This window comes from Burkholderia sp. MSMB1459WGS (assembly GCF_001534535.1).
Lineage (GTDB): Bacteria > Pseudomonadota > Gammaproteobacteria > Burkholderiales > Burkholderiaceae > Burkholderia.
Genome location: NZ_LPMU01000023.1, coordinates 804469 through 862139, shown reverse-complemented (window position 1 = coordinate 862139; position 57671 = coordinate 804469). Strand labels below are relative to the sequence as shown.

The window sequence follows — 57671 nt, the reverse complement described above, 5'->3', positions numbered from 1 at the left end:
CCGCGAATACGACTCGGCCGCTGCGATCCTGCGCATCCTCGGCGTGACGTCGGTGCGGTTGATGAGCAACAATCCGAAGAAGTTCGATACGCTCGTGAAGCACGGTATTCCCGTCTGCGAGCGCGTGGCGCTCGCGGTGCCCGTGCGCGAGGAAAACGAGCGTTATATCCGCACGAAGCAGGCGAAGTTCGGACACTACTTCGAAGAAAACGAGTGATGGAAATTCGGGAGTCTTCGGGACGGTTGTCTGGCAAGCGATTTGTCCCGGAGAGGCTGTCTGGTGATGGGTTTTGATCGAAAGTCGGGTTGGTCGCAAATCGTATCGATACTTCCGAACATCGGGAAGCTTGGCATTCTGGCGTAGCTTTTTCATAAAGCTACGCCACTTTCCGATGAGATTTGCGCGCGCACTGCAAGCAAGCTGACCTCGGGTCAGCACTTGGCCTTTGGCGGCTTTCCCGGGCTACGCCTGAAGACAACCGGAAGTCGTCTTTCGTGGTGCGAACATGCTGTGATCCTCTCGTCTCACGATCGCGCTGAACCAATAAAAAGGTTTTGTGATTTGGGCCTCTCTCCGGGGGCTCGTTGACGATCAGCCTCGTCTCGCTTGATGCTCTCCTGCCGATTGCCCCGGACCGGTGTCCGCATTGCTGCCTTTCCCCGACTACATCTCCTGCTGTCGGCCGAGGCCCTGAAATACTCGCCGATTGCTGGAGCACCGACGTCGTCCATTGCGGCGCAGCGCTTGCCTGCTCATTTCGCGCGACACGATTAACGCGATTGGACAATGGTCAACGTCGTTGTCAACGTTCCGATACCAATGGAATGTCGGGTTCCCATGCGACGAAGGGCACGGTCGTGCATTCGTCGGTTTTGCGGGCGATTACGTCGCGCACGCGCGCTCCTATGCCGGCAGGAGACCTGCCGCCCGGTAAGTCTCTATCAAAGTGTCGTATAGCGCGATATCCGAACGGCTTCTGGCAATGAGCTGAGCGCCGGCAACGGCGGCGAAGATGGCGCGAGCCCGTTGTTCGCACGCTTCGGCGCTACCCACTGCCGCCGCGGACAGAACTTTATTCAGCCACGCGACATTGACATCGGCAAACGTCTGAACCTCTTTCATCACCGCCGCGGGCAGGTCGTCGCTTTCGGCGGCCATGAAACTGCAGAGGCACATGCGGTTACCGTTCTCGAGCGCCTTGCGGAACGTGTCGGGATACTGGCGGAGACACTGGAGTGGATCCGAGGATTCGGCCAGCAGTGCTTCCAGCGTCGCGGCCGAATCCTCCCAGTAGCGCCTCGCGACCGCCGCGCCGAGTTCGGCCTTGCTCGGGAAGTGGTGGTAGACGCTGGCAGCCTTGATGCCGACGACGTCCGCGAGATCGCGAAAATTCAGCCCGCCGTAGCCATGCGCCTGCGCGACCCTTGTGGCGGCCGCCAGGATGTTCTCCTTGGAGTTTGAGCCTGTCTCGTTCTTCACTGCTACGGCCTCGCAATTCAAAAAATGAGCGTTGACGGAGACGATTATACCTTCTACAGTAAACCTACCATGTGGCAGGTAGGGGGGGCGTAACACCGCATGTTCCGACACCATCTATTCCGACGCAACGCACTGTAGAGGCTTAACGATGAGTTCCGAGATACTCGACTTCGATGTACCCAAACTTCCCTTGATGAAGATCTACGATTTTCCGACGGGACCCTATCCGACACGCGTGCGCATCGCCTTGGCCGAGAAGAACCTTCGATCGCGTGTCGAGTTTGCGATGGTCGACCTTTATAAAGGGGAGCACAAAAGGCCGGAATTCATTGCGCAGAAGAACTACTCGGGCACGCTGCCGGTGCTCGAACTCGACGACGGGACGCTCATTGCCGAGTGCACGGCCATTACCCAATACCTGGACGCGCTCGATGGTACGCCCACGCTCACCGGCAGGACACCGCTCGAACAGGGCTTGATCCACATGATGAGCAAGCGCGCCGAGCTGGAGCTGCTCGACGCCATCAGCGTGTATTTCCACCACGGCACGCCGGGGCTGGGGCCGGACGTCGAAACCTATCAGAATGCCGAGTGGGGATTCCGTCAACGCGACAAAGCCCTGAGGGGCATGCGCTACTTCGACGAGGTTTTGAAAAGACAGCAGTTTGTCGCCGGGGAAGCCTTCTCGATGGCCGACATCACGGTGATCGGCGGTTTGGTCTTTGCGTCGATCGTGAAGCTGGCGGTGCCTGCTGAATACGTGGCACTTCATGCGTGGTACGCGAGGATGAAGGAGCGCCCCAGCGTAAGAAACCAGCCGGCATTCTCGGCGTTGAGCGGGGTATCCGATTGATGTTTGTGGACGACGGTTTTCGCGTTTGAGCCGGGGTGTGCCGTGCTGCGGTTTCGTTTACCCACCAGATTGCTGCGTCCCAGCGCGGAAGCTTCATTCGATATGCACTGCAAGGAAAATCACTCTGCCGTGGGCGCACCCCCGCGTCGCAGCGGCGACTCGTCTGCAAAGCATTCGAATTCTTGTGTTCCGCCGCGCCTGCCGTACGACGCGCGGATAGGCGCATGCCGGTAGGGAGGTGACGAATGGACAAGCCCGATCTTCGTCGGCCGGTTGCCGGACCGTATCGTCAGTCGCGATGGGTGGCCGGACTGGAGACCGCTTTAGGATGGCTGGCAAAGGGGACGTTGGCACTGGCCGGGCTGGCGGTGGTCGCATTGGCGGCGCTGACGGGCGACGTCGGCGCCCTGACGGACCTGCCGTCGACCAGGAAGGGCTGGTTGTACCTGCTGCTAATAATAGTTGTGGCGGTCGCGCTGATATTTGCGGTGCATCACTACTGGCTGCGCCCGGCCGGCTAGCCGGAACGGAAAACGATGTGGCCCCGCAATCCGCGCAGGCAATAAAAAAGCCCGCTGCTTGAGCGGGCTGAATCCATGTTTGGAGACATGGAGGAGACAGACGTAAATTTAAGGGAAAACCCGAACGTTTGCAAGCCCTCGTTGTATCCGCACAACTTGCCGCCGAGCGGCATGGCCTCATTCACATGCCGGCGGCCCGTGCGTGCGCCGCGAACCCGCCGAACCGCTCTTGCGCGACGGGCAGCGCGTATTTGCTGCGCATCTCCGTCTCGATCCATGCACACGCCTCGCGCGCGCAGTCGGTCAACGCGAGCCGCGTCGCATGCCCGTCGATGTCGTACACGAAACGCACGCCGACCTCGTCATCGTCAACCTGTCGTTCGAGCTGATTGAGTTGCAGTTGCGGCCCGTGCTGTTGCGACAGCGCGCGCAATTCGTCGAAGTGATATTCGAGCCAGTCCGCGAAGAACAGTGCGTCGCTGTGGCACGGCAGGCGGAAAGCCGCGCTGCGCGACGGGCGCGCAGCGGTTTCGCCGGCCGGCGCATGCGGTTCGCGGTCGATCGCGATGGGCGGATCGACCGGCGCGAGCGGATGCCGAATTCGCCGGTACGGTTCGCGGTCGCGCAACGCGTGCCACAGCAATTCGTCGCCGGCGGCGCCGGACGGTTGCATCGTCAGGTCGTGCCGACCGTCGCCGGTCGCGACGATGTCGCGGATCACGAGGCGCAGCGAGCACAGCGGCTCGTCCGCGACCAGCAGGGTGGCCGGGCGCGGCAGCCCGCACACGAGCGGCGCGGCGCCGGCGGCACGAAACACGAGCCCGCGGCGATCGAGCCGCACGAGCGGCAATGGCCTGGGAAACGACGGGTAGGCGACCGCGATGCGGGCGCCGCCGGCACTCGTCAATCCGGGCATCATCGCGCGAAAGACCTGGGACTGGTCCACGTTGGTTCTCCTTCGTTACGATGCCGCCCGGACGGAAACGCGTGTTCCGGCTCAGGCGGCGATAGCTTGCCGGGCGGCCTGCCCCGGCTCGATTCCTAGCGCGGCAAACGTTTGCGGATCGATGTCGATCCAGCACGCGACCACCAGACGTCCGTCCACCTGCTTCGGCGGGCCTGCACGGTGCGCGTGTATGCCGATCCGGCGGAACAACCGTTCCATGCTCGCGAACGTCACGCCGATCAGCTGTCGCGCGCCGAGCTGCGCCGCGCATTCGACGACGGCGGCGAGCATCGGGCGCACGGCCCATTCGGCATTGCCCGGGCCGCCTTCGGCGTCGGTCGCCGCGAATCGGGACAACTCCCAGACGGCGGCCGATTGCGGCAGCGGCATGTCCTCGGCGACCAGATCGGCGAACAGCGACTTCAGCAGATACGGGCGCGTCGTCGGCAGCAGGCGCGCGCATCCGCACATGTCGCCGTCGGCGTTTCGCGCGAACACGTAGACGGTATCGTCGCGATCGAACTGGTCACGCTCGAAACTTTCGTTCGCCGACGGGAGCGCCCAACCGAGCTGCTCGACGAACACGCGGCGCCGATAGCGCCCGAGATCCGCCGCGAGTTCGTATGGCAACCGCCCTTCCTCGTGAACGAAGGTCTGCATGGATGTCCTCGGATCTGTGCTTTTGTATGCATCCATTACAGCGCGTGGCACGAGGAGCCTGTAACTGGTAACTCTTACAGGGTGACGGCGTAAAGACGCCATTTGCGCGGTGGTAACGGTTTCTTGATCGACGGGATTGAAAACCGGGCAGCTTTTGCTTATAAAGAGCGCCAGTCTCGCAAAATCGTCAGAGGAATGTGCGGCCGGTTGTCACTGGAGCGTGGGACCGGCATGATAGGCGTCGTTGTGCCCGAGCAGGGCCGACGCGACCGCGGCAGGCCAGTCGATGGCGGCGAGCCGTGCGGCGAGCGCGGCTGCCGTGCGGAACATGCCGATGTCGGCGCCTTTGGCGTCGGTGGCCATCACGTTGCTGCGGACATCGCCGCCCGCGATCACGAACGTGCCCGTCGCGCGTTCGAGGTACCAGTCCCAGCCGACCGTCACGTACGCGACGCCGGCACCGGCGGCGCGATGCCATTCGGTATAACCGGCGAGGCGGGCATCGATCGCGTTGTCGCGCAGTTCGGCCAGCAGCGAGGGGTCGAGGCCGCTCGCGACATGGTGGAGCACAAGCGCGGCCAGTGCGCCTTCTGACAGGCGTACGTAGCCGTCCGGGGACGGGCCGGGGACAGGATGCAGCAAGGGTGAAGTCATGCGCGGAATGTATCAGCCTCGAACGGGTGCTGGAACCTGACAAGTATGACAGCGTGACGTTGTCGGAGAAAGAATGGAACTGCGCTGGCAGGATGCCTACCAACAATTCAGCGCCGCGGAAGACGAGCAGCAGCTCTTCCAGCGGATCGCCGCCTATTCCAAGCGGCTGGGATTCGAATACTGCTGTTACGGCATTCGCGTACCGCTGCCTGTTTCGAAGCCGGCGGTCGCCATCTTCAATACCTATCCGGACGGCTGGATGGCGCACTATCAGGCGCAGAACTATATCGAGATCGACTCGACGGTTCGCGATGGTGCGCTCAGCACCAACATGATCGTCTGGCCCGACGTCGACAACATCGAGCCCTGCCCGCTGTGGCAGGACGCGCGCGATTTCGGGCTGTCGGTGGGCGTCGCGCAATCGAGCTGGGCGGCGCGCGGCGCGTTCGGCCTGCTGAGCATCGCCCGTCATGCCGACCGGCTGACGCCGGCCGAGATCAACATGCTGACGCTGCAGACGAACTGGCTCGCGAACCTGTCGCATTCGCTGATGAGCCGCTTCATGGTGCCGAAGTTGTCGCCCGCGGCGGGCGTCACGCTGACCGCGCGCGAGCGCGAGGTACTGTGCTGGACGGCCGAGGGCAAGACTGCGTGCGAAATCGGCCAGATCCTCAGCATCTCGGAGCGGACGGTCAACTTCCACGTGAACAACATCCTCGAGAAGCTCGGCGCGACCAACAAGGTCCAGGCGGTCGTCAAGGCGATCTCGGCCGGGCTCATCGAAGCGCCCTGACGCGACGGCGGCGCCGGATGCGGCGGCCGCCGCGCGGCTCATTCCATCATCGGCTCCGCTTCCTTCGCGGTCCAGCTCACGCTGGAAATGCTTTTCTCCATGCTCATCCGGCTCGCGATCTGCTCGAGCTTCTGCTGATCCTTCGGATGCAGCTTCAGCGTCGCGGTCACCTTCAGCCGGTCCGGCTGCTCGGGCACGTCCTCGCTCGTGAGGCTCTGGAACGACAGCGGCTTCGCATACATCGCGTTCGACAGCAGCGTGCGGATGTGCACTTCGTCGGCGGCGAGGCAAATCACGGTGATCTGGTATTCGCGCACGAGGTCGGCATTCGAGACGGGCGTCGCGTTGATGGCCTGGCTGACGCCGCGCAGCACCGTATTGGTGAGCAGCACGACGCCCGTGCCGGCGAGCGCGGGCGCGTAGTGACCGGAGCCGGACAGCACGCCGACGGCAGCCGAGCACCACAGCGTCGCGGCCGTGTTGATACCCTGGATCGAACCCTTGTCGCGCATGATCACGCCGCCGCCGAGAAAGCCGACGCCCGACACGACGTATGCGGCGATCTGCGTGACGCCCGCGACGCCGTTGCCGGTCAGCACGCCGAGCGTGACGAACAGGCACGCGCCGCTCGCGACGAGCGTGATGGTGCGCAGGCCGGCCGTGCGCTGGCGCATCTGGCGCTCGAGGCCGATGGCGACGCCGCAGGCGAACGCGGTGAAAAGACGGAGTGCGAAATCGAAAGTCATGGTTGTCCTGCCGTGCGAGAAGCGCATGCCGGCTGGCGTCGCCGCGACGCAAGGCCGAAGGCGACGCGGCGATAGCCGTCATCGCGCGGTACTGTACCGCGCGAATGCGTCGTTCAATGTGAAACGGATGGCGTGCGGCTCGCGGAACGCGAGCCGAGGCAGGAGAACTGCGGCGGACAGGCGTTCAGGCGGCAAGCGGCGCACGCAACGGAGTGCTGCAACTGTCCACGATGGTTCCTGAAGGAAGAATGGGCGGCATTCTAGTGGGCGGGGCGCGCCCGCGTCAACCGCCTGGCGGCGCTACTGCGCCGAGCCGATCGTGCCCGTCGCGAGCGCGAGCGCGGCGGCGGCCGATAATGCGCCGGCATAGCTGTCGACCTCCGCGTTGCGCGCGGCGAGCAACTGGCTTTGCGCGATCGTCGCGTCGGTGACCGAGCCGACGCCGTTCCGGTACGCGGTCAGCGCCGCGTCGTAGCTCGTTTGCGCGGCATCGACGAGCGCCTTCGCGGCGTCGTGCGACGCCAGGCTCGTCTGTACCGCGTTCTGCGCGGCGACGACCTGGCGCACCGCTTCCTCCTTGGTCCGCGTGAGGCGCGCGGACGCGCTTTCCGCGTCGTTGCGCGCCTGCATCAGCACGGCCGAGCGCAGACCACCGTCGTACAGCGGGATCGTCACGCCGAGGAATACGCCGCCGCCGTAGCGGCTGCCGTTCAGGTTGACGGTCGGCGCCTGGTCGCCGATCGCGGGCAGCGCGGAGATGGACGTGCCGCCGCTCGCATACGACGTCGACGCGGACAGGAAGATCTTCGGCATGAATGCGGCTTGCGCGGCCTTGATCTTCGCGCGATTGGCCTTTTCGACCGCGAACGCACCCTGCAGATCGGGACGGCGCGCGATCGCGTCCGACACGATCGCGTCGACCGACGAACCGAGCGCGGGCGGCAGCGGCCGCTTCGGCAGCGCGGCGATCGTCGGCTTCGACAGCGGCGAGATGCCGAGCGCGGAGACGAGGGCGAGGTAGCCGTCGCTTTCGGCACCGTTCGCCTGCACGAGCGCGAGGTTCGCCTGCGCGCGGTTCTGCGTCGCCTGCGCGAGCTCGACGACCGTCCCGACGCCGTGCTGGAGCCGCGCGCGGGACGCCGCGAGAATCGCATCCGCGTTCGCGAGGCCCTGCCGTGCGCTGAGCGCGCGCGAGCGTGCGGCTTCGTAGCGGTAGTAGGAGACCGTCACGTCGTGGATGACCTGCTGGTGCACGGCCGTGAACGCGACGTTCGACGCGATCGACGCCTGTTCGGCCGCTTCGACGCGCGCCGCGCGGCCGCCGAAATCGAACAGCAGCCATTGCAGCGACAGCGCCGATATCGTGCCGTGCACGGTGGTGTTGCTGGACGAATCGCCGAGGATCGTCGACGTCGAGCCGTGGTTCGCCTGGTACGCGCCCATTGCCGTCGCCGACAGGCGCGGCAGATACGCGGACTTGGCGAGGCCGACCGCGAGCGCCGCGTTGCGCGCGTCGTTCCATGCGATGCGAGTCAGCGGGTTCGAGGATTCCGCGAGATCGATCAGTTCGGGCAGCGTGTACGCATGCGCGGCATCGAGCGCGGCCGGAGCCGGAACCGACGCGAGCGCCGGCGATGCAGGCAGCGTGTAGTCGTGTGCACCTTGCGCGGAAGCGCGCGGCGGCGCGGCCACGATGTCGCCCGCAGCCGACGTTTGCGGCTGCCACGGGCGGTCGGATGCCTCCGGCGCCAGATCGATCGACGACGTCGCGCAGCCGGCCAGCGCGACCGCGGTCGCGAGCGCGGCGGCGGCGATCGAGGCGGCCGGCGGTTCAGGTAGACGCATGAGGGGCAGGCTCCTTCGGTGTGGCTTGACGGGCGGCGTCGGCGACATGGGCAAGCCGCGTGTCGATCAGGTTCAGCAGCGCGTCGCGCGCGGGGTCGGTGGGGGCGGCGCCCGGCGGCGGCGGGGCATCCGTGCGGGGCGCGGTTTCGTCGTCGCCCGGCGCAGTCACGCGCGCGAGTTGCGCGCCGATCGCCGCATCGCCGGGTTTGCGTTCGGCGAGTAGGAACAGCGGGCCTTCGATCGCACCGAGTTCCGCGAGCGCGCGCCGCCGCGCGGCGAGCCACGTCGCGGCCGGCCGCACCCACGACGGTTCGTAATGGATCAGGCCGAGCTCCTGCGAGATCGCGCCATGGCGGGCGAACGCTTCGGCGGCCAGCGCGCGCCGTTCGGCCGGCTGCGCGATCTGCGCAACGCGCCGCCACTGGTCGAGCAGTGCCGCGAGCGCCGTGTCGATCTGTTTGCCGATGCTGACCGGCCAGATGCGTGTGAACACGAGATACACGACGACGTTGCCGAGCAGGATGCCGATCGTGCGATCGCGCGCGAGCGTCAGGTCGAAGCCGGGCCCCGCGCCCTGGATGACGCACAGGAAGAATGCGAACGCGACCTGGAAGCCTGCGTACGCGATGCGCGGCGATCCGAACGCGACCCACGCGGACAGCCACGCGCCGGCGAAGACGAGCGCCATCAGTTCGCCGATCGACGATAGCGACGGGACGACGAACACGAGCGCGGCGGTGCCGATCAGCGCGCCGACGATGCAGCCGGCGATGCGCAGCGTGAGCTTCTCGACCGTTTCGGCCGTCGAGCCGAGCGACACCATGTAGCAGGTGATGAAGCAGGTATGGATGCCGGACCAGTCGAGCTGCGAGTACAGCAGGTAGCAGAACATGGCGGCTGCCGTCGTCTTCAGCGCATAGCGGATGTGGTCGGGATTGGTACGCGCGTCGGGCACGAAGAAGCCGCCGCGCGGGGCGGGTGGTGCGGTGGCTTCCGCCGGTTCGTCGGCGGTGTCGGTCGCTGTGGCCGGTGCGTCGATGGCGGGCGGTTGCGCGAATTGCGCGATCGCGGCGTGCAGGTCCGTCGCGACGACGCGTGCGAGCGGCGGCAGTGCATCGGCGGCCGGCAGCGCGAGCGTCACGTCGACCGGATAGCCGCCCTGTTCGAGGATCGCGGCCATCTCGTCGAGCGTCGCCGCGATCGGCGCCGCGAATGCGTCGGGCAGTCGCGCCTCCGGTTCGCGATCGGCAAGCGCGACCGCGACGAGCAGCGCGGTGCTCGACGCGACGGCCTGCCGCAACGCGACGACATCGGCGCCCGACGACGAGCCTTCGAGCTTCGACAGCTTGAGCCACGTGAGCAACTGTTTGTCGCCTTCGCGCAGGCTTGCGTCGAACGCGGCGCGCGCGTCGTCGTCGTCGCGCAGCCGCCGCGCGGCGAGCCGCAGCCGCTTCGCGAGCTGCGCATGCGCGAGCGTGCGCGGCGACGGTGCGATCAGCAGGTTGACGACGATCGCCGCGCCGACCGGGATCGCGACCATCAGCCATGCATAGAGCAGCGCGCGCGTTGCCGCTTCGCCGACCGGCGCGAGGCCGAGCTGATCGAGCCCGAAGCCGACGATCATCGCGAGGATCGCGCCGACCGGGCGCAGCTTGCTGGCGGACGTCAGGTAGAGCAGGCCGACCGACAACACGGCCATGCACGCGACGCGCAGCACCGAATACTCGATGCTGAAGATCGCGACGCCGATCACGAGCGCGATCACGAGCGTGACGAGCAACAGCATCGCGACCGCGAGCACGGCGCTCGTCACGCGATCGGCGCGGTTCAGGAAGAACACGACATACGCGGAAATCGCGGCTTCGGGCGTGCCGTATCCGCTCGTCACGAGCACCACGAGCGCACAGATCAGCGCGACGCGCACGGCCATGGCCGCGCGCCCCGGAAACGGCGCGAGCAGCCGCAGGACTTCGCGCGGGCCCGGCGAGCGGACGTCAGCGGCAGGCCGAGCCATGCCGGACCTCGACGATCGCGCTCGCGCCGACACGCACGAGCTTGCCGTCGGGTTCGTCGAGCTTCACGCGCACGGGGAAGCGCTGCGCGACGTGCACCCAGTTCACCGAGCGCTGCACGATCGGCAGCGAGCGCGGCAGGTTGATGCGGTCGCTGTCCGCGATGCCGGCGCCGATGCCGACGACCTTGCCCGTCATCGGGCGGTCGCGGTCGATCATCGAATAGACGGTCGCGCAGTCGCCGACCGCGATGCGATTGAGCGACGTCTCGCGGAAATTGCCGACGGCGAACCATTCGCTCGCGTCGATCAGCGTGAAGATCGACTGGTTCGGCGCGAGGGTCTCGCCGGGGAGCACGCTCAGGCCCGTCACGAGCCCGTCGTGCGGCGCGCGCACGACCGTATCGTCGAGCGCATGCTGCGCGCGGGCCAGCGCGGCTTCGCGCGCATGCAGCGTCGCGATCGCGTCGGCATCGTCGCCGATCGTCTGCGCGGACGCGCGCTGCTGCTCCTGCGCCTGCGCGAGCGACACGGACGCGTCGCGCTGGCGCACCTTCGCCTGATCGAACTGCTGCGCGCTGACGTAGCCCTGCGCGGCGAGCGGTGCCAGCCGGTTCACGTCGCGGGTCGCGAGATCGTAGTTCTGCGTCGCGCGCTTGACTTGCTCGGCGGCGACGGACGCGTTCGAGCGCTCGCCGATCAGCGAGCGGCGGCGCGTGTCGAGCGATGCGCGCGCGAGCTCGAGATCGGCCTGCGCCTGCGCGACGCTCAGCCGGTACGGCACGGGATCGATCACGTACAGCAGGTCGCCTTTGGCGACGCGCTGGTTTTCATGCACCGCGAGCTGCACGATACGGCCGCCGACCGGCGACGCGACGTGCACGACGTCCGCGTCGATCGACGCGTCGTCGGTGGACGGGTAGGCCGTCGTGCGGTGGTACGCGTACGCGAGCGCCGCGATGCCGAGCGCGACGATCGCGAGCGCGATCACGCGACCTTTGACGGAGGGGCGGGCGATGCCGGCGGCCTTCATGCGAACGGCCCCGTGCCGGTGAGCCAGACGATCACGGCGACCACGAGCCCGATCGCGGTGCAGACGGCAAGCTGGTAGGGCACCGTCGCGGCCCAGCCGGTCGCGACGAACACGCGGTGCGCGACGATCGCGCCGACGATGCCGACGATCGCACTGACGAGCCACAGCGGGAAGTACGCGCCGAACAGCACGTAGGACGGCGCACCGCGCGAGGCGCAGCCCGCGAGCGGCAGGGCGGGCGCCAGGACGGCGGCGACGCGCAGGGGCGCGCGCGGCGTTGTTTTTCTCATGATGTGACGAGCTCGACGTTGAGGGTGGATGCCGGGCGCGGCGCAATGCGGATCGTCGCCGCGACGACGATTCCGGGATACGGAGCCGATCATAAATCAGCGCGATACGGATCGCCAGCGATCCGGCACGCGTTCACGGCATGGAGCGAGGCTGGCCGTGGCCGCGCCGTCGGTCATGCCGGACGGTCCGGCAGTGCGGGTCGGCAGCGGTGGCCGGACCGCCGCGATTCTGCCAGCAGCCGCTCGCGTAGGGTTGCTAACGGACTGTAAAGGATCGTCAGACGAAAATCGCGCAGCGGAATTTGCCGTGTGGGCGCAGCGGAATCGGCACGCAAATCGCCGATTGCTGCTCGAACCGTGCGAATCCGGTTGGTTCGGCTGACCACGCGCATCCTCGACGAGCAGGCCGACGAGATCGCGTGCGAAGCGCGGCAGCACATCGGGATCGGCGACGCGGATCTGCAACCGGCGCTCGCCCGGTCGCCTTCGAGCGCGACGAGGTGCAGCGCCATCGTCTTCGCATGACGACGCGCGGTGCCTGCGGGCAGTACGCCGACGTTCTCGACGATCATCCTGCAGGCCGTCTCGAAGTTGCTGACCTGGATGCGCCCACGCAGCATGCGCTGCATGTCGGCGGCCGCGCGTTTCGGGAAGGCGCGGATCGCGCTCGCGTCGTGCAGGCCGATGGCGTCGCGGTCGAGCGTCGCGACGAACGTCGTCGATGTATGGCCGCGACGCCGGGTGGATGGCCGATCATCGCGCGAAGCCGCACGGCGCGGCACCGCCGGCCGCGGCCCGTCGTCGCGGCGGGGATCTGTGTACCATCGTGCGTATGGTGCGACACGCGGCACCGGGCATCACGGCCCGTGCGACGCGCGTCGCGGAAGCGGTAGTGCAACGAAGGCGAACGTTCCATGCGAAGTTTCTTTGTCCGGTTCATTGCAATCGGCGTGCTGTTCCATCTGTATGTCGGGATGCGGATCATTCCCGATGCATTCGTGTCGCCGCTCGCGCGCACGATCGCCGCGCTCGTGCTGGCGAGTTTCGTCGTGTTGATTCCGGTCGGCATGTTCTCGCGCCGCTTCGACGAAGGGTGGGCGGCGACGCTGGTCGGCTGGGCCGGCGCACTTGCGATGGGCTTCTTCTCGTCGCTGCTGGTACTGACGTTCCTGCGCGAAATCGTGCTGCTCGGCGTATTCGCGTGGCGGCATCTCGGGCATGACGGCGCGTGGAGCGGCGCCGCGCCCGACACGGCGCTCGGCGTGCTGGCGGCCGCGGTGCTCGTGACCGCGATCGGGTTCGTCGGCGCGCGCCGCACGGCGGCTGTCAAGCGCGTGTCGATTCCGGTCGCGGGGCTCCCGGCCGCGCTCGACGGGCTGACGATCGTGCAACTGTCCGACATCCACGTCGGGCCGACGATCAAGCGGCCCTACATCGAACGGATCGTGCGTGCGGTCAATGCGCTCGACGCCGACCTCGTGGTCGTGACGGGCGATGTGGTGGACGGTTCGGTCAAGCGCCTGCGCGAACACACGGCGCCGCTCGGCGAGATGCGTTCGCGGCACGGCACCTTCCTCGTGACGGGTAACCACGAATACTACGCGGGTGCGCATGCGTGGATCGACGAGTTTCGTCGTATCGGGCTGACGGTGCTGCTGAACGAGCACGTGCTGATCGAGCGCGGCGGCGCGCGGGCGGTGCTCGCGGGCGTCACCGATTTCACGGCGGGCGGATTCGATCCTGCCCATCGCAGCGACCCGGCGCAGGCGCTGGCCGGCGCGCCGCGCGACGTCGGCACGAAGATCCTGCTCGCGCACCAGCCGCGCAGCGCGGAAGCGGCGAACCGCGCGGGCTTTACCGTGCAACTGTCGGGGCACACGCATGGCGGCCAGTTCCTGCCGTGGCCGCCGTTCGTGCGACTGCAGCAGCCGGTGATCGGCGGGCTGAACCGCTTCGGCGACATGTGGCTGTATACGAGCCGCGGCACCGGCTACTGGGGACCGCCGAACCGCTTCGGCGTGCCGTCCGAGATCGCGCTGATTCGACTGACGCGCGGCTAGCCGGTGGCAGGGAGGCGGCCGTCGCGCGATACGAACGCGCATCGCGATGCACCGCGGCTTCCTTTCGGCCTTTCGGCTACGAATGACAGCGCATGGCGGCGCGCGGCGCCGTTGGCTAGTATGCAGACATGCGTCGTTCGCTTCGTTCCTCACTCGTTCCTGCCGACATGTCCACGCCCGATCTCTTCGCCGATACGCCCGTGCCAGACGTGGACTGGTACCCGGACTGGCTTGCACCGCCCGACGCCGATCGCGCGCTGGCCGCGCTGATCGACGAGGTCGCGTGGCGGCAGGACACGATTCGCACGCCGCGCGGGCGCATTCCGTTGCCGCGGCTCACCGCGTGGCAAGGCGAACCGGATGCCGTGTACGTGTACTCGGGCATCCGCAACGTCCCCGAGCCATGGACGCCGGCCGTGCTCGGGCTGAAGCACGCGGTCGAGGCGACGTGCGGCGTGCGCTTCAACAGCGTGCTGCTCAATCGCTATCGCAACGGGCTGGACAGCCTCGGCTGGCATGCGGACAACGAACCCGAACTCGGCGATGCGCCGGTGATCGCGTCGGTGAGCCTCGGCGCGATGCGCGTGTTCGATCTTCGCCATCGCGCGACCGGCGTCACGCATGCGTACCGCCTCGTGCATGGCAGCCTGCTCGTGATGCGCGGACGCACGCAGGCCGAATGGCAGCACCGCGTGCCGAAGGCGCCGTCCGTGCAGGGCGAACGCGTGAACCTGACCTTCCGGCGCGTGTCGATGATGGGCGGATAGATCGCGCCCCGTTTCCCGAGCCACGAAAGGGCGATGCAAGCAATTGGCCCGGCGTGCGGCACGTTGCCGCACGAACGCGATGCCGGGCGGCTCGGCGTGCCGCCGAGGCCCGTCCCGCAAGGCTTTCGGGTAGATGCGATCAACCGCCCGGTTCCGATAGGTGAGTGAAACCTCTGATGGTGCGTCGCAACAATCCGTGAATAAACTGTCGAATGACAGAAACGCGTCGGCGTGCCGGCGCGACCTTTTCGATATGCCTCCGTGCGCTGCCGATGCAGTGCGCAACGGGGCAGGAGCAAAACGCGTGACCGTACTCGACCCTTCCTTCGCACCCTCGCTGCACGTCTTCGAGCAAGACGGCGGATGGCAATGGGCGCTGACGGTGAAGCGGGCGACCGGCGTCGGCGTGAAAGTCGTGGCGTTCAGCCGGGAAGGCTTTCGCGGCGAAGCCGAGGCATACGCCGCCGGCCAGCTCGCCCGCGCCGAATATGACGCCGCCGTGACGGCCTGACGCCGTCGCGCGATCCCGCCTGAGGATCGTCTTCACCGTCGGCCGCTCGCGGCCGGCCGGTGCTTTCCCGATCGTTTTCCGTCTTTCGTCTCGTGCCCCGCGCGATGCGCGCATCGCGCGGGCCGGCGCGCCTGTTCGCCCGCGCCCGCCGCGCCAAATGGTCCGTACCATTCGACACGTGCGTGCCATACGTCGCGCTTAACGTCCGGGCATGGCGTCCGTCGCGCTGGCGACGCGGCCTGCGCCGCGGCTTGGACGCCGGACGCCGACCCATCGACGAGAATGATGCAGGTCATGTGCGACGACAGAACCGACTACCACCACCCTGCGTGCGGCGGACCGCGCCCGACGCGGGCGCCGGAACGGGGATTCACGCTGATCGAGGTGTTGATCGCGCTGGCGATCGTGGCCGTGGCGCTGGGCGCCGTGATGCGCGCGATCGGCGCGCTCGCGTCGGACACCGACACGGCGCGCATGCGTCTGCTCGCGTTGTGGAGCGCCGACAACGCGCTCGGCGAGATCCGTATCGCATCGGCCTGGCCATCCGTCGGCGCGAACACGTTCGCGTGCCCGCAGGGTCGCTACCGTTTCGTGTGCCGTCAGTCGGTGGCCGCGCTGCCGAGCCCGCTCGTGCGGCGCGTGACGGTGAGCGTCTATCCGTCCGCATCGAGCCGCAACGTGCTCGCCGAAGTCGTCACGGTGATCCAGAATGAAGCGCGCCGCTGAACGTCGCGGGGCCGGGCGCGCCCGTGCCCGCGGCTTCACGCTGATCGAGATGCTGGTCGCGATCGCGCTGCTCGCCGTGATCGCGCTGCTGTCGTGGCGGGGCCTCGACGCGACGATTCGCGGGCGCGACGATATCGCGTCGAATCTGGCGCAAACGCGTCTGCTCGGCCGTTATTTCTCCCAGTTGCAGTTCGACCTGATCAACCTCGTGACGGCCGACGAGGTGTTCGGGCCGCCGCTGCGCATCCGGCCGAACGAGCTCGTGATGGTGCGCCATCTCGGCGTCGGTGGCGGACCGGCGCAGATGCAGGTCGTGCGCTACCAGCTCAAGGGGCGCGAGCTCGTGCGCAGCGCGTCGCAGCCGCTCGCGTCACTGGCCGACGTGGAGGATGCACTGAAGCACATGGATGCGTTCGCGCGCGTGGTGGTCAGCAACGATGCGCGGACGATGCAGCTTTCCGTGTGGATTCCGCCGGGCGGATGGACGACGAGCCAGACGGCCATCGAGCAGAGCTATGCGCAGTTTCTCGCCCAGCACGGCGTCAGCAACATCACGTCGCTCGGCATGCCGCTGCCGCGCGGCGTGCGTTTCGCGGTCACGATGGGCGCGCCGGCAGTCGAATACGTGCGGACGATCCCGATCGGCCAGTGACGGCGGCGCGGGTCGCTCGCGGCGCGCAACGCGATCCGTCCCCCCGGACAAAATGGTCCGTAACTTTCGTCATACGTCTGTTATTACCCGTCCGTTAGTCTCGTGACGAGCATGACCGCTGCGACCGGTTCCATCGAACCGGGACGGCGGCGGCATCGGCAAACGGGAAGGGGGCGAACGTGACGGTCGAGCACCGGCATGATGCATACGCGGGCGCGTCGGGACTCGATGCGCGCGGTCAACGGCAATCGGCGGCGATCCTGAGCCGCGCACAACACTCGCACAGCGCCGGACGGTTCGATGACGCGGCGCGCGACTATCTCGCCGTGCTGGAGAAGGAGCCGGACAACCCCCAGGCATTGCACCTGTACGGCGTGCTGCAGTTCCAGCGCGGCGCGGCCGACGCCGCCGAAGCGTTGCTGCGCCAGTCGATCGCGATCGCCCCCGGTACGCGCGCTCTGTCGGATCTCGGTGCGATCGCCGGCGAGCGCGGCCGTGCGGGCGAGGCGCTCGAGCATTTCGCGGCCGCGCTGCACACGACGCCCGACGACGTGCAGACGCTCGTGCGCCGCGGCAACACGCTGCTCGGATTGCGACGCTATGGCGACGCGCTCGCGTCGTTCGACCGCGCGCTCGCGGTGTCGCCGCTCGTCCTCGATGCGTTGTGCAATCGCGGCAGCGCGCTGCGTGCGCTGCACCGCTTCGACGAGGCGCTCGATACCTACGACCGCGCACTGATGGTCGATCCGCGCTCGTTCGAATCGTGGTTCAACCGCGGTCTCGTGCTGCGCGAGCTGCAGCGGCCGGCCGATGCGCTGCAGTGCTTCGAACGCGCAAACGCGATCCGCCCCGGCGTGGCCGCGATCATGGCCGAGCGCGGCCGTACGTTGATCGATCTCGATCGACCGGGCGAGGCGCTCGACGCGTTCAACGAAGCGATCGCGGCCGATCCCGCGCGGATCGACGTGCTCTACAACAGCGCGGTCGCGCTCGAACGACTCGGCCGCGCGGACGAGGCGCTGGCCCGTTGCGAGCGCGTGCTGGCGTTCGATCCGGATCATGTCCGCGCCCATGCGAGTCGCGGCAACGCGCTGCTGCAACTCAAGCGCTACGACGATGCGCTGGCGGCCTATGCGCGCGCGCTGGCGCTCGCTCCGCACTCGGTGGAGACGTTGTGCAACCGCGGCACCGCGTTGCGTTACCTGAAACGCTACGACGACGCGCTGGCCAGCTACGACGCCGCGCTTGCGCGCGACGCGGGGTTCGCCGAAGCCTGGACCAACCGCAGCAACGTATTGCAGGACCTGCATCGCTACGACGAAGCGATGGCGTCGCTCGACCGTGCGCTCGCGCTGCGTCCCGATCACGCGACGAACTGGCTCAACCGCGGCAACCTGTATTTCGAAACGGCGCGCCCGGACGACGCCCTTGCCGCGTACGACCGCGCGATCGCGCTGCGTCCCGACTACGCCGAAGCGCATTTCGCGCGCGCGTCGCTGTATCTGATCGAAGGCGATTTCGCGCGCGGCTGGCCCGAGTACGAATGGCGGCTGCGCGACGCGCAGTTGGCGCGACACTACCGGCCGTTCACGCAGCCGGCGTGGCAGGGCGACACGCCGCTCGACGGCCGGACGGTGCTGATTCATGCGGAACAAGGGTTCGGCGACACGCTGCATTTCTGCCGCTATGTGCCGCTGGTGGCCGCACGCGGTGCACGGGTCGTGTTCGAGGTGCAGCCGCAATTGCGCGCGCTGATGGCTTCGCTGCCCGGAGCGGTCGACGTGATCGCGCGCGGCGATCCGCTGCCGGCGTTCGACTGCCAGGCGCCGCTGTTGAGCCTGCCGCATGCATTCCGCACCGATGAAGCCACGATTCCGTCTGCCGGCGCCTATCTGCATGCCGACCCGCAGCGCACGCGCCAGTGGGCGGCGCTGCTCGGCGAACGGCGCCGGCCGCGGATCGGGATCGCGTGGGCCGGCAATCCGGAGCATCGCAACGATCACAACCGGTCGATCGATTTCGCGCGGCTCGCGCCGCTGTTCGATCTCGACGTCGACTGGATCAGCCTGCAAAAACCCGTGCGCGAACGCGACGCGGCGCTACTCGCGCAGGCGCCGGTGCTTCGCGTCGACGACGAGCTCGGCGACTTCGCGGACACGGCCGCGCTGATCGGCGCGCTGGATCTCGTGATCGCGGTCGATTCCGCGGTCGCGCACCTGGCGGGCGCGCTGGGCCACGCGGTGTGGGTGCTGCTGCCCGATCCCGCGGAATGGCGCTGGATGCGGACCCGCGGCGACAGCCCGTGGTATCCGTCCGCGCGGCTGTTCCGGCAGGCTGCGCCGGGCGACTGGACGGGCGCGATCGACGCGGTGCGTGCCGCGATCGCGCCGATGACACGTTAGACACGACACGCGACACGAACAGCGACAAGTGGGGGCCACACGATGACACCGAACGGGGAAGGGACGACACTCGCGAGCGCGCCGGTCGCGCCGGATCGCCGTCCGCCCGACGCCGCGCAACTCGACCGGCTGCTCTTGCGTGCGCGCAAGGCACACCACGACGGCGCGCTGCAGCATGCGGAACACGCGTATACCGAATTGCTGACGCTCGATCCCGAGCATCCGGAGGCGCTGCACCTGCTCGGCGCGGTGCGCTTCCAGCAAGGGCGGCTCGCCGATGCCGAACCGCTGATGCGGCGCTCGATCGAGCGCCGGCCGGCGCCGCTCGTGCTCGCGAATTACGCGGCGGTGCTGACCGGGCTCGGGCGCGAGCACGACGCGCTCGCGCGGCTCGACGAAGCGCTCGCGATCAATCCCGTCCATCAGCGCGTGCTGTTTCAGCGTGCGGGCCTGCTCGCGCAACTCGCGCGGTACGACGACGCGTGTGCGGTCTACGATCGGCTGCTCGAGCTGACGCCCGGTTTTGCCGACGGCTATGTGAAGCGCAGCGACATGCTGCGCGCGCTCGGCCGCCACGACGACGCGCTCGCCGACTGCGATCGCTCGATCGCGCTGGCCGGGCGTTCGTTCGACGCGATGCGCGGGCGCGGCCTCGCGCTGCGCGAACTCGGCCGCTTCCGCGATGCGGTCGACAGCTACGGCCACGCACTCGCGCAGACGCCCGGCAATGCCGAGGTGCTGTTCCTGCGCGGCGTCGCGTATCTGGATCTGCAGGAGCCGGAGCGCGCGCTCGCGGATTTCAACGCGGCGATCGCGGCGAGCCCGACCTTCGTCGATGCGATCTTCAACAGTTCGATCGCACTCGAGCAGCTCGGCCGGCACGACGAGGCGCTCATGCGTTGCGACCGCGTGCTCGCGATCGATCCGCACCATGCACGGGCACTGGCGAACCGCGGCAATGCGGCCAGTCATCTGGAACGCTATCGCGACGCGGTCGACAGCTATGCGCGCGCGCTCGACGTGGAACCGGGTAGCCCCGGCGTGCTGTGCAACTATGCGAGTGCGCTGATGCGCGTCGAGCGTCACGACGACGCGCGCGACATGTGCGACCGCGCGCTGGCGCTTGCCGAAAACTATGTGCCGGCCTGGTTCACGCGCGGCCGCGTGGCGCTCGAGACGCACCGCTACGCGGCCGCGCTCGACGATTTCGCGCGCGTGATCGACGCGACGCCGCGCGACAAGCTCGCGCACTTCCACAAGGGCAATGCGCTGCGCGCGCTGCGGCGTCACGACGACGCGCGGCAGGCGTATGCGGATGCGATCGACATCGATCCCGACTACGTGCTCGCGCATTGCATGCGTGCGTTCCTGTGTTTGTCGATCGGCGATTTCGAAGCCGGCTGGGCCGAGTACGAATGGCGCTGGCGCGACACGCAGCTCGACGCGAGCCGGCGCACGTTCGCGCAGCCGCGCTGGACGCACGGGATGCCGCTCGACGGCAAGACGATCCTGCTGTACCCGGAACAGGGGCTCGGCGACACGCTGCAGTTCTGTCGCTACGTCCCGCTCGTGAAGGCGCTCGGCGCGCGCGTCGTGCTCGAAGCGCCGGTCGAACTGAAGACGCTGTTCGCGACGCTCGACGGCGTCGACACGCTCGTCGCGCGCGGCGAGCCGCTGCCGCCGTTCGACCTGCATTGCCCGCTGCTGAGCCTGCCGCTCGAATTTCGCACGGACCTCGCGTCGATTCCGGCCGGCATACCGTATCTGGCCGCCGACCCCGTGCGTGTCGCGCAGTGGCGCGAACGGCTCGGCGCAGCGACGCGGCCGCGCATCGGCGTCGTGTGGTCCGGCAACCCGCTGCATCTGAACGACCGCAACCGCTCGATGACGCTCGCGGATCTGCTGCCGCTGTTCGACGACCGTTACGAGTGGATCAGCCTGCAGAAGGTGGTCCGCGACGACGATCGGCCGGTGCTCGACGCGAGCGCGGTGCGCTTCGTCGGCGACGCACTGCAGGACTTCGCCGATACGGCGGCGCTGACCGCGCTGATGGACGGCATCGTAAGCGTCGATACGTCCGTCGCGCACCTTGCCGGCGCACTCGGCCGGCCGCTCGCGCTGATGATTCCGCATACGCCCGATTTCCGCTGGTTGCTCGATCGCGACGACAGCCCGTGGTATCCGTCGGCGCGGCTGTTTCGCCAGCCCGAGGGCGGGCAGTGGGCGCCCGTCGTCGAGCGGATCGCGGCCGAGTTGCCGGCGCTCGTCGGCGGAGGCGCGCGATGAGTGTGCGCCGCGAGGCCGCGCCGATGGCTGGCGCCGTACCGGGCGCCGTGGCCATGCCGCTGCATGCGGTGCTCGCCGACGCGCTGCGCAATGCGCGAACGCGTCTCGAACAGCGCGACTTCGCGGGGGCCGGACGGCTCTACGAAGGCGTGCTGACGATGGCGCCGGATCACGTCGAGGCGCTGCACCTGCTCGGCCTCGTGCATCTCCAGCTCGGCGATCCCGCACGGGCGGAGCCGCTGATCGCGCGTTCGATGAAGTTCGGATTGAACCAGCCGTGGAATCTGGCGAACCACGCGGCGGCGCTGACCGGTGTCGGCCGTCATCGCGACGCACTCGCACTCGCCGATCGAGCGCTCGCGACCGATCCGGACCATGCGCCGTCGCATGCGGCACGCGGCGATGCGCTACTCGGGCTCGGGCAGTACGACGCGGCGCTCGCGGCCTACGATCGGGCGCTCGTGCGCGAACCGGCGCACGCAACCGCGTGGCGCAAGCGCGGCGAGACCTTGCGGCGGCTCGAACGGCCCGCCGATGCGCTGATCAGCATCGAACGCGCATTGCGGATCGACCCGAACGATGCGGCCGCGAACATCGAGCGCGGGCATGCGCTGCGCGCACTCGGCCATCGCGAGCAGGCGCTGCACAGCTATCAGCTCGCGATGGTCGTGCGCGGCAAGACGCCCGAACTCGTCTACGCATGCGGCGTTGTGATGACCGAACTCGGCCGCCCGGCCGACGCGCTCGCGTGTCTCGACGAAGGGCTCGCGCGGCTGCCGAAGGACGAGCAGTTGCTATACGCGAGTTGCGTCGCGCTGGATCTGCTGCACGCCCGCGACGAATTGCTGAAGCGCTGCGACCGGCTGCTCGCGCTGAATCGCGGCCACGTCGCGGCGTGGGTCGGGCGCGGCAATGCGCTGCTCGGGCTCGAGCGTCATGCGGAAGCCGCCGAAGCATATGCGCAAGCGCTGGCACGCAGTCCCGACGATATTGACGCGCGCCGCAACCGCGCGGCCGCGCTGCGTGCGCTCGGCCGGTTCGACGACGCGCTCGCCGATTACGACGCGGCGCTGGCGCTGACGGGCCCGCATGCGGAACTGCATTACAACCGCGCACTCGCGCTGCAGCAGCTCGGCCGCTACGACGAGGCGCTCGCGAGTCATGCGGCGGCGGCCGGCGCGCCTGCGGACACGGCGCAGGCCTTGTTCACGCGTGCGCTGGCGCGCCAGCACCTCGGCGACGACGAAGCGGCGCTGACCGATTACGCCGATGCATGCAGGCGCGATCCGAATCACGGCGCCGCGCGCCGCTCGGAGGCGTTCTGCCTGTTGCTCACGGGCGATTTCGACGCGGGCTGGCGGCAGCACGAGGCGCGCTGGGAGGCGGCCGACGTGATGCTGCACCGGCGTCATGCCGACCGGCCACTGTGGACCGGCGACGAACCGCTCGCGGGCCGCACGCTGCTGCTGCATGCCGAGCAAGGGTACGGCGACACGCTGCAGTTCTGCCGCTACGCAAGCCTCGCACATGACCTTGGCGCGACCGTGATCGTCGAGGCGCCTGCCGCGCTCGGTGAACTGCTCGGCACGCTGCGCGGCGTGAGCCGGGTCGTCACCGAGGGGCAGCCGATGCCGGCGTTCGACCTGCAGTGTCCGCTGATGAGCCTGCCGTACGCGTTCCGCACGACGCTCGATACGGTGCCGGCCGACGTGCCGTATCTGCGCGCCGATGCGCGACGGCGCGCTGCGTGGGTGCAGCGGCTCGATGCACTTGCGCCGTCGGGCCGATTGCGGGTCGGGCTCGCATGGTCCGGCAATCCGCGCCATGCGAACGACGAAAACCGCTCGATACCGTTCCCCGCGCTCGCGCCGCTCGTCGGGTGCGGTGCGCTCGACGTGACGTTCGTGAGCCTGCAGCCGCAGGTGCGAGCCCGGGATGCGGATGCGTTCGCCGCGAGCGGCGTGCTGTCGTTCGCGGACGCGCTCACGGATTTCTCCGAAACGGCGGTGCTGGTCGACACGCTCGATCTGGTGATCAGCGTCGACACGTCGGTCGCGCATCTGGCCGGCGCGCTCGGGCGGCCGGTCTGGGTGCTGCTGCCGCGCGTGCCGGACTGGCGCTGGCTGCTCGAACGCGACGACTGCCCGTGGTATCCGTCCGCGAGGTTGTTCCGGCAGGCGCGGCCCGGCGACTGGCCGGCGGTGGTCGAGCGGGTGGCTGCCGCGCTCGGCGAGGCGGCTCGCACGCGCGCCCAACCGGCGTGACCGGCCTTCCATGACAAAAGCTACGGACCTTTTCACGGCGGCCGGAATGGTCCGTAACAGTCGCCATGTCGCTGCCATTCGCGCTTCGTATGGTCTTCGGATTCCAGCGGCCTGTTTCAGGCGCAACGACATGTGCGGCGCCCGACCGGCGCCGCATGCAAATTCCTAGCATCGGGGTGGAAAGAATGGCAGCACGCGCACGTACGGAACGGCAACCTCGCGCAACGGCCTCGCGGTCGGTCCTGAAATCGGAACTGAGCCCGCTGTACCGGGCGGTCGTGCTGATGCTCGCGGCGGGCGTGTCCGCGCATGCGCACGGGGCGGGCATCATGAACCTCGGGCAGGCCACCGCGCGTGCGGCGGGTGGGGGCGCGGGCAGCGTCGGCGGCGTGCCGGGCGTGCCGAATCTCGGCGTGTCGCCGCAGCAGGCGCTGCAGGCGAGCCAGCCGTCGATCCGCAACCTCGGTTATGCGGCGCACGCGATCGCCGCGCAGATCGCCGCGCAGCAGAATGCGGCGGCGGCCGCGGCGAAGCTGCCGTCGACCGTGCCGAACGGGCTGGCGCCGGGCGGGCTGCAGGTGGCGGCGGGCGCGTCGGGCGACACGAACAATCCGGTGCTGTGGTTCAACGCGAACGCGCCGACGCAGAGTACCGACGCGAACGGCCACGTGAACGTCGACGTGAAGCAGACCGGGCAGAACGCGGTGCTGACGTGGGAGACGATGAACGTCGGGCGACAGACGACGCTGAATTTCGATCAGTCGGGCGGCACGCAGACGAATGGGGCGAACAACTGGGCGGTGTTGAACCGGGTCAACGATCCGAGTGGGCGGCCGAGCCAGATTCTGGGGAACATCACCGCGCAGGGGGCGGTGTACGTGATCAACCGGAATGGCGTGCTGTTCGGGGCCGGGTCGCAGGTGAACGTGCATTCGCTGGTGGCGTCGTCGCTCGATGTGTTGAACATGAACAATTACAACCAGGCCATGCAGAACAGGGTGCCGGTTGTGACGGACAGCAGCCTCGCGCAGGATGCCGCGGGGATCGTCGCGAGCAACAAACAGTTCCTGAGTTTGCCGGCCGGGACGACGGGCGGGCTGGCGTATCAGGAGTCGGGGAGTTCGGCCGGGGTGAACGGCAACAGCACGGTGCCGAACGAAGTGCTCGGGCTGGGCAACCAGATCAACCTCACGTCGGCCAGCCAGTATCAGCCGTGGGGCGACGTCACCATCGAGCAGGGCGCCTCGATTACCACGCACGCGAACGGCAATGTGAGCGATGGCGGCTTCGTGATGATCGCGGCGCCGAACGTGACGAACGCGGGGCATATCAAGGCGACGGACGGCCAGGTGGTGCTCGCGGCCGGTGTGGGGGTGAGCCTGCGGCCTGCCGGCGGGCTGCAGATCAATCCGCAGGTGCTGCTGCCGGAGCTCAGCGGAAAGATCGCGCTGCTCGGCCCGAACGGCCAGACGACCGACATCACGCCGGCCGGCACGCTGACCAATACCGGCATCGTCGAGGCCGCGCGCGGCAACGTGAACCTGCTCGGCAGCCGCGTCGCGCAGAACGGCGTGGTAGGCGTGACGACGAGCGTCAACTCGCCGGGCACGATCACGATTTCCACGGTCGACGAATACCAGTCCAACAATCCGACCGGCGCCGGGTATCTCGGGCAGGGGATCGTGACGACGAGCCCGCAAAGCACCGGCAGCACCACGAATCGCGCCGGCCTGCTGAGCTTCGGCCCCGATTCGGTGACGGCCGTGATGCCGGACGGCAACGGCCAGACGACGCCGTCGACACCCGGCGCGACCTTCACGCCGGGCAGCATCGGGATGACGGCCGGCTCGGTGTGGTTCCAGGGCGGCTCGCTGATCGAGGCGCCCGGTTCGAAGGTATCGGTCGGGGCGCTGACGCCGTCGGCATCGGCATCGGGTGCTCAAGCGCCGGCCGGCCAGACTGCCGTGCAAGGCCGGATCTATGTCGACAGCGGCGCGACGATCGACGTGTCGGGTCTCGCGAACGTCGAGGTGCCGATCGCGCAGACGCTCGTGACGGTCGATCGCATCGGCCAGAACGAACTCGCCGATTCGCCGCTGCTGCGCAACGGGTTTCTGTTCGGGTACAAGAATCTCGTGTTCGACAGCACGCTGACGGGCACGCGCAGCGACGGCGTGTCCTGGGTCGGCAGCCCGATCCTGAATCTGTCGGGCTATGTGAACCTGATTCCGCGTACCGTCGACCAACTGCTGACCAACGGCGGTTCGATCACGTTGTCGGGCAACGAGGTGATGACCGCGACCGGTTCGTCGATGAACCTGAACGGCGGCTACGTGCACGTCGACGGCGGAATCGTCAACACGACGCGGCTGGTCGACGCCAACGGTGCAATCGTGCCGATCGACAAGGCGAGCCCGTACGACACCTACGTCGGCGTCGCGGGCCAGTTCACCGAATCTCATCCGCGCTGGGGCGTGACGAAGTCCTGGTACAACCCGCTGCAGACGGCGGGCACGTATCAGGGCGACTACATCGTCGGCGGCAACGCGGGCACGCTCGATATCTACGGGCTGCAGTCCACGGTGCTGGACGGCGACATCAGCGCGCAGGCGTTCGGCGGCGCGAAGCAGATGCAGGGCAACAGCCTGCCGAGCGGCGGGACGTTCAACCTCGGCGCCGATCCGAAACTCGACGGCGCCGCACTGGTGCACCTGACGTCGAACAACAACGAGGTTGCGTCGGGCACCGCGGGCCTGGTCGTGCTGCAGGACAAGGCGCCGCAGCTCGCCGACATCGCGCCGGGTTTCTCGATCGACACGCCGCTCGACCAGACGGCGCTGCAGGCGTTGCCCGCGACGGATCCGCGCAACGTGCTCACGACCACCGTGGTGCCGGTCGCGACGTTGAACAACGGCGGCTTCGCGAACCTGAACGTGACCGAGGACAAGGCGGGCGGCAAGGGTGTCGTGGTGCCGCAAGGCACGCAACTGAACTTGCAGCCAGGCGGCTCCCTCACCATCAACAGCCCGGTGACCGGTACCGACGTCAACGTGGCCGGCCGCCTGTCCGTGCCGTCAGGGGTGATTTCGATCACGAGCGGCGGCAACGTGATCGTCGGCCCGCAGGGTGCGATCAGTGCCGCGGGACAGTGGGTGAACAACGACGTGCAGGCGGCAACGGATACGACGCCCGGTAACAGCCAGTTCATCAACGGCGGCAGCATCACGCTCTCCGCGTTGCTCGGATCGAACGTCATCGGCGGCGCGCTGGTCGGCGACACCACGGGTTCGGTGCTGCTGCAGCCAGGTAGCGTACTGGACGTATCGGGCGGCGGCGAAATGCTGTCCAACGGCCAACTGCTGATGCAGAACGGCGTGCCTGCCGGGCGCGGCGGAAACGTGACGTTGCAGACGTATTCCGCGACACCGACGAAACAGTTTGTCGGGGCGGACGGCGCGCCGACCTTGCCCACCGCGCAGCCGACGGCCGGCACGGTCGCTCTGGACGGCACGATCCTGAGCGAAGGGTTTTCGGGCGGCGGCACGCTGACGCTGCAGGCGCTCGGATTCCGGATCGGCGGCGCCGAAGCCGCCGCGTCGCCATGGGACGTCTATCTTCCGGAAAGCTTCTTTGCACGGCAGGGTTTCGGCAAGTATGTGCTGAATGCGTACTACGACACGACGGTTGCGCCCGGCGCGTCGGTTGCCGTCACGCAATTGAATCGCATTCCGGACATGGTCGCGCTTCAGCAGGCGGCCACGGGGGCGAACCTGGCGGCAGGCAGCCTGACCACGATCGGCCAGCTCGATGCCTATCACCGACAGGCAACGGATCTCGTTTTGACGGCCGGCAACGATACGTCGTGGCGGCAGGGCCAGCACCCTACCACACCGTCGTATCCGGGCGTCACCGGTGCGGTCACGCTGTCGGAAGGCGCATCGATCCACGCGGATGCCGGTGCGAGCATCGGCCTCGGGTCGCCGGCGCAAGTCACGGTACTCGGCTCCATCGTCGCGCCGGGCGGGTCGATCACGCTGAGCGCGGACGGGAGCGGTACGAATGCGCAGGCCGGGCAGCTCAGCACCGGTTTCATGAGCGCGAGCCAGTCGGTCTGGCTCGGCGCGGAGGCTTCGCTCGACGTATCGGGCACGGCATTGGCCAATCCGCTTGCGGCGCCGGTCAAGATCGGCGCGACGACGGTCGTGCCGAACACGGGCAAGGTGCTGGCGGGCGGCTCCGTCACGATGTCGAGCGATACGGGTTACGTGGTGGCGCAGTCGGGCTCGAGGATCGACGTGTCGGGCACATCGGCGACATTCGACCAACTGCAGCCCAATGGCACATACGCGTCGCAGCCGGCGTGGAGCGACGCCGGCTCGATCACGCTGTCGGCGGCGAACGGCCTGTTCGCGGATGCGACGCTGGCCGGGCGTCCGGGCGCCGCGCAAGCGCGGGGCGGCACGCTGACGATCCTGCCGAGCCAGGCGGACCCGCGGAGTAACGGCTCGACCGCCACCGCGCTCGTCGTGCGGCAAGACGGGACATTCGTGCCCGCGGGCCTGATGCCCGGGCAGAGTTTCTCGTCGGCGATCGACTCGACCACCGGCTTGCCGATCGGGCAGTCGAGCGGCGTCATTCAGTTCGCAGCCGATCGGCTCGACGGATCCGGCATCGCGAATCTGGTATTGGGCAGCGGTACGCCGCCCAACGGTGCGCAGGCAACGCCGATCCTGTTTGCCGGCAACGTCACGCTGTCGTTGCCGGAATCCGTGACATTGAACACGGAGCGCGTCGCCGCCATCGGCATGGGGCAACTGTCGTCGCTGTTGTCGACGCCCGCGCGCAAGGCCGACGGGACGCTCTCGGCCGCCGTCGACGGCTTGCTCGCGCAACCGCAGCCGTCGTTGGGCACGACCGTCGAGATCGATGCGCCGTACTTCGCGTTGTCGGGGCCGCGCATCCAGTTACAGTCGCCTCAGTTCAAGCCGGTCGCGGCCCTGTCCGATGCGACGCTGAACGTGAACGCGTCGTTCATCGATCTGAAGAACCAGGTTCAGCTCAACAATTTCGGCCATGCGAACTTCACGAGCAGCGGCGATATACGCCTGAGCTCGGCGAACGCGGGCCAGTCCCAGGCGGCCTCCGGGGCGGGGATGCTTTATACGCCGGGCAACCTGACGTTCAAGGCGGCGGACTTGTATCCGGCGACCGGCAGCACCTTCATTATCGACGCGGTCGGCCCGACCGATTCGGCTACGGGCCAACCGGCGCCGACGACGGTTACCTTCGCGTCGAACGGCGTATCGGACACGCCGTTGTCCGCAGGGGGCGCGCTGCTGGTCGACGCGACGAACATCGTGCAGGGCGGCACGGTGCGCGCGCCGTCCGGCACGATCGTATTCGGCGTGGGCGATCCGTCGAATGCGGCGACGCAGGCCCAGTTTGGCGGGTTGCCGCTGGTCGCGACGGATTCGGTGAAATTGGCGAGCGGAAGCGTGACGTCGGTCTCGAACGGCGGCTTGGTGATTCCGTACGGCACGACGATCGACGGGGTCGAGTGGCAGTTCAATCCGCTTGCCGGCAACACGACGCCCGACCTGAGCGCGCCACCCGCGAAATACGTGGGCGTGAACGGCAGCAATGTCGCGCTCGACAAGGGCGCGACGATCGACCTGTCCGGCGGCGGCGACCTGCAAGCCGCCGAATGGGTGCCCGGCACCGGCGGCACGCGCGACGTGCTGTCGCAATACAACGTGAGCTATGCAAGCGGCAAGGGCGGCACGGCCGTGCCGGTCAATGTCGGAGCCGGCAACGTTTATGCGATCGTGCCGGGCAAGCAGTTACCGGTCGCGGCGTATGACCCGATCCTCGCGCAGACGACACAGCCTTCCACCAACGCAAACGGCACGGCAACGACCGCGACGGCGACGATGGGCGTCGGGCAGGCGAGCCTGACCGACCCGGTCGGCAAGGCCGTGTATCTGTCGGGCGTGCCGGGGCTGGTGCCCGGCTACTACACGCTGCTGCCGGGCAAGTACGCGACGTTGCCGGGCGCGTATCGCGTCACAGTGTCGAACACGGCCGGCAATCTCGTGCCGGGCGCGAGCCAGGTGCTGCAGGACGGCACGGTCGTGACGGCCGGCTATTTCGCCGACGCGTTGACGGGTAGCCGAAGCGCGACGCCGACGCTGTTCAACGTGCAGTCGAACAGCGTGTGGCAGCAGTACTCGCAATACACGCTGACGGGCGCGAACGCCTATTTCACGAAACTCGCCGCGACGAAGGGCAACGTGACGCCGCCGCTGCCGGTGGACGGCGGTCAGCTGGTGCTGGCGGCGACGAAGGCGCTGACGCTCGGCGCGACGCTGAATGCGGCCGCCGGCGCGGGTGGCGCGCCGGCCCAGGTCGACATCGCGTCGCAGGAGATCCAGATCACCGGTAACGGCAGCGCGGCGCTGCCCGGCTATCTGCAGATCGGCAGCGACGCGCTCGATTCGCTGAACGCGGGCAGCCTGCTGATCGGCGGCACGCGCGCGGCGACGACGAGCGGCGTCACCATCACGCCGATCGCGAACAGCGTCGTCGTGTCCAACGACGGCGACACAGCGCTGAAGGGCCCCGAGATCCTGCTCGTCACGAAGACCGACGGCAGCGGCACCGATCCGAACGCGGCGAACGGCCTGCGCGTCGATGCCGGTGCATCGATTACCGCGCAGGGCGATTACCCGGCAGCCAAGGATCAGCCGATCGCAATCGCCGGCGACGGCGCGCTGCTGCGCGTGTCGAACGGCGCGATGGCGCCGCTGTCGCGCACCGGCGGCACGGGCACGGGCCTGATGTCGGTCGGCGCAGGAGCGACGCTCACGGGCGGCCAGGCGCTGCTGCTCGATTCGTCCGGAGATCTGAAGGTCGATCCGTCCGCCGTGCTGTCGGCCAAGGCGATCACCGCGGACGGGTCCGCGATTACGTTCACCAGCGCGAGCGGCGCGTCGGCGGCGAGCCTGCCGGGCTTCGTCGTCGATCCGGCCGGCCTCGCACAGTTCGCGAACGCGCAGCAGGTGACGCTGCGCAGCTACGGCGCGATCGGTTTCGTCGGCGACGTGAACGCGACGTTCGGCAACAGCGTCGATCTGAGTGCGGGCACGTTCACGAGCGATGGCGGCCACGTCACGCTGAATGCGCAGCAGGTCGCGTTCACGAACGAGATGGGCGCCGCGCCCGGCACGGCGACGGCCGGAAACGGCACGCTGACGGTCAACGCGAAAGAGATCGACTTCGGCACGGGCACGAAGGCGGCAAGCGGCTTCGGTTCGGTGGTGATGAACGCGACGGGCGGCATCGTCGGCCAGGGTACCGGCACATTCGACTTCGGTGCATTGCCGGTGACGCTCAATGCACCGGTCTACCTTGCCGATACGAGCTCGGCCGCCACCGTGAAGACCACGGGCGCACTGACGCTGAACGGCGCGTCGGGCACGGCATTGAAGCGCGATGCGGTCGGCGGCGCATGGACCTTCATCGGCGGTACCGTCGTCGACAACGGTGCGACGATCAGCGCGCCGGCCGGCAATGTGACGCTCGAAGCGACGACCGGCAACCTGACGGTCGGCGGCGGATCGACCGTCAGTTCGGCAGGTGTGTCGAAGCAGTTCTTCGACGTGACGCGCTACGCGCCGGCCGGTTCGATTGCGCTGACGGCCGATGCCGGTACCGTCGACGTGCAGTCCGGCTCGACGCTCGATTTCTCCGGGGCCACTGGCGGTGGCGCGGCTGGCAGCCTTTCGATGTCGGCGCCGCAACAGGTCGTGAACCTGAACGGCGCGATCAAGGGCGGCGCGGCGAGCGGCTATGCGGGCGGATCGTTCTCGCTCAATACGGGCGGCGCGGCCGATCTCGATGCGCTGTCGAAGACGCTGGCATCGAGCGGCGTGAACGAGGCGATCACCGTCCACACGAAGACAGGCAACCTTACGCTGTCGCAGGGCAACACGCTGACCGCGCACTCGGTGCTGCTGACGGCCGACGGCGGATCGGGAAGCTCGGCCGATACGGCGAACGGCAACGTGAACGTGCTCGGGACGATCGACGCGTCCGGCAAGGCAGGCGGCGAGATCGACCTGTACGGCCGCAACGGTGTGGACATCGAAGGTTCGCTGCTGGCGCGCGGCTCCGATCCGAACCAGCGCGGCGGCAAGGTGAATATCGGCACGACCGCAATGTTCGATCCGACGATCGTCGATGCAAACGGCAACTCGGTCGCGTACAACGCAACCTATGGTTACGAGAACATCCTGCGTGCGAACGCGGGCGCGATCACGCTCGGCGCGAACGCGCTGATCGACGTGTCGGGCGGGACGGCCGGCGGTTTGTCCGGCGGCACGGTGAATTTCCGCGCGCCGCTATTGGCCGACAACGGCGTGAAGCTCAACCTGCCGGATACGTTCAACGACGGCAAGGGCATCGTCGGCTCGCGCGCGACGACGCTCGAGGCGTATGCGGTGTGGAGCACGACGGACGCGACGACGGGCGCGCAGCACTTCGACGGCGTCATCGACCCGGCGGGTTGGTATGACAAGAGCGGGCATCTGCTGGCCGGTACGTTTACCGCGCAGGGCACGTCTGGCACGCCGGCGACGTTCGCGTTCGCACCGGACGGGTCGGGTGGCGGCACGCTGACGAATCAGACTACCGGCGTGGCGACGAGCGTCACGCAGGTTCAGCTTCAAGGCGGCGATAAAGACATTGGTTTCGGCGGGCTGAACAACATGTATTTCGCGCCCGCGAGCGGCGGCGCGAACACGGATCACCAGACCTTCTACGGATATCAGAACGGCGATGCGTCGACCGCGGCGCCGGGCACGCTGATGGGGTTCGTACAGCACGGGCTCGATACGCTGGTCGATCCGTTTGCCGGCAGGAACATCGCGAATACGCGCATCGTGCCGGGGATCGAGCTCGATAACCCGAGCCCGGCGATCAACGGCGGCGATATTCAGGTGCTGACGAACTGGAACCTGGGGGCGGGTACATCGCCGACGAATCTCGCGTTCCGGTTCGACGGGCAGGCGCCGGTCGTGACGCTGCGTGCCGAGAACAACGTGAAGGTGAAGGCGAGTCTGTCGGACGGGTTCTTCCAGATCGCGAACCCGTTGGGTGGCGGGGGGACGATTCCGGTGCCGCCGTTGTCGACGTTGGCAGCGGCACAGACGATTTATGGCGCGTCGGCGGGGCACTATGGATACGGACTCGCGTTTTGGGCGACGAACTATGGCTTGGCGTCCGGTCCGGGACAACCGGTCGGAGGGGCGCCGGATGAAATTGCCGAATACTATACGCTTTACACGACTTATTCGGGTTTCCTGGATCAGACGTCAACGTTGCAATGGTCGGACAAGAACTACAGCAATGTAGAGAACATCTGGTTAATGAGGGGGAGCAACTCCAGCACGATGCTGCCAGGTCAACCGGTGGCTCCGATCGCGCCGACCGTAGCCGAACAGGCATCGAATCCGGGATCCTATCTGATCTACCTGAATCAGTACCAGAAGTATCTGTCAGAATCAATCCAATACGTGGTCCAGCATCAGAATCAATTCCCACTTGTGATTCCCCTTGCGGCACCGAGCGTTCAGCCTGTATCGGTAATTGCAACAACAACGATCAGCGCGCCTGCTTTAACGGACAATTCGCCGGCCCCGACGTCCATTGCGACTATTCCAATTCCGCTTGCGTCGGCTTCGTTGACGGGTGGCTCGAGCAGTTCCTTCCGTGTAGTGGCAGGGGCGGATCTGAACAGCACGAATCCGCTGGCGCTTCAGGCGCGGACCGCAGGAAGCGGATCGAATGGCAAGAGCATGATCTTCGACGGCCATACGACGTTCGTCGACAGCAACGGTCTGGCAATTCCGGCGCCGACGATGATACGCACCGGTACCGGTTCGATCGATATCGCGGCTGGCAATGACATCGCGCTGTTCGACAGCAGTTCGATCCAGCCGAACAGTCCTGACATAACCGTTCCAGGCGTGATTTACACCGGCGGCGCACCTGCGGCGGGAGCGCCGGCGTCCAGCACGGGCCTTTCGATCGTTCATGGCCTGAACAACAATCCGGATATTCTGGTCACGTCCGCCGTCAATCCAGACTCGGCCGGTGACATCACGATTCATGCGCAGGGCGATATCAAGGGCGCGGAGTATTTGACCGATGTGAACGGCACCGTGACCGGACGTCCGGGCGCCAACATCAGCCCGTTCTGGTGGCAGTGGATGCAAATCGGCAATCCGACCGGGATGGTCGGGGCGACCAATCCCGTATCGCAGACCGTACAGACGTCGATCAACTTCGGCGCATTCGATCAAGGCGTGTTGAGCGCGGGTGGCAACGTGTCCGTGTCGGCTGGAGGGAATATTTCCGACCTCTCGGTGTCGGTGCCGACCACGTGGTATTTGACCGGTACCAATACCGACAACCCCACGGTCAATACGGTCGGGGGTGGCAATCTGTCGGTGCGAGCCGCAGGGGACATTCTGAGCGGCGGCTATTTTGTCGCGAAGGGAACAGGAACGATCACGGCAGGCGGGAAGGTCGGGTCCGATATTGCGGTGCCTTCGTCATTCGACGGCCAGCCTCCCGTAACGATGGATACGCTGCTGGCGACACAGGACGGCGTGCTCGACGTAAGCGCGCGACAAGGCGTCAGCATCGGGCGCGTGTTCGATCCGTCGTATGCGCAGAGCGATGCGCTGTTGTCTGCGTACAAGCAGCAGGCCGACATGAAGGGCTATTCGTCGACGTCCGCCGTCAACATCGTGTCGACGACGGGTGACGTTGCGATCGGCACGCTCTCGGGGGTCAGCCTGATCGGCGGCGGGGCGCACAATTCAAATGTGCCGGGGCTGAACGACTTGTCGTCCGTGCTGCCGGCGTCGATGAGCCTGACTGCGCTTTCCGGCGGCATCACGGTGGCGGCGAGCGGGATGCTCTATCCGTCGGCCCTTGGCGACCTGAGCCTGATCGCCGACCAGTCGATCAATCTGTCGACGGTCAACGGATTGGTTGCCAACGGGTTTCCTGCGTTCGGCATGCTCGACGTCGACCCGTCCGCGATGCCGTCACCGGTGAAGCCGAATGTTGCCATCGCGAGGCCGACGGTTCCATCGGCGGCGGCTCATGATCCGGTTGCCCTGCATGGCGACGATACGGTACCGGCGCGAATCTACAGTTTGAACGGCGATATCGTCGATGGTGTTCTGCAGGCGACCGATGTTAACGCTGGTTTCTACGGAAATCTGGTGCCTGTCGCGATAGACAAGCCCGCTTTGGTTCAGGCAGGGCGTGACATCGTGAACCTGTCGTTTTTCGGGCAAAACCTGCGCAAGTCGGATGTGACGCGGATCGTCGCAGGACGGGATATCTACGACACACCGCTCATACATAACGTCGACGCGGTTATACCGGTGCTGGCGCTAGGCGGGCCTGGGACATTTGATATCCAGGCGGGTCGAAACATCGGCCCGCTGACGAGTCAGGCGCAAGCTTATGCGTCGCTGGGTGACGGAAGTTACCTCCGTGAGGGGATTCCGACGGGGATTGACGCAATCGGGAATGCAAACAACCCGTATTTGCCCCATGAAAGTGCGAGCATCAATGTGCTGTTCGGTGTTGGGCCGGGCATCGACACCGCCTCGTTCGTCTCCACGTATGTCGATCCAGCGAAGTCCGTGCCGGGTGTTTCCAGCGCGACGCCCGCGCTCGTTACGTTCATGGAGCAATACGAGGCGGGACTCTCGGTCGACACGGGGCTGGTCAACGATCAGCCAGCTATCAAGCCGTTGAGCGCGGACGAGGCCTGGTCGAAATTCAAGGCGCTGCCGCAGTATGTCCAGCAGCTCTTTGCCGAGCAGGTGCTGTTCAAGGTCCTGACCAGCGTCGGCGAGGATTACAACAATCCCACCAGTCCGTACTATCAGAAATACGCGCGCGGCTACGAGGCGCTCAATACGATGTTTCCCGCTTCGCTGGGCTACACGGCCAACAATCTCGGCGGCGGCAGCAACGGTGCGAACAAGTTGATCGATACGGGCGACCTGGACATTCGCAGCACGACCATCCAGACGCAGCAGGGCGGTAACGTATCGATCCTTGGCCCGGGCGGGCAGGCGCTGATCGGGAGTACGTCCGCACCGCCTCAGATCGTCAGCAATGGTACCGGCAAGACGATTGCCGGGCCCGGAACAATGGGTGTCCTCACGCTCGAGAAGGGTGACATCAACATCTTTACGGACCGCAGCGTGCTGCTCGCCCAGAGCCGGATCTTCACCGAGCAGGGTGGCGACATGACGATCTGGAGTTCGAACGGCGACATCAACGCGGGCAAGGGTGCGAAGTCGTCGGCTGACACGCCGGCGCCGCAATACGTATGCGACGCGAACCACTATTGCACGGTCGATGCGCGCGGGCAGGTCACGGGCGCGGGCATTGCAACGTTGCAAAGCGTGCCGGGTGTGCCGATCGGTACGATCAACCTGATCGCACCGCGAGGTACGGTGGACGCGGGCGATGCCGGTATTCGTGCCGGTAATCTGAACGTTGCGGCATTGCGCGTGGTGAATGCCGACAACATTCAAGTGACCGGCAAGGCAACCGGCATCCCGCTCGTGCAGGCGGTGAATACCGGTGCGTTGACGGCCGCGAGTGCGGCTGCATCGGCCGCCACTCAGGTGGCGCAGGATATCGCGAAGAACAACGCTCCCGGAGGCGCGGTGCGGCGCTGGACGATTTCGGTGCAGGTCGAAGGGTTCGGCGATGCTGGCGGAGACGGCGCGAAGAAGCACAAGCAGCAGGTTGGCTACGATTCGTCGAACGCGGTGTCGGTTCTTGGCTTCGGTCAACCCGGAGCTACACAACGAGCCACGTTGACATCGGAGGAGCGTAACAGGTTGGGCAAGATCTGATCGAGCGAAGTGTGCGCGACGCGGGCTACCGGTAGTATTGGCGCCCGCGTTTTTTTGTATGCGGTCGCCGCATGGATCGTTTGATCGAAGACGGATGAGTGTCCCCCGTGATTCGGATGCTTGCCGTTCGTGTAGTGTGAAGCGCGAGCCGTATTGACAGTCGTTCGCCGGGCCCTTTAAACGCGGCGAGACGAAGCGGCCTCTCCGATTGCAATGACGTGGGTCGGGAAGTTACGGGCGCCTGATGAGTGGGTTGGTGACTTTCAAATAAAACTGCGCCCCTGGTAACCAAGGGGCGCAGCAGTTTGGATCCCGGTAGTCGGTATGTCGACGACTTATCGGCCGACCACCGTGCCCGTGCAGACGCTCGTGTTGCCGATGTCGAGGTTCCACGTGCTCGCGTTGCTCAGGAATTCGTTCGAGATGGCCGTCTGGAAGTTCGTCGGAATCGTGTCGAAGCCGTTGCCATGAACGATAGAGGCGAAGCTTGGGTTTGTGTAATGAGCGTTTAGGAAATCATGCACGGCTGTTCCGACTGCCGGATCTGCATAACATTGGCTCAGGATGATGTAGCTCATACCGGAAATAGGGTAGCCCGACGGAGGGTTGCTTGTATTCATTTCCCAGTTTGCCGGATTGGCAGCATAGGACCTTAGCGCTGGCGGGTGAATAGCACCAAGCGCTCTCGTAGCATTCGTATACGTTGGCGCGTAGTAGACGCCATTCATCTTGTTCACGAGGCTGGCCACCGGCAGTTGCAGGGCGCCGGCCGACGTCATGACCGTGCTCGACGGGGCGAGGAACGTGTTCGCGTAATTTGGAGCCAGGTATGCAACAGCGGCCATACCGGCCGACGCATAGCTCGCCAACTGTCTACGCACGCCACCGTCACCCGAAGCAGCTATGAAGTTCGACGGCACGACGCCGCCCGGGAACGAAGCCGTGAATGTCATCGAATCGAAGAACGTCACACCCGCGGCCGTGTTGCCGGCCCAGCAGACAGCAGCCAGGTGGCGCGTCAGCAGTTCGGTCGTGCCGCTGGCGTCCGAGCTATAGACGACTTTGATCGGTTCGTTCAGCACGTAGGGGGAGTTTGTTTCCGGATTGATGATCTGGTTCCAGTTCGTGAGCTTGCCCGAGAAGATGCCGCACAGATCGTCGTCGTTCAGCGCGATGCTGTGCGCTTGACCCGGTGTCGTTTGCGGCGTCGTCGTGCTTGTGACGGCCGGGCCGTTGACGACCGGAATCGTGATCGGCGTGACGATGTACGGGATCTGGATCAGCGGGCCGTTGGTCGCGCCGAGGCCGGCCTTGTACGACGTGAGCTGGGCGCTCGACAGTGCCGCATCGCTGTTCGCGAAGTGGACCGTGCCCGTGACCGTCGAACCGAAGAATGTCGGCTGGTTGTTCAGGAATGCGTTCTGGCCGGCGCCCGAACCCACCGAGAAATACGTGAACGAGCCTTCGGCGGTGCCGAACAGGCCGATTTCGGTCGCGGTGTTGCCGATCGTACCGATTGCCGGAGCAATGAGGGACGAGCCACCGCCTTGCACGTTAGGCGAGGCCATCGCGGCAATACCGCCGAGGCTGGAGAAAGCAAGAGCGATCGATTGGCAGAGCCTGCGGTGTTGATGAAGTCGCATGTGATAATTTCCGAGGAGAAGAGATGGCACGCCGGACTGACGTCAACGGTGCGTCGACCGAGGACAAATCGAGGACAAGTGAAAAACTGCGCCCGCGGATCTCCGGGGGCGCAGCCGTTCCGACGAGGTTAAGCTGATTGCCGGTCGCTTAGCGGCCGACCACCGTGCCCGTGCAGACGCTTGCGTTGCCGATGTCGAGGTTCCACGTGCTCGCGTTGCTCAGGAAGTCGTTCGAGATGGCCGTCTGGTAGTTCGACGGAACCGTGTCGAAGCCGTTGCCATGAACGATCGCCGCGAAGCTGGCGTTCGTGTAGTGGCTGTTCAGGAAGTCATGCACGGCTGTCTTCACCGTCGCATCCTTGTAGCACTGGCTCAGGATGATCTGGCTGGTGCCGGAAACCGGGTAGCCCGACACCGGGTTGCCGGCGGCCGGCACCCATTGCGAAGGATCCGAGGCTCCGGCCTTGAGTGCCGGCGGCTTGACCGTACCGAGCGCGGTCGACGCATTCGCATACGTCGGTGCGTAGTAGACGCCATTCGTCTTGTTCACGAGGCTGGCCACCGGCAGTTGCAGCGCGCCGGCCGACGTCACGACCGTGCTCGACGGGGCGAGGAACGTGTTCGTGTAGTCCGGGCTCAGGTAGGCAACGGCGGCACCGGTGGAGGACGACAGTGCATTGCGCACGCCGCTGCTGCCCGAAGCGCCGGTGAAGTTCGACGGCACGACGCCGCCCGGGAACGAAGCCGTGAACGTCAGCGAGTCGACGAACGTCACGCCCGTGGCCGTGTTGGTGGCCGAGCAGACAGCGGCCAGATGGCGGGTCAGCAGTTCGGTCGTGCCGCTGCCGTCCGTCCGGTAGATGACCTTGATCGGGCTGCTGGTCGGCGTCGTGGTCGACGAGAGGTACGTCGAACCCGTTTGCGGGTTGATGACCTGATTCCAGTCGGTCAGCTTGCCCGAGAAGATCCCGCACAGATCGTCGTCGTTCAGCGCGATGCTATGCGCTTGACCCGGCGTCGTTTGCGGCGTCGTCGTGCTCGTCACGGCCGGGCCGTTGACGACCGGCACCGTGATCGGCGTGACGATGTACGGAATCTGGATCAGCGGGCCGTTGGTCGCGCCGAGGCCGGCCTTGTACGACGTGAGCTGGGCGGTCGACAGGGCCGCATCGCTGTTCGCGAAGTGGACCGTGCCCGTGACGCCCGCGCCGAAGAACGTCGGCTGGTTGTTCAGGAACGCGTTCTGGCCGGCGCCCGAACCCACCGAGTAATACGTGAACGAGCCTTCGGCCGTGCCGAACAGGCCGATTTCGGTCGCGGTGTTGCCGATCGCGCCGATGGTCGGGGCGACGAGCGACGAACCGCCGCCGTGGATGTCCGCGGCCATCGCGGCCGTGGCGCCCAGACCGGAAACAACGAGAGCGAGGACTTGACAGATCTTGCGCTTGCTGGATTTCATGAGAAATTTCCTTGAACGAAGATAAACGGGAACCCCTGCTACTGCGGTTGGAATGCTTATGGACCGCCGGGTAAATGTAGGAGGTAATTCGAATGGCGCGTGTGAATTTTTCATAACGAATGGTGCGTAACATTTTTATCGATCAAGCCATTGCGTTATTCGAATTGATAAAGCGCCGATCGGAGTGTCATTCGACATGAGTTGGAGCGACCATATACTGGGATTTGGCCGGAGTCGCTCGACGGATTGCGCACGAGAACCCGCGTCAGGCTTGATGGAAGCTGTTGACGTAACACGTGGGGCCGGGCCGCGCTATCCCAACTTCACGACGGTTTCGTGGCAGATGTTACGGAACATTGCGCACGTCGATGAATATCTTCCACTTCGAGGTACTTTTTTCGCTTGTCGCACGAATCTGTAAATGGAAGGTCGAGCAAGGTCGCATTGTATTTAATGTGTGTTCGGTTAATTTACTGGATAAGCTTGAAATCGTTTTTACGTTATAAGAATGGCGAAGCCGGGTAATAAAACCCGTCAAAAAAGGTAGCCCAACATCCGTCACAAATCTGCGCTGGTTCGCTCCGTAGTCTTCCCCGGCGACTCCGTCCGGCACATTGCGCGCAGTCGCCGAAAAAAGTCGCACGCGTGACACGAGGGCACTGACATGTCGGCATTCCGCTACGAAGCGATCGATCCCACCGGCCGCACGCTGAAAGGCGTGCTCGAAGCCGACAGCGCGCGCGCCGGCCGCAGTCATCTGCGCACGCAGGGGCTCACGCCGCTCGTCGTAGAACTGGCCGCGCAGCGTCTGCACGGCGAGCGCCATCAACGGTTGTCGCTCGGCCGCAAGCTGTCGCAGCGCGAGCAGGCGATCATCACGCGCCAGCTCGCGAGCCTGCTGGTCGCGGGGCTGCCGCTCGACGAAGCGCTGTCGGTATTGAGCGAGCAGGCCGAACGCGAATACGTGCGCGAGCTGATGGCGTCGATCCGCGCGGAAATCGTCGGCGGCCATTCGTTCGCGAATGCGCTGAGCCAGCATCCGCGCGATTTCCCCGAGATCTATCGCGCGCTCGTCGCGGCCGGCGAGCACACGGGCAAGCTCGGCGTCGTGCTGTCGCGTCTGGCCGACTACATCGAACAAAGCAACGCGCTGAAGCAGAAGATCCTGCTGGCGTTCACGTATCCGGGCATCGTCACGCTGATCGCGTTCGGCATCGTCACGTTCCTGCTGAGCTACGTGGTGCCGCAGGTCGCGAACGTGTTCACCAGCACCAAGCAGCAACTGCCGACGCTGACGGTCGTGATGCTCGCGCTGTCGGACTTCGTGCGGCACTGGTGGTGGGCGTCGCTCGCGGCGACGGTCGCGATCGTCTATGCAATCCGCAAGGTGCTGTCGCGCGATGCGCCGCGGCTCAGGTTCGACACCTGGGTGCTCACCGCGCCGCTCGCGGGCAAGCTCGTGCGCGGCTACAACACGGTGCGCTTCGCGAGCACGCTCGGCATTCTCACGGCGGCCGGCGTGCCGATCCTGCGCGCGTTGCAGGCGGCTGGCGAGACGTTGTCGAACCGTGCGATGCGCGCGAACGTCGACGACGCGATCGTCCGTGTGCGCGAAGGCTCGGCGCTGTCGCGTGCGCTCGCGCATACGAAGACGTTTCCGCCGGTACTCGTGCACCTGATCCGCTCGGGCGAGGCGACGGGCGACGTGACGACGATGCTCGATCGTGCATCCGAAGGCGAATCGCGCGAACTGGAGCGCCGCACGATGTTCCTGACGAGCCTGCTCGAACCGCTGTTGATCCTCGCGATGGGCGGCGTGGTGCTCGTGATCGTGCTGGCGGTGATGATGCCGATCATCGAGCTGAACAACATGGTGCAGTGATGCGCGGCTCAGCGCACGAACGCGTTGGCCTTCTCCGCGGCGGGCAGCGCGATTTCGCGTTGCAGCCCGTTGCGGTCGACGACGATCGAGCGCGCGCGAACCTCGGCGAGCTTCGCGGCTTCGCCGATCGCCGCGCCGAGCGATACGACGCGCGATGCTTCGCCGCCGACGCTGACGATCGCGGCCGCTCGGCGTGCATCGAACGCGAGTACGCCGAGCAACTGGATGGCATCGCGGCCGTCGTCGGGTGTCGCGCCGAACAGCCGCGCGCCGGCCGCAACGTCGATCGGCGCGGGCGGCGGTGCAAGCGCCGCGACCGGCGCATCGGCGGTGCTCAATACGCGCACGGCCCACAGCGACACGGCGGCGAGTGCCGCGGCGGCGGCGAGCGTCGCCGCGAGCGGCACGAGATCGGTGCGGGACGGTGCGATGCGAAGCAGGTCGAATGGTTTCATGGCGACGGGTCGATGCGATGGACAGAAGACGTTTTCCATTCTTTGCCGCGAGGGTGAATGCATGATGACGGGCCTCAACGAAACCCGAACGCCGTACGCCTGCCAGGCGGGCAGACGAGCGCGTCGCCATACGCAACGCGGGTTCACGCTGATCGAGATCATGGTGGTGGTCGCGATTCTCGGGATTCTCGCGGCGCTGATCGTGCCGAAGATCATGAGCCGTCCCGACGAGGCGCGTCGCATCGCCGCGAAGCAGGACATCGGCACGATGATGCAGTCGCTGAACCTGTATCGCCTCGACAACGGCCGCTATCCGTCGCAGGAGCAGGGGCTCGCTGCGTTGATCCAGAAGCCGACAACCGATCCGGTACCGAACAACTGGAAGGACGGCGGTTACCTGGAGCGCTTGCCGAAGGATCCATGGGGCAACGCATATCAATACCTGAACCCGGGCGCGCACGGCGCGATCGACGTGTTCAGTTACGGTGCGGACGGCAAACCGGGCGGCGAGGGCAACGATGCGGACATCGGCTCGTGGCAGTGACGGAACGATGGGCATCCTGAACGGGCGCGGCCGGCGCGCGGGCGCCGCACGTCGCACGGCGGCGGGCTTCACGCTGCTGGAGATGCTCGTCGTGCTCGTGATCGTCGGGCTGCTGGTCGCGGTCGTCACGCTCGCGCCGTCGCGCAACCGGCGCACCGATCTGGCGGAGGAGGCGCAGCGCCTGGCGAACCTGCTCGAATCGGCCGGCGACGAAGCGCAGGTGCGCGCGATGCCGATCGCATGGCAGCCGGTCGGCGGAGGCTATCGCTTCGTACAGCGCACCGAAGGCGGCGGCTGGGCGCCGATGACCGACGACCTGTATCGCGCACGCCGCTGGGGCAGCGCAGTGACGGGCGTGTCGGTGCGTTACACGGGTGGCGGCGAAGCGCCGTCGCGGATCGTGCTCGGCAGCGAAAGCATCGATGTGCCGGTGACGATCACGCTGTGGTCCGGCGACGTGCGGATGGCCGTCGTCGGCACGGGCATCGGCAACTTCGTCGTGCGCCGGCCCTGAGCGGCACGCGTCATGGTCCACGTGCGCGCCGGCGATGCACGAAAGCGGTGCGGCGCGATCGTGTCGCGCGGCGATACGCTTCACCGGACTGTCACAGTGCCCGCTCACAATCTGTCGTTCGCTTGCGACGGAGCCGCTCACGGGGATGCACGCTTCGGCACGCGGCGTGCAACTCCACTTCCGTCCAGGGATTCATGACTCGTTCACGGGCGCCGACCGGTGTCCTGGCGCTCGTCGCGTGGCTCGTGTTGGTCGTGCTGTCGATACGCGGCGTGCACGCGCAGGAGACCGGTTCCATCGGCCGCCAGCCGGGCAGCGCGGTGCATTTCGATCTGCCCGCGCAGCCGCTCGCGAAGACGCTGCAGGATTTCGCGCGGCTCACCGAGCTGATCGTGCTCGCGCCGGCGCCGCTGCTCGACGGGCGCACGAGTGTGCCGGTCCAGGGCGATTTCGCGCCGCGCGACGCGCTCGAGCGGATGCTGGCCGGAACGGGGTTGCGTGCGGAATTCTCGCGTCCGGACGAAGCGATCATCGTCGCGCAGCCGGCCGCCGAGACGCCGCCCGCTCCGGCCGACACGCCGGCGGATGCGGCGTTGCCGATCGACGGGATCGGCGATTCCGGCGATCGGCGCGCGTTCGCGGGCCTGCTGCAGGCGCATCTGATCGATGCGCTGTGCGCGCAGCCGGCGGCGGTGCCGGGCAGCTATCGACTCGTCGCGCAGATGCGCATCGACAACAGGGGGGCGGTGGTGGCGGTCAACATGGTGGCATCGAGCGGTTCGGCCGCCCGCGACGCGGCGGTGATGCGCGCGCTGCGCGCGCTGAAGCTGGACGACGCGCCGCCTGCGGACCTGCCGCAGCCGGTCACGATCCTGCTGCGCCCGGCCGGCAACGGCGTGCATTTCCGTTGCCCGGCGCCGCAGCCGGCCGTTCGGGGCTAGGCCATCATGTCCGACAGCAACCGCTCCGGGCTCCGGAATCTGCTGGCGACGCGCTACGCGTACCTGGTCAGGCGGCTGGAACGCGTGACGGGGTCGAAGGACGGCGCCGCCGACGCGCTGCACGAAACCTGGCTGCGCCTCGAGAACGCGAACGTCTCCACGCAGGTGACGAACGCGGACGCCTATATACTCGGGATGGCGAACAATGTCGCGATCGACCAGCATCGGCGCGAACGGCGGCATCTGCACGACGACGACGTCGAGACGCTGCTGGAGGTGCCCGACGAACTGGCCGATCCCGAGCGCATCGTCGCGGCGCGCCGCAAGGTCGAGACGCTGAAGGACGTGCTGCGCGGCCTGCCGCCGCGGCGTCGCGCGATTTTGCTGGCCGCCCGCGTGGACGGCCTGCTGAATCGCGAGATCGCCGAGCATTTCGGCATTTCGCTGCGGCTCGTCGAAAGCGAGCTGAGCGCGGCGATGAAGTACTGCCTGCAGCGGATGCAGGAAGACGGCGATTCGTACGCGGGCACGCGAGGCGGCCCGCGCAAATTTTGAGCATCCGGACGATGACGAAAGCCCAGGCCCAACCTGCCCACGACGAACTCGACGAAGCGAGTGCGTGGCTGCTGCGTCTGCGCTCGGGGGACGCGAGCCAGGACGACGCCGACGCGTTCGAACGCTGGTGCAAGGATCGTCCGCAAGCCGCCGATCTGCTGCGCGGCACCTGGAGCTCGCTGCGCACGGCCGCGACCGAACTCGCGCACGAGGAGCGCACGGCCGCGGCCTGGGCACAGGTCGCCAGGCGCGAACGCACGATGCGCACCGGGCGGCGCGCGTTCATCGGCTTCGCGGTCGCCGCGGGCGCGTCGTGGCTCGCGGTGCGGCCGCCGATGCAGCTGTGGCCGTCGCTCGGCGACATCGCGGCCGATTACCACACGGGTACCGGCGAGCAGCGCAGCGTCGCGCTGTCGTCGCGCGTCACGGTCGAACTGAATACGCAAACGCGCCTCGACGTGCTGCCGGCGAGCGATGCCGCGCATGGCGTCGAAGTCGTCGCGGGCGAGGCGGAGATCGACGCGGTCGCGCCGCCGGCCGGCCGCGCGACGCCGATCCAGCCGGTCACGGTGGTGGCGGGCGGCGGCCGCATGCGGGCACTGGTCGCGCGTTTCAACGTGCGGCGTACGGGCTCGCAGGTCTGCGTGACGTGTTTGTCCGGCACGGTCACGCTCGAACATCCGCGCGGCGCGCGGACGCTGAGCGCCGACGATCAGGTCGTCTACGACGACCGCGGCGTACAGCCGGTGTCGCGGACGGATCCGGGCGCCGTCAGCGCGTGGCGGCGCGGCATGCTGGTGTTCAACGGCGTGCCGCTGTCGGACGTCGTCGACGAGATCAACCGCTACCGGCGCGGCAAGGTCATCCTGCGCAGCGCGTCGCTCGGCGCGAACCGAATGCAGGCGCAGTTTCCGATCACGCGGCTCGACGACGTGATCGACATGGTCGGCCGCCTGTACGGCGCGCACATCACGCGCCTGCCCGGCAATATCGTGCTGCTGAGCTGAGCTGCTTTCCCCGCGTTCCGCTTTCCTTCCTTTCTCCCGTTTCCATCCGGCCGTTGCTCCGCCTGCCGCGGTGCTGCCCGCGCTGCGGGTTACGGCGCGTCGATACGACCTTATCCATGAGGGCCGGCAAACGCCGGGCCGTCACGCGTGACGGCCCGGTGGGGCGTCGTCGGACCCGAGGCGTGGGTGGCAAGCGCCCCGGCCGCGCAGCGATGCGCGGTGGGGGGATGTGTGTCGAGGGAGCTTCGGGCGGTGGCGTGATCATGAACGAATCGCAACGGGATACGGATTCCGGCGACGCGGACACGCGCGCCGACGCGATCCGCGAGGGCGCGGTGCGCTGGCTGCTGTGGCTGCGCGCCGGCGACACGACTGAACGGGAACGCGACGCTTTCGGGCGCTGGCGCGCGCAGAGCGACGAGCACGCACGCACGGTGCGCGAGCTGATCTGGATGTGGGCCGTGCTGGAGACGGTCGGCCGCCCGGAGCCGGGCGAGCCGGGCGGGTCGACGCGCACGCATTGACGCGCCGCATCGGCGTTGCAAGAAAGTCTGCGGGTTAGGCGGGGCTGCTGCGACCTTGTATATGAGAGAGCGAGGGCCGTGAAGAGGGGCGATGGCGTGGAGACCGGGGGAACGGGGGCCGGAATGGGCCCCCGGATCGCCCGTCATGCACGGTGGTCGGCGCGCGCGCCGGTCCACGCGGCGTCGAGCGGATCGTCGGCATCGCGCAGCGGCTCGCGCAGAAACGGAAAGCGTTCGACGAACGGTGCGGATTCTTGCAGGGCCACGATATGGTTGACCATCCATTGCAGCAGTTCGCCGCCGTGCCGGACCTGTTCCGGGCGCCAGTCCGGCATCGTCGAGAAGAGGGCGGAGAAGCCGCTCCAGCGCGACGGGCGGTCGTTGTCGCCGGGGCGGAAATAGGTATTCATCGCGACGTCGCGCGCCTGCGTCAGCGTGCCGACGAACAGCCCGTGCGGCGTCGGCACGCCGATCTGCTGCCAGCCTTCCGCGATCGCCAGCGAGCGCATCACGCGCGCCGCGACGAACGCGATGCGTGTCTCGTGCTCGATTTCCGCAAGCGACATCACGCCGTTGCGCTGCATGCAGCGCGCGACCGCGTGCGGCCGGATCGCGTTCGACGCGAAACTGCGCAGCACGAGGTCGGGCACCGTCAGTTGAAGCTGGAATTCACGCAAGCCGTGCTCGGCGCTCATCGTCGAGAAATGGACGAACAGCCCCTCTGCGTGACCGAGCGCGCCGACGTACGGTTCGAGCCCGAGGCGCACGAGTTTCGGCGCGATCTGACGCTCGAGCAGCCGCAGCAGGTTGCGGCGATTGCGCACGCCCTTGAAATCGTCGAGGCCGCGCGTGACGATGTCGCTGATCTCCCAGCGGCGCTCGTCGGCGATGAGCCGCGGGGAGCCGCTCAGGTCGAACCGGGCGCGGCCGTGCGCCACGCGGGGATCTACGTACATGCCGGTGCCTCGTGCATTGATTGCGAATGGCTCGCCGCGACGGCGCGGCGTCGCGCGGAGCGGGTCGCTCACGATGCTGCGGGGTCGCTCGCGCTGCGTCAAGTGCGAACGCGTTGCGACGCGCGCGAGCGTATGCCGTTGCGGCGGCCCGCACGATCGACCGGACAGTGTGAGGTAACCCGATGATGCGCGCTGTCGTGGAACGCTTCGTCGAGCAGAGCCCGATGACGGTCATGGCGCGGCTCGTCCTGCAATGCGCGCTGCACGACGACTGGGTCGACGCCGCCGCGGGCGCCGGCGACGAGCCCGACGGCGAGTCGATCCGCGAGGCGCTGTTTGCCGTTGCCGTCGACGCGATCGCGGCGATTGCCGCGTGGCGGCGGATGCCGGATGCTGCCGGCGCCGTCGCGCCGGGGTTCGGCGCGGCCGTGACGGCGCTGCACGATTGCATGAGCCGGTGGCGGTCCGGCTGGGGGCGCGCGCTGGCCAGGGACAGCGTCGACCTGCTGCTGCCGGTCGCGTCGGTGCGCGGCGTCGACGGGGCGTGCGCCGTCGACGGGATGCGGCTGCGCGTGCTGGACGGCGCCGGCGAGGCCTGTGCGCCGCGCGCCGACGGTTGCGACTGCGGGCGCGCGTGCGACGACCCGGCGCGCGATGCGGCGGCAGGCGGTGCGCGCGTCCTGCCGGTGTACGACCCGGAGCTCGGGATGATCGTCGACCTGCTGCCTTGCGAGCGCGGCCGGTCGCACGAGCGTGCATTCGTCGGCGCGCTGCTCGAAGCGGTCCGGCCCGGCGAGCTGTGGATTGTCGACGGGCGCTTCGATACGGATGCGATCCTGTCCGGCTGGCCGCGCCGCGGCGGCGCGTTCGTGCTGCGCGAATACGGCCGCTCGGCCGCCTGCCGGCCGCTCGGCGACTGGCAGGACGCCGGCGTGTTCGGCACCGGGCGCGTTCGCGAACGATCCGTCGGGATGGCCGGCGAAGGCGGCGCGTCGGACACGTTTCGCCAGATCGAATGGGAACGCGCGGAGGCGCCCGGCGAAAGCGTCACGCTGTTGACCGACCTGTCGGCCGAGCGGTTCGACGCGCCGCAGATCGTGGCGCTGTCGCGCCGACGCTGGCGCGACGCGTTGCCGCTCGCGCTCGAGCCCGTGACGGGCGGCACGCCGTTCGGCGCCGTGCCCGCGCGTGCGGCGTTGCTGGCGAGCGGGATCGCCGCGTTCGCCTACAACGCGTTCAGCGTGATGACGCGCGTCGTCGGCGGCGCGCTCGATCTCGACGCGCGCGACGTCGCGCGTCTGCCGTCGCTGATCGCCGACGGCGTGATGGCCACCTATGCGGGCATGATGATCGCGCTGCCGCCCGACTGGTGGCAGCGTTACGACCGGTTGCCCGCGACGACGCTCGGCCAGATCGTGCGGATGCTCGCCGTGCACGTCGACCCGCGCAGCGAACGGCGGCGCCGCCGCGACAGCCGGTTGTCGTCGAAGTCGCAGGCATTGCTGCGCGCCGCGACGCTCGAGTGCCTGCTGCACGACAACGGCGACGATCCGGCCGCGAACGTATTCAGCCTGCGCACGATCGCGATGGCGACGCGCGACTTCAGCAGCAATCCGTCGAAGGCGCTGCGGCACGCCGGCGAGGCGCTGGTGATGGTCACCAAGTACAACCGGCCGATCGCGCTGCTCGTGTCGATCGACGACTGGAACCGGCTCCTCGGCGAAGTGCGCGAGACGAGCTTCACGCGCTTGTCGTTCGATGCGGCGGCGTCGCCGGGCCAGCGACCGGTGACGTTGAGCGAGTCGTCGCTGAATTAGCCGGCGCCGATCGCACGTTGCCGGCTCGGCCCGGCTCGCCGTTCGCCGCGCCCGTCTCTGCCGCATCCGGCTTCAACTCGTCAGCCGCCGCACCCAGATCACCGACGTCCACGCGAAATTGCCGCTGCCGTAGCGTGCGATCAGCGTGTCCACGCGCGCGTTGATCCGCGCCGAATGCACGCGGCAATGCACGATGAAGTAGCCGCTGTTCACGCCGACGGCCGAGCCGTCCGGCAAAGTCGGGTTGCCGCCCTGCGCGGGCAGCAGGTATTCGGCGATGTCGCCGGTGCTCACGAAGTAGGCGGTCGCGCGCCGGTCGACGAGCCGCTTCGCCTGGCTCGCCGACAGCGTCGGGATCGCGGCGACGAGCACGGGTTCGGGCGCGGTGTTCGCGTTGACGACGGTCAGGTCGGGCAGGATCGTGACGTACGGCGCGAGCGCTTCGATCGCATGCGCGTCGTAGCCGGGAATGCGCGCGAGATCGTCGACGGACACGAGCTGCAGCGGCCAGCCGCCCGGGCCGTTCGCGTCGCGCAGCGAGCGCAGCATGTAGTCGGCCGTCGGTTGCGCGAGCGCCGGATCGAGCGACAACTGGCCGAGCAGGCGCCGGTACGCCAGCACGCCTTCGCCGTTGGACTGCCACGGCTTGCCGGGCGCGGCGCGCGACACGAGGTTCATCAGGTTGAAGCGCGCCTGCGCGTCCTCGACGCTGCCCGAGATCCACGCGCGCGACAGCTCCGCATTGACCGCCAGCGCGTCGGATGGCAGCAGGTCCGAGAGCTGCACGTCGGCGACGGGCGACGACCATGGCTGGCCGACGAACGTGACGTTCGACGTCGCGCTTTGCGCGCGCAGCGTCGCGCGTGCCCATTCGACCGCGGCGCGCTCGATCCACATCGTCTGTGTCGCGAGCCGCTGGTTCTCGACGTCGCGCGTCGCGACCTGCTGGCGCCACAGCACGCTGGCCGCGAGCGTGGCCGCCAGCGCGACGACGAGCAGCACCGTCACGATCGCGATGCCGCGTTCGCGCCGCGCGTGCGCCGTCCTTCCTGTCCCGTATCGATGCATCCGCGTGCCCTCGCAGTGTCGGCGCGGTGCGCTCACACCTCGAACGCCAGCCACGCATGCGCGATGCTCGCATGCGCGGATGACGTGACGCCGAACAGCGCGGCGAGCCCCGCGACCCAGCATGCGAGCGTCGCGGGACGCATGCCGTCGTCGGCAAGCGGGCCGACCAGGTCGGCGATCGCGTGCGAGCGCCACAGCAGCAGCACGAACAGCGTGCAGCCGACGGTCATCGCGATCGCGAACGTGTGGGCTGCAACCGCGGGGCGGCGGGTGAACGGCGTGCGGTGATGCCGCTGGTTCGTCGCGACGATCGCGACCCCGTTCGCGACCGGCACGATCGCCATCGCGAGCGCCCAGAACAGCGGCTGATCGCTCGACGGATTGATCAGCAGCAGCGTGCCGATCGTCCAGATCGGCGGCGCGAGCAGCGTGAGCACGGACCACGACAGCAGTTGCCACGCGAGCCACGGCGAGCGCCAGCGTAGCGGCGGATTCGACGCGGCACGAGCGGCGCGCGGACGCAGCTGGCCCGGCATTCCGGCGGCGCCGGCCAACCGCCCGGCGAGCCACCGTACGAGCATCGTGGCGAATGACATGGAGGGTCCTGTCGTTGACATGTTCCGTTCTCAATAGCTAGGACGAAGCGGGCGGCTGCAAGCCGCAGGATTTCGTACGTGCTCGCGGCGTGCGGTGCAGCGTAAACGGTCCCGACGATCGCACCCCGTGGTTTGCGCGTGTTTCGTGAATATCTTCAGTCGAATGTCACAAAAACTTCCCGGTTGAAACCGGAGGATTGTCGGACCGCACGCAGGCCGTCGCGTTTTCGCGCGCGGGCCGGCCGGACGGCGACTCGTTTGCCGGCGAGCCGCCTACGCGCCGCGCGCCGGCCGGGCAACGACATGTATACGAAATGGGGGCCACGCAAGGTCATGCGCCGCATCTCGCGCGTCTCGCGCGGGCGAGCGGCTGCACGCATGCATGCCGCTTGCGTCGACCGCTGCCCGTGCTGGCGGATCGGTCGACGTCACGCAAAAAACATTGCGGCAATGCGCGCTTCATTCCGTCTAGGTAGGTGGGAGCTGCGACTTGGTGCGCCGTACGCGGCCCCGTTCGCGACCGATGCGCGTGCACCGGGCCGACGGGCCGGCAGGCAAGCGAGCATTTTTTCTCATCAGGCGGCGTGAAGCCGACAGGTGCATGACAGTGGAACAGTTCGAGGAAACCCGGCCGGCAGGCGAAACCGACGCGCCGACGGACGACGTATCGGCGAGGCAGGCGGAAGCGTTGTCGCCGGTCATCAACCTGCGCGACACCGGGCGCTTCCTGCAGGTGCTCGAGGCACTCGGGTGCTCGCTGGCCGTGAGCCGCCGCCCGTCCGGCGTGGCCGTGATCGGTGTCGACGACGGCGTGCCCACGCTGTCCGCATGCCTGTTGCCGCGCTCGATGGGGATGGCCGTGTCGGGCAAGCGGCTCGCGATCGCGACGATGCACGAGCTGATGGTGTTCGCGAACGTATCGACGCTCGCGCCGCACTATCCGGCCAGACCGGATCACTACGACGCGATGTTCGTGCCGCGCATGTCCTATTACACGGGCGATCTCGACCTGCACGACATGGCGTTCGACAAGCACGTGCTGCTCGCGGTCAACACACGCTATTCCTGTATCAGCGTGATCGACGGCTATTTCAACTTCACGCCGATCTGGCAGCCGCCGTTCGTGACCGAGACCACGCCGGACGATCGCTGCCACCTGAACGGCATGGCGTTCGCCGACGGCAAGGTGCGGTTCGCGACGGCGCTTGGCATGAGCAACGAGCCGTTCGGCTGGCGCAGCGGAATGGCCGCCGGCGGCATCGTGATGGAGGTGCCGTCCGGCCGGATCGTCGCATCGGGGCTGTCGATGCCGCATTCGCCGCGCGTGATCGGCGCTCGCCTGCACGTGCTCGAAGGCGGTCGCGGCCACGTGCTGCAGATCGATCCGCAGTCGGGCGCGCGGCGCGTGCTCGCGAAGCTGCCGGGCTTCACGCACGGTCTCGCCGAATACGGGGGCGTGCTGTTCGTCGGGCTGTCGAAGTTGCGCGACAAACGCGGCCCGCAGGGGTTGCCGATCGAAAGCGAATCGGATGTGCTGGTTGCGGGGGTCGCCGCACTCGACGCGAACACCGGCGACGTGCTCGGCATCCTGCAGTTCTTCAACGGCGTCGACGAGATCTTCGACGTGCAGGTGATCCCGAACGTGCGGCGCGCCGAAATCCTGAGCCCGCATCAATGGGCCGAGACGCCGTCGATCGTGACGATGCAGGGCGGCTTCTGGCAGACGCGTCCGCGCGAGGACGACGAACCCGCGAAGGCGGCGGAGCGCGCGCGATGAAGCTCGATCGTTGCGGGTTTCCCGACGTCGTTTCGTCCTTATCGGTAGACGTGCCCCGCGACGAGCGGCGCGTGTCGCCGCAGCGGGCCGGCGGGGTGTTGTGGCTCACCGGGTTGTCCGGCGCGGGCAAGACGACGTTGGCCGACGCGGTAGCGGCGCGACTGCGCGACCGACGCATGCATGCGGTGGTGCTCGACGGTGATCGGCTGCGCACGGGGCTGAATCGGGATCTCGGTTTTACGGTGCAGGATCGTTTCGAAAACGTACGGCGCATCGCCGAAGTCGCGGCACTGACGAGCGAATCCGGCGCGCTGGCGATCGTCGCGGTCATTTCGCCGCTCGCGGCGATGCGCGATGCGGCGAGAGCGATCGTGGGGCCGGCGTTCCGCGAAGTGTACGTGAGCACGCCGCTGGTGTGCTGCGAGGCGCGGGATCCGAAGGGGTTGTATGCGAAGGCGCGGTGCGGCGCGCTGCCGGAATTCACGGGTGTGTCGGCGCCGTACGAACCGCCGGTGAAAGCGGATCTCACGCTCGATACCGGCCGCGCATCGCTCGCGACGTGCGTCGATACGCTGTTGCAGTTCGCCGTGACGCAGTTCGGCTTTCATGCGGATGCGCAGGCGGTGCCGACACATCACGGCTGAGTTCGGTTCGACGGCATAAAGAGCATTGCGCGGTTCATGATAAGGATGGCGAATCAATCGTCATCAAAGTGAAACAGACAACTGATAGCGGGGCGAGCGACGGGGTCGCGACAGCTTCGCTGCGGTCCGGAACAACAAAGGGGAATGGCGCATGCCGCCGAGAGTAGACCGCAAGTCACGCGAACGATGGCGGCTGAATGGCCGATGCCTGGCCGGTGCCGTGCTGGCCGGAGGCTTGAGCGTCGCGCCGGGCGTTCATGCGCAGGACGCTGCCGCGCCGGCCGCGAAGGCGGCGCCCGCCGCGCCGCAGTCGTTCGACGTGAATGCCTTCGTGGTGCGCGGCAACACGACGTTGCCGACCCTCGAAATCGAGAAGGCCGTGTATCCGTTCGAAGGGCCGGGCCGCACGCTCGCCGACGTGAACGCGGCCCGCGATGCGTTGCAGAAGGCGTACCAGGATCGCGGCTACCAGTCGGTCGTCGTCGAGTTGCCGCAGCAGCAGGTGAAGAACGGCGTGATCCTGCTGCAGGTGACCGAGGCGAAGGTCGGGCGTCTGCGCGTGGACGGCGCGCAATACAACTCGCCGCAGAACATCCGCGACGCGGTGCCCGCGCTGGCCGAAGGCAAGGTGCCCGATTTCAACCAGGCCCAGCAGCAGCTCACCGACCTGAACCGCTCGGCGGACCGCCAGGTGATTCCGGTGCTGAAGCCGGGCGCGTTGCCGCAGACGGTCGACGTCGACCTGAAGGTCGACGATCACAGCCCGCTGCACGGCTCGCTCGAACTGAACAACGACAACAGCCCCGGCACGTCGACGCTGCGCACGACCGCGAGCCTCAGCTATTCGAATCTGTGGCAGCTCGGCCACGTGATTTCCGGCACCTACGTGATCGCGCCGCAGCATCCGAACGATGCGCGCGTCTACGCATTCTCGTATCTCGCGCCGATCAAGGATTCGCGCTGGAGCTTTCTGGCGACGGTCGTGCATTCGGACAGTAACGTCGCGTCGGTCGGCAACACCAACGTGCTCGGCAAGGGCACCACGTACGGCTTCACCGCGATCTATTCGCTGCCGGCGACGGAGACCTACGCGCATACGGTCAGCATCGAGATCGACCGCAAGCACTACGACGAAGACGTGTCGCTGCCGGGCCAGGGCGGCTCGACGGCGCCGCTCACGTACGTGCCGGTGACGCTGTCGTACAACGGCCAGCTGAGCCTGAAGAGTTCTCAGACGTCGTTCTCCGCATCGCTGACGACGAACATCCGCGGCCTCGGCAGCGACTGGGGCGCATGGGACAACAAGCGCTACAACGCGACGCCCGATTTCGTGTACGGCAAGTTCGACGTGAATCACACGCAGCGCTTCGCGAACGACATGCAGGCCAATGCGCACGTGAGCGCCCAGATCTCGAACTCGCCGCTCGTGTCGAGCGAGCAGTTTGCCGCCGGCGGGATGAACAGCGTGCGCGGCTACATGCAGGCGGAAGACACGGCCGACAGCGGCGTGATCGCGTCGCTGGAGTTGCGCAGCCCGTCGCTGTCGAAGTGGCTGGGCGGCGCGGTCGGCAGCCGGGTGAACGAATGGCGCTTCCATGCGTTCTTCGACGCGGCGCACCTGTGGCTGCTGAGCCCGCTGCCGGAGCAGACGTCGCGCTTCAACCTGATGAGCGTCGGCGTCGGCACGCGGCTGCAGCTCATGAAATACGCGAGCGCGGATTTCGAGGCCGGCTGGCCGTTGAAGGCCGGCGTCTACACGCGGCAGTACAGCCCGCGGTTCGATTTCTACGTAAGGCTGGGTTTCTGACGGATTTTTTGATCGTGGCGGGGCGATGCGACGAGCGCGGCGCCCGCCCATTCGGGGAGTGGATCGTGAAGCGAGTCTTGTTTTTCCTGTTGGCGGTGATGCTCGGCGTGCTGCCCGGCATCGCGAACGCATGGTGGCAGAACGACTGGTCGTACCGAAAGGCGATCACGATCGACGCGAGCCCGAAGGGCGCGAACCTCGCGGAATCGGCCGGCCGCGTGCCGCTGCTGATTCGCCTGCATTCGGGCAACTTCCAGTTCGACGGGCTGGCCGACAACGGCGCCGACATCCGCTTCGTCGCGGCCGACGACAAGACGCCGCTGAATTTCCATGTCGAGCAATACGATCCGGTGCTCGGCGTCGCGCTGATCTGGGTCGATGTGCCGAAGATGCCGGCGGGCGCCGCGGAGTCGATCTGGATGTACTACGGCAACAAGAAGGCGCCGGACGGCGGCAAGCCGGCCGAGACGTTCGATGCCGATTACACGCTCGTCTATCACTTCAACGGTGCGGCCGGCGCCCCGCCGAAGGACGCGACCGCGTACGGCAACCACGCGCAGAACGCGTCGTTCCGCACGATCGAGGACGGCATCGTCGGCAAGGGCGCGCGGTTCGACGGCACGGGGTCGCTGACGCTGCCGGCGAGCCCGTCGCTGAACGTGCCGGCCGGCGGCAGCTTCACGTTCAGCGCGTGGGTCAAGCCGTCGGCGCTCGCGCCGAACACGTTGCTGTACGGCCGCCGCGACGGCGCGAATGCGTTGCTGATCGGCCTCGACAACGGCGTGCCGTTCGCGGAAGTCCAGGGCGCGGCCGGCAATCCGGCGCCGGTGCGCACGCCGGCCGCGTCGCCGGTCGCTGTGAACCAGTGGACGTATGTCGCGGTGACGGCCGACGGCAAGAACCTGACCGTCTACGTGAACGGCAAGCAGGTGTCGCAGGTCGCGGCAACGCTGCCCGCGCTGAACGGCGTGACGACGATCGGCGCGGACGCGGCCGGCGCACCGGCCGGGTTCGCCGCGTATGCGGGCGCGCTCGACGAACTGCGCCTGTCGAAGATCGCGCGTTCGCCCGCCGCGCTCGCGGTCGACGCGCTCGCGCAGGGCTCGGAATCGAAGCTGGTCGCGTACGGCGCCGACGAGAAGCAGTCGGGCTTCGGCTTCGGCTACTTCGGCGTGATCGTGCAGTCGGTGACCGTTGATGCGTGGGTCGTGATCACGATCCTGCTCGGGATGGCGCTCGTGTCGTGGATCGTGATGTGGACGAAGGCACGCTACGTCGGCACCGTCGACAAGGCGAACCAGTATTTCGTGCAGCGTTTCCGCGAAGTGGCCGGCCGCCATCTGGTCGGCCTCGCGCACGTCGACGAAGGCAGCGCGGAAGGGCGGCGCCTGTACCAGTCGTCGCTGTATCGGCTGTACAAGGCCGGCGTGCATGAAATTCACAGCCGCGTGGACGGCAACGGCCGCACGGTGATCACGTCCGAATCGATCGAGGCGATCCGCGCGTCGATGGACGCGACGCTCGTGCGCGAGAACCAGCGACTGTCGAAATCGATGGTGCTGTTGACGATCGCGATCTCGGGCGGCCCGTTCCTCGGCCTGCTCGGCACGGTGGTCGGCGTGATGATCACGTTCGCGGCGATCGCGGCGGCCGGCGACGTGAACGTGAACGCGATCGCACCGGGTATCGCGGCCGCGCTGCTCGCCACCGTCACGGGCCTGTTCGTCGCGATTCCCGCGCTGTTCGGCTACAACTACCTGCTGATCCGCAACAAGAACGTGACCGCGAACATGCAGGTGTTCGTCGACGAATTCGTCACGCGCCTGGCCGAAGCGCACCGCGCGCCCGACCACGCGGTGCTGGCCGACTGAACGCACGCAGGAGACCACCATGCAGGTTCAGGACGACGACAAGCCGTACGACGACATCAACATCACGCCGATGCTCGACCTCGCGTACGTGCTGCTGATCATCTTCATCATCATGACGACCGCGTCGGTGCAGGGCATCAAGGTCGACCTGCCGAAGGCGAGCTCGTCTGCGAGCCTCGCGAAGCCGAAGACGAAGGCGATCACGGTCGCCGATTCGGGGCAGGTGTTCCTCGACGCGTATCCGGTGACGATGGACGAACTCGAAAGCCGGTTGCGCACCGAGAAGGCGACCAATCCGGAATTCCCGATCGTGCTGAAGGGCGACGCGGCCGTGCAGTACCAGAAGGTCATGGACGTGCTCGACCTGCTGCGCCGGCTCGACCTGTCGCAGGTCGGGCTCGTGACCGGCAAGGCGAAGCAGGGCGGCTAGCGCGATGGAAATGACCTACAACGGCGGCCCGCCGCAGAAAGGCCCCGGCCGCTTCGTGAAGCCGGTTGCGATCGCGCTCGTGCTCGCCGGGCTCGCCGCGCTGATCTGGCATTTCGCGGGGGACACCGCGGGCGTGAAGCGCGCGAGCGCGCCGCAGGTGACGACGGTGATCCCGTTGCCGCCGCCGCCGCCGCCGCCGAAACAGAAGCCGCCGCCCGAGAAGGTGAAGGAAGAGGTCAAGACGCCGGTCGACAAGCCGACCGTCGCGCCGAAGCCGTCCGAGGCGCCGAAGCCGTCGGACAACCAGCCGAAGCAGATGACGATGAATGCGCCCGCACAGGCCGGCACCGACAGCTTCAACATCGGCGCGGGCGACGGCTCGGGAATGGTCGGCAGCGGCGGGGGCGGCAAGTTCGGCAACGCGAGCTACGCGCAGTACATGGTGTACGTGCTGCAGCGTGCGATCGAACAGGACAAGGGCGTGCAGGAAGCCGGCGGCGCGCGCTTCGCCGGCAGCCTGAACCTGTGGATGGATGCGTCGGGGCGGATCACGAAGGTGACGATCGCGCAGTCGACCGGCGACGCGAAGATCGACGCGGCCGTCGTCGCGGCGGTCGAGACGCTTGGCAAGGTCGACGAAGCGCCGCCGCCGGCGACGTCGTACCCGGTGCTCGTCAAGCTCCAGGGCCGCAAGCCGGCATGACGATGCGCGAGAGAGACCACGA

At 67.4% G+C, this 57671-nt stretch carries 43 protein-coding genes (1 of these 43 running past the window's edge); 27 read left to right on the top strand and 16 right to left on the bottom strand.

What is annotated here, in order from left to right:
- Positions 1-217, top strand: partial view of a GTP cyclohydrolase II gene (gene ribA, locus WT97_RS11435; protein ID WP_059500190.1) — the 3' portion only. The gene continues 434 nt to the left of window position 1, outside the view; 217 of the gene's 651 nt are visible here — the last part of the coding sequence; the start codon falls outside the window, past its left edge; its stop codon occupies positions 215-217.
- A gap of 687 nt (positions 218-904) precedes the next feature.
- Here ribA and WT97_RS11430 read toward each other — a convergent pair.
- Positions 905-1480, bottom strand: coding sequence for a TetR/AcrR family transcriptional regulator (locus WT97_RS11430; protein ID WP_060353451.1), 576 nt, complete (start codon positions 1478-1480; stop codon positions 905-907).
- A 148-nt stretch (positions 1481-1628) separates the two neighbouring features.
- Here WT97_RS11430 and WT97_RS11425 point away from each other — a divergent pair, with 148 nt between their 5' ends.
- Positions 1629-2333, top strand: coding sequence for a glutathione S-transferase (locus tag WT97_RS11425; RefSeq protein ID WP_060353450.1), 705 nt, complete (start codon positions 1629-1631; stop codon positions 2331-2333).
- A gap of 245 nt (positions 2334-2578) precedes the next feature.
- Positions 2579-2854, top strand: coding sequence for a hypothetical protein (locus WT97_RS11420; protein WP_060353449.1), 276 nt, complete (start codon positions 2579-2581; stop codon positions 2852-2854).
- Positions 2855-3035: 181 nt separating this feature from the next.
- Here the strand turns inward: WT97_RS11420 and WT97_RS11415 are convergent, their stop codons facing one another.
- The 3 genes from WT97_RS11415 to WT97_RS11405 form a co-directional block, all read right to left on the bottom strand.
- Positions 3036-3800, bottom strand: coding sequence for a hypothetical protein (locus WT97_RS11415; RefSeq protein ID WP_179949771.1), 765 nt, complete (start codon positions 3798-3800; stop codon positions 3036-3038).
- Between the two features lie 51 nt (positions 3801-3851).
- Positions 3852-4460 carry an acyl-homoserine-lactone synthase gene (locus WT97_RS11410; protein ID WP_059500196.1) on the bottom strand — a complete coding sequence of 203 codons (609 nt, stop codon included), beginning with the start codon at positions 4458-4460 and terminating at the stop codon, positions 3852-3854.
- Between the two features lie 210 nt (positions 4461-4670).
- The gene (locus WT97_RS11405; RefSeq protein WP_059789694.1) at positions 4671-5114 is read right to left on the bottom strand and encodes a DUF4902 domain-containing protein; all 444 of its coding nucleotides are present in this window, start codon (positions 5112-5114) and stop codon (positions 4671-4673) included.
- A 73-nt stretch (positions 5115-5187) separates the two neighbouring features.
- Between WT97_RS11405 and WT97_RS11400 the strand changes: the two genes are divergently transcribed.
- A complete protein-coding gene (locus WT97_RS11400) occupies positions 5188-5907 on the top strand; it encodes an autoinducer binding domain-containing protein (protein WP_059500198.1) in 720 nt (239 codons plus the stop codon).
- A 38-nt stretch (positions 5908-5945) separates the two neighbouring features.
- Here WT97_RS11400 and WT97_RS11395 read toward each other — a convergent pair whose 3' ends face one another.
- The 6 genes from WT97_RS11395 to WT97_RS34895 form a co-directional block, all read right to left on the bottom strand.
- Complete coding sequence (locus tag WT97_RS11395; protein ID WP_059500199.1) at positions 5946-6653, bottom strand: MgtC/SapB family protein; 708 nt, start codon at positions 6651-6653, stop codon at positions 5946-5948.
- 300 nt (positions 6654-6953) lie between these two features.
- A complete protein-coding gene (locus WT97_RS11390) occupies positions 6954-8498 on the bottom strand; it encodes a TolC family protein (RefSeq protein WP_060353447.1) in 1545 nt (514 codons plus the stop codon).
- Positions 8485-10512: an FUSC family protein gene (locus WT97_RS11385; RefSeq protein WP_060353446.1), complete on the bottom strand. Its 2028-nt coding sequence runs from the start codon at positions 10510-10512 to the stop codon at positions 8485-8487. Before WT97_RS11385 ends, WT97_RS11390 begins: the two co-directional genes overlap by 14 nt.
- The gene (mdtN, locus tag WT97_RS11380; RefSeq protein WP_059789691.1) at positions 10493-11542 is read right to left on the bottom strand and encodes a multidrug transporter subunit MdtN; all 1050 of its coding nucleotides are present in this window, start codon (positions 11540-11542) and stop codon (positions 10493-10495) included. The genes WT97_RS11385 and mdtN overlap by 20 nt, the downstream gene beginning before the upstream one ends.
- Positions 11539-11832: a hypothetical protein gene (locus WT97_RS11375; protein WP_012339766.1), complete on the bottom strand. Its 294-nt coding sequence runs from the start codon at positions 11830-11832 to the stop codon at positions 11539-11541. Before WT97_RS11375 ends, mdtN begins: the two co-directional genes overlap by 4 nt.
- A 173-nt stretch (positions 11833-12005) precedes the next feature.
- Entirely contained in the window at positions 12006-12614 is a 609-nt protein-coding gene (locus tag WT97_RS34895; protein WP_257128481.1) for a hypothetical protein, read from the bottom strand.
- A gap of 132 nt (positions 12615-12746) precedes the next feature.
- On the opposite strand from WT97_RS34895, the gene WT97_RS11365 reads away from it, so the two are divergent.
- The 9 genes from WT97_RS11365 to WT97_RS11325 all read left to right on the top strand — a co-directional run bounded on the left by WT97_RS11365 (position 12747) and on the right by WT97_RS11325 (position 36456).
- Positions 12747-13892, top strand: coding sequence for a metallophosphoesterase (locus tag WT97_RS11365; RefSeq protein WP_060353444.1), 1146 nt, complete (start codon positions 12747-12749; stop codon positions 13890-13892).
- A 167-nt stretch (positions 13893-14059) separates the two neighbouring features.
- Positions 14060-14659, top strand: a complete 600-nt coding sequence (locus WT97_RS11360; RefSeq protein WP_179949770.1) for an alpha-ketoglutarate-dependent dioxygenase AlkB — start codon at positions 14060-14062, stop codon at positions 14657-14659.
- Positions 14660-14963: 304 nt separating this feature from the next.
- Positions 14964-15170, top strand: a complete 207-nt coding sequence (locus WT97_RS11355; RefSeq protein WP_034204546.1) for a hypothetical protein — start codon at positions 14964-14966, stop codon at positions 15168-15170.
- 294 nt (positions 15171-15464) lie between these two features.
- Positions 15465-15896 (top strand): type II secretion system minor pseudopilin GspI, encoded by a 432-nt coding sequence (gene gspI, locus WT97_RS11350; protein ID WP_059500348.1) that lies wholly within the window; start codon positions 15465-15467, stop codon positions 15894-15896.
- Positions 15880-16548, top strand: coding sequence for a type II secretion system protein J (locus tag WT97_RS11345; RefSeq protein WP_059789687.1), 669 nt, complete (start codon positions 15880-15882; stop codon positions 16546-16548). The genes gspI and WT97_RS11345 overlap by 17 nt, the downstream gene beginning before the upstream one ends.
- Positions 16549-16727: 179 nt before the next feature.
- A complete protein-coding gene (locus WT97_RS11340; protein ID WP_060353442.1) occupies positions 16728-18950 on the top strand; it encodes a tetratricopeptide repeat protein in 2223 nt (740 codons plus the stop codon).
- 42 nt (positions 18951-18992) lie between these two features.
- Positions 18993-21236, top strand: coding sequence for a tetratricopeptide repeat protein (locus WT97_RS11335; RefSeq protein ID WP_060353441.1), 2244 nt, complete (start codon positions 18993-18995; stop codon positions 21234-21236).
- Positions 21233-23500 (top strand): tetratricopeptide repeat protein, encoded by a 2268-nt coding sequence (locus tag WT97_RS11330; protein ID WP_082751368.1) that lies wholly within the window; start codon positions 21233-21235, stop codon positions 23498-23500. The genes WT97_RS11335 and WT97_RS11330 overlap by 4 nt, the downstream gene beginning before the upstream one ends.
- A 185-nt stretch (positions 23501-23685) precedes the next feature.
- On the top strand, positions 23686-36456 hold the full coding sequence (locus WT97_RS11325) for a filamentous haemagglutinin family protein (protein ID WP_082751367.1): 12771 nt from the start codon (positions 23686-23688) through the stop codon (positions 36454-36456).
- A 335-nt stretch (positions 36457-36791) separates the two neighbouring features.
- Here WT97_RS11325 and WT97_RS11320 read toward each other — a convergent pair whose 3' ends face one another.
- On the bottom strand, positions 36792-38099 hold the full coding sequence (locus WT97_RS11320) for a substrate-binding domain-containing protein (protein WP_060032002.1): 1308 nt from the start codon (positions 38097-38099) through the stop codon (positions 36792-36794).
- Positions 38100-38247: 148 nt separating this feature from the next.
- Positions 38248-39558 carry a substrate-binding domain-containing protein gene (locus WT97_RS11315; RefSeq protein ID WP_059789683.1) on the bottom strand — a complete coding sequence of 437 codons (1311 nt, stop codon included), beginning with the start codon at positions 39556-39558 and terminating at the stop codon, positions 38248-38250.
- A gap of 664 nt (positions 39559-40222) precedes the next feature.
- Here WT97_RS11315 and gspF point away from each other — a divergent pair.
- On the top strand, positions 40223-41440 hold the full coding sequence (gene gspF / locus WT97_RS11310) for a type II secretion system inner membrane protein GspF (protein ID WP_059789682.1): 1218 nt from the start codon (positions 40223-40225) through the stop codon (positions 41438-41440).
- An 8-nt stretch (positions 41441-41448) separates the two neighbouring features.
- On the opposite strand, the gene WT97_RS11305 is transcribed toward gspF, so the two are convergent.
- A complete protein-coding gene (locus WT97_RS11305; protein ID WP_060031999.1) occupies positions 41449-41895 on the bottom strand; it encodes a general secretion pathway protein GspC in 447 nt (148 codons plus the stop codon).
- Positions 41896-41959: 64 nt separating this feature from the next.
- Between WT97_RS11305 and gspG the strand changes: the two genes are divergently transcribed.
- From gspG to WT97_RS11275, 6 genes are all read left to right on the top strand, one after another.
- Positions 41960-42439: a type II secretion system major pseudopilin GspG gene (gene gspG, locus WT97_RS11300; RefSeq protein WP_060032108.1), complete on the top strand. Its 480-nt coding sequence runs from the start codon at positions 41960-41962 to the stop codon at positions 42437-42439.
- Positions 42414-42953 (top strand): GspH/FimT family pseudopilin, encoded by a 540-nt coding sequence (locus WT97_RS11295; protein ID WP_082742104.1) that lies wholly within the window; start codon positions 42414-42416, stop codon positions 42951-42953. Before gspG ends, WT97_RS11295 begins: the two co-directional genes overlap by 26 nt.
- A 194-nt stretch (positions 42954-43147) precedes the next feature.
- On the top strand, positions 43148-43894 hold the full coding sequence (locus WT97_RS11290) for a secretin and TonB N-terminal domain-containing protein (protein WP_060031993.1): 747 nt from the start codon (positions 43148-43150) through the stop codon (positions 43892-43894).
- 6 nt (positions 43895-43900) lie between these two features.
- A complete protein-coding gene (locus tag WT97_RS11285; protein WP_059789679.1) occupies positions 43901-44449 on the top strand; it encodes an RNA polymerase sigma factor in 549 nt (182 codons plus the stop codon).
- An 11-nt stretch (positions 44450-44460) separates the two neighbouring features.
- On the top strand, positions 44461-45456 hold the full coding sequence (locus WT97_RS11280; RefSeq protein WP_059789751.1) for a FecR domain-containing protein: 996 nt from the start codon (positions 44461-44463) through the stop codon (positions 45454-45456).
- A 263-nt stretch (positions 45457-45719) separates the two neighbouring features.
- Positions 45720-45980 (top strand): DUF4880 domain-containing protein, encoded by a 261-nt coding sequence (locus WT97_RS11275; RefSeq protein ID WP_257128052.1) that lies wholly within the window; start codon positions 45720-45722, stop codon positions 45978-45980.
- 143 nt (positions 45981-46123) lie between these two features.
- Here the strand turns inward: WT97_RS11275 and WT97_RS11270 are convergent, their stop codons facing one another.
- Positions 46124-46936 carry a hypothetical protein gene (locus WT97_RS11270; protein WP_059500354.1) on the bottom strand — a complete coding sequence of 271 codons (813 nt, stop codon included), beginning with the start codon at positions 46934-46936 and terminating at the stop codon, positions 46124-46126.
- A 182-nt stretch (positions 46937-47118) separates the two neighbouring features.
- Between WT97_RS11270 and WT97_RS11265 the strand changes: the two genes are divergently transcribed.
- Positions 47119-48753, top strand: a complete 1635-nt coding sequence (locus WT97_RS11265; protein WP_060353440.1) for a transposase — start codon at positions 47119-47121, stop codon at positions 48751-48753.
- A 72-nt stretch (positions 48754-48825) separates the two neighbouring features.
- Here WT97_RS11265 and gspK read toward each other — a convergent pair whose 3' ends face one another.
- Positions 48826-49821, bottom strand: a complete 996-nt coding sequence (gspK, locus tag WT97_RS11260) for a type II secretion system minor pseudopilin GspK (protein WP_060353483.1) — start codon at positions 49819-49821, stop codon at positions 48826-48828.
- Between the two features lie 32 nt (positions 49822-49853).
- Positions 49854-50417, bottom strand: a complete 564-nt coding sequence (locus tag WT97_RS11255) for a hypothetical protein (protein ID WP_059500215.1) — start codon at positions 50415-50417, stop codon at positions 49854-49856.
- A 601-nt stretch (positions 50418-51018) separates the two neighbouring features.
- Here WT97_RS11255 and WT97_RS11250 point away from each other — a divergent pair.
- From WT97_RS11250 to WT97_RS11225, 6 genes are all read left to right on the top strand, one after another.
- On the top strand, positions 51019-52194 hold the full coding sequence (locus WT97_RS11250) for a TIGR03032 family protein (protein WP_060353439.1): 1176 nt from the start codon (positions 51019-51021) through the stop codon (positions 52192-52194).
- Positions 52191-52838, top strand: a complete 648-nt coding sequence (cysC, locus tag WT97_RS11245; protein ID WP_060353438.1) for an adenylyl-sulfate kinase — start codon at positions 52191-52193, stop codon at positions 52836-52838. The genes WT97_RS11250 and cysC overlap by 4 nt, the downstream gene beginning before the upstream one ends.
- Positions 52839-52989: 151 nt before the next feature.
- Complete coding sequence (locus tag WT97_RS11240; RefSeq protein WP_257128480.1) at positions 52990-54645, top strand: ShlB/FhaC/HecB family hemolysin secretion/activation protein; 1656 nt, start codon at positions 52990-52992, stop codon at positions 54643-54645.
- A gap of 65 nt (positions 54646-54710) precedes the next feature.
- Positions 54711-56516: a DUF2341 domain-containing protein gene (locus WT97_RS11235; RefSeq protein ID WP_060353481.1), complete on the top strand. Its 1806-nt coding sequence runs from the start codon at positions 54711-54713 to the stop codon at positions 56514-56516.
- A 19-nt stretch (positions 56517-56535) separates the two neighbouring features.
- Positions 56536-56946, top strand: a complete 411-nt coding sequence (locus WT97_RS11230; RefSeq protein WP_027780971.1) for a biopolymer transporter ExbD — start codon at positions 56536-56538, stop codon at positions 56944-56946.
- A 4-nt stretch (positions 56947-56950) separates the two neighbouring features.
- Positions 56951-57649 carry an energy transducer TonB gene (locus WT97_RS11225; protein ID WP_059789673.1) on the top strand — a complete coding sequence of 233 codons (699 nt, stop codon included), beginning with the start codon at positions 56951-56953 and terminating at the stop codon, positions 57647-57649.
- The last annotated feature ends 22 nt before the right edge of the window (positions 57650-57671 follow it).

Bases quoted from the DNA above. Each gene is read 5' to 3' on its own strand.
- WT97_RS11410 (WP_059500196.1), bottom strand. From the start codon at position 4,460: ATGCAGACCTTCGTTCACGAGGAAGGGCGGTTGCCATACGAACTCGCG.
- WT97_RS11290 (WP_060031993.1), top strand. From the start codon at position 43,148: ATGACTCGTTCACGGGCGCCGACCGGTGTCCTGGCGCTCGTCGCGTGG.
- gspI (WP_059500348.1), top strand. From the start codon at position 15,465: ATGTGCGACGACAGAACCGACTACCACCACCCTGCGTGCGGCGGACCG.
- WT97_RS11270 (WP_059500354.1), bottom strand. From the start codon at position 46,936: ATGTACGTAGATCCCCGCGTGGCGCACGGCCGCGCCCGGTTCGACCTG.
- WT97_RS11295 (WP_082742104.1), top strand. From the start codon at position 42,414: ATGCGGACATCGGCTCGTGGCAGTGACGGAACGATGGGCATCCTGAAC.
- WT97_RS11230 (WP_027780971.1), top strand. From the start codon at position 56,536: ATGCAGGTTCAGGACGACGACAAGCCGTACGACGACATCAACATCACG.
- WT97_RS11285 (WP_059789679.1), top strand. From the start codon at position 43,901: ATGTCCGACAGCAACCGCTCCGGGCTCCGGAATCTGCTGGCGACGCGC.
- gspG (WP_060032108.1), top strand. From the start codon at position 41,960: ATGACGGGCCTCAACGAAACCCGAACGCCGTACGCCTGCCAGGCGGGC.
- cysC (WP_060353438.1), top strand. From the start codon at position 52,191: ATGAAGCTCGATCGTTGCGGGTTTCCCGACGTCGTTTCGTCCTTATCG.
- WT97_RS11280 (WP_059789751.1), top strand. From the start codon at position 44,461: ATGACGAAAGCCCAGGCCCAACCTGCCCACGACGAACTCGACGAAGCG.
- WT97_RS11225 (WP_059789673.1), top strand. From the start codon at position 56,951: ATGGAAATGACCTACAACGGCGGCCCGCCGCAGAAAGGCCCCGGCCGC.
- WT97_RS11275 (WP_257128052.1), top strand. From the start codon at position 45,720: ATGAACGAATCGCAACGGGATACGGATTCCGGCGACGCGGACACGCGC.
- WT97_RS11250 (WP_060353439.1), top strand. From the start codon at position 51,019: ATGACAGTGGAACAGTTCGAGGAAACCCGGCCGGCAGGCGAAACCGAC.
- WT97_RS11320 (WP_060032002.1), bottom strand. From the start codon at position 38,099: ATGCGACTTCATCAACACCGCAGGCTCTGCCAATCGATCGCTCTTGCT.
- mdtN (WP_059789691.1), bottom strand. From the start codon at position 11,542: ATGAAGGCCGCCGGCATCGCCCGCCCCTCCGTCAAAGGTCGCGTGATC.
- WT97_RS11390 (WP_060353447.1), bottom strand. From the start codon at position 8,498: ATGCGTCTACCTGAACCGCCGGCCGCCTCGATCGCCGCCGCCGCGCTC.
- WT97_RS11325 (WP_082751367.1), top strand. From the start codon at position 23,686: ATGGCAGCACGCGCACGTACGGAACGGCAACCTCGCGCAACGGCCTCG.
- gspF (WP_059789682.1), top strand. From the start codon at position 40,223: ATGTCGGCATTCCGCTACGAAGCGATCGATCCCACCGGCCGCACGCTG.
- WT97_RS11345 (WP_059789687.1), top strand. From the start codon at position 15,880: ATGAAGCGCGCCGCTGAACGTCGCGGGGCCGGGCGCGCCCGTGCCCGC.
- WT97_RS11255 (WP_059500215.1), bottom strand. From the start codon at position 50,417: ATGTCATTCGCCACGATGCTCGTACGGTGGCTCGCCGGGCGGTTGGCC.
- WT97_RS11315 (WP_059789683.1), bottom strand. From the start codon at position 39,558: ATGAAATCCAGCAAGCGCAAGATCTGTCAAGTCCTCGCTCTCGTTGTT.
- WT97_RS11420 (WP_060353449.1), top strand. From the start codon at position 2,579: ATGGACAAGCCCGATCTTCGTCGGCCGGTTGCCGGACCGTATCGTCAG.
- WT97_RS11240 (WP_257128480.1), top strand. From the start codon at position 52,990: ATGCCGCCGAGAGTAGACCGCAAGTCACGCGAACGATGGCGGCTGAAT.
- WT97_RS11400 (WP_059500198.1), top strand. From the start codon at position 5,188: ATGGAACTGCGCTGGCAGGATGCCTACCAACAATTCAGCGCCGCGGAA.
- WT97_RS11265 (WP_060353440.1), top strand. From the start codon at position 47,119: ATGATGCGCGCTGTCGTGGAACGCTTCGTCGAGCAGAGCCCGATGACG.
- WT97_RS11365 (WP_060353444.1), top strand. From the start codon at position 12,747: ATGCGAAGTTTCTTTGTCCGGTTCATTGCAATCGGCGTGCTGTTCCAT.
- WT97_RS11330 (WP_082751368.1), top strand. From the start codon at position 21,233: ATGAGTGTGCGCCGCGAGGCCGCGCCGATGGCTGGCGCCGTACCGGGC.
- WT97_RS11305 (WP_060031999.1), bottom strand. From the start codon at position 41,895: ATGAAACCATTCGACCTGCTTCGCATCGCACCGTCCCGCACCGATCTC.
- WT97_RS11335 (WP_060353441.1), top strand. From the start codon at position 18,993: ATGACACCGAACGGGGAAGGGACGACACTCGCGAGCGCGCCGGTCGCG.
- WT97_RS11425 (WP_060353450.1), top strand. From the start codon at position 1,629: ATGAGTTCCGAGATACTCGACTTCGATGTACCCAAACTTCCCTTGATG.
- WT97_RS11360 (WP_179949770.1), top strand. From the start codon at position 14,060: ATGTCCACGCCCGATCTCTTCGCCGATACGCCCGTGCCAGACGTGGAC.
- gspK (WP_060353483.1), bottom strand. From the start codon at position 49,821: ATGCATCGATACGGGACAGGAAGGACGGCGCACGCGCGGCGCGAACGC.
- WT97_RS11375 (WP_012339766.1), bottom strand. From the start codon at position 11,832: ATGAGAAAAACAACGCCGCGCGCGCCCCTGCGCGTCGCCGCCGTCCTG.
- WT97_RS11395 (WP_059500199.1), bottom strand. From the start codon at position 6,653: ATGACTTTCGATTTCGCACTCCGTCTTTTCACCGCGTTCGCCTGCGGC.
- WT97_RS11405 (WP_059789694.1), bottom strand. From the start codon at position 5,114: ATGACTTCACCCTTGCTGCATCCTGTCCCCGGCCCGTCCCCGGACGGC.
- WT97_RS11385 (WP_060353446.1), bottom strand. From the start codon at position 10,512: ATGGCTCGGCCTGCCGCTGACGTCCGCTCGCCGGGCCCGCGCGAAGTC.